Source organism: Clostridium saccharoperbutylacetonicum N1-4(HMT) (assembly GCF_000340885.1).
Classification (GTDB): Bacteria; Bacillota; Clostridia; order Clostridiales; family Clostridiaceae; genus Clostridium; species Clostridium saccharoperbutylacetonicum.
Genome location: NC_020291.1, coordinates 3,400,216 through 3,457,886 on the forward strand (window position 1 = coordinate 3,400,216; position 57,671 = coordinate 3,457,886).

Consider the following 57,671-nt stretch of genomic DNA (forward strand, 5'->3'; position numbering starts at 1 on the left):
ACTCAGCTTATACATTAATTAATAGCGCAAAAGCTTGTGGCGAACCAACTTATTTTATAACCGATAGACTTCCTTCATATAATGAAGCTGTCGCGACGGTATTGCCAAATACCGAACACGTACCTGTAGAACCTATGTCTAGTGATACCAATAACAATCTAATAGAATCATTTAATAAAACATTTAAAGCTTGGTATAAAGCTAAAAAAGGTTTTAATTCATTTGAGAAAGCTAATAATTTAATATATCTATTTATCGTTCACTATAATTTTATCAGATCACATGGTTCATTAAACAACTGTACTCCTGCCGAAGTCGCTAGCGATAGCTTAAATAAAAATTCTTGGTTAACATCTGCATAAATTAAATTTAATACCTTTAATTAACCTGCAAAAAATATTTTTCTTGCAGGCTTATTTGCCACGCAATAAAATATCCAAACCTATATAATTTTCAAAGAGCGAGTAATTCTATGAATAATCAAGCTATTTTTTCATAACAGCTTAACAGATTCAAAGATTAATAATTAATATTAAATTTTAGTTTAACAATTTAAACTGGAATATAATAACTACTAGCCAATTGCTCCAAAGAAAGCCCATCCAATTCAAGCTGACCCACCGCAACAGTATCAATCAAATATTCAGCAAAAAACCTATTAGCTTCATGGCCTAAATTTAATATTATTTTACAATAAATTGAATTAGAATACAAATATATGAACTGGTATTTGCATAAAAAACAAATATTATTGTAAAATGGTAGTAATAATTTCTGGTAAATGAAATTATGGAAACAAAAGTAATTGAATTGTTGTCAAAAGATTTAAAGAATAATTTTAATGAGATGGAATTGTAAGAATTATCGAATCAAATTTCTATAGTAAAAATCAATATGTATCTTTATGTAATAAAAAAATCAGGATGAATTTTAATCATCTTGATTTTTTTTACTCAATAATCGACTTAGGGCTTAGAAATCCCAGTTATAACTTTCTGAATAAATTCAAAGAAGGATTTTCAGAAGCATAAGTTAATGATATTTTTTTAAAGAATCGCTATACGAAATGTGTGGATAATTACATACTTCAATTATAACGTTAGATAAGGATTAAATAAATCGGCAATCATTCAATAAAAGTAAGTAAAATAAGCAATTTAAATACTGGAAAAAGAGAAAAAATGAGTAAAAATAATAATAATAATAAGAAGAAGAAGAATGACACAATCTACAGGAAAGCCAGAAAAAGAGCAGCTGAGTTCAATGTGAAATTTAAAAGCATTGAATGGGCAAATGAAGCTATAAGAGTTAGTAATGATCAACTTTCCAACTATGAATTGGGACTATATAAGCAACTACCAGTAGATTCAGTTGTAAGAATGGCAGATGCATATAATGCACCAGAATTAATGAATTATTATTGCTGCAATGAATGTGTTATAGGAAAACTTACTATGGCACCAGTAGAACTATGTGGAATTGAAAGACTAACGATTCAAATACTGGCGGTTCTAAATAGTACAAGTATTACAAAAATAAAAGAATCATTAATTGATAAAGATAACGAAAGATGAGGTTCCTAGGTTGCAAGAAATAATAGATGCATTAGATGAGATTTCAGTTAAATCTCAATTTTTAAAGATATGGGCTGAAAAAAACTTAATGAGTTGTTGGAGAAATGGCTGATTGTAACTAATTTTAAATATTTGCATAGTATAAAAGCAAATATTAAAGGGTGATAGCATGAAAAGTAGACAACCTATAACAGTTAGAGTTCATTATCCTGAAACAACAGAAGGAATGGAGATGCTTAAAAATTCCCAGGCTGAAGTTATGATTGATATTTTAGAAAAACAGCTAGGAGAAAAAAAGGTAAGAGAGCTTGTTGAATATATGAAAATTAAAACAGAAAAAGCTTAGGATAAACAGGCTGAAGAGCCTTAGCTAGTTAGATGACATAATAAAAATATTGATATTTATAATCTAATTTGGTGAGTGAGAATATGTTTTATTTTTTTTAGATTTAATCAAATCACAAACTACAGAAGATGAGTTTAAGAAAATATTAAAAGACATTGATGATGATATTAAATTAAATAGAGTGTATTTATGGAAAACAACTAATTTAAAAGAGTATATAAGTATTTCACAAGATGAATGTACAAAGTTAATGCAATTAACAGAGAGTAATTATACTGAAGCTAATACATCATAGGAAGAACTATCAATAAAATAAGTGTAGATAACATTAAAGGCTTAAATAAAAAGTCTTATTTTGTTATCTATTTTAAGCAAATAAGTATAAATATGGATAAATAAAATGTAAAAAATTACTAATTTTCTTAGATATAAGGGAATTTGTATTACGATTATTGTTGGATTTAACTGGAAGAATGATTAAAATAAAGATATTGGATGCGCATTCATTTATTATTAAAAACAACGAGGGAGAGATGATAAATGAAAAATTACTTTAAAAAGTTTAGTATAATGTTTTTTATGGCTTTGATATTAATATCAGGAAGCTGTGTTAATGCTTTTGCAGATGATACAAGTCAATCTATGAAAATAAATAATACTAATTTAAATTTTAATAAAATTATTTATGTTGATTCCAATAATGGAAATGACACAAGTGGAGATGGAAGTCAATCAAATCCTTACCGAAGTTTATGGAAATGTTTGAATTATTTAAGTGATAATAATCTAAAAAATGATGTGGCAATAGTAATGAATGATGGAGATTATGATTGGACACCCATATCAAGTGGATATAGCTGTAATGTAAATTCAAAGTTTAATGGTATGAAAGTTAGTTTTATAGCTAAAAACAGAGGAAAAGCATTTATTAAAAATACAAATGGATTAGAACTCTTAATTGTTGAGGGGAATTCTTCTTGGAGAATTAAATTTTCATTTTATGGACTAGTATTTCATAATATCTCAGGGGATGGCAATTATGTTTGCCTAGGCGGAGATGATTGGACAAACGAATATTATAATTGTGTTTTTGATAATCTTAATATAGGTGGATGGAACGGGATAATATCAAATGCAAGTATTATAACTGTAAATTGTTTATTTAAAAATTGCTCAGATGGATTTTATACTAGGCAACCATTATCTGGACAAGGCATTAATAATGCGTCTACAAATTCAATAATTGATCCATATTCTGGAACCAAAACTAAAAGTTTAACTAATGTTATAGCAGACCCAGATTATAATATAACATCAAGCTACTGGAAGAATTCAGGTGATGGAACAAATCCAGACGGAACACAAGCTAATATTGGTGTATATGGTGGTAAATTTTCATGGGGAACATGGAATAATGTAAGTAGTTTAATATCATTAGATAAATCATCAATGAATTTAAATGTTGGAGACTTTGGACAATTAACGGCAACAACAACTCCAGCAGGAGCACAAGTTACATGGAAATCAAGTGATACATCAATAGCAACAGTAGATTCAACTGGTAAAGTTATTGGAGTAAAAGAAGGAACTTGCACCATTACAGCGACAACTGCTGATGGTGTAACTGCGACATGTATTGTAACTATAACACCAAAAGGAACCGATCCAGCATCAGAAGAAAAAATCGTTAATATTGCTCATGCAAAAGGTGATAATACTAATAATCCTGGTGGAGAGGTTACGATTATATTTCATGGAACAGCTGATACTATCTTGAGTGTAGTAAAAACAGCAGATGTAAAAGATGTTTGGATAGGAGATAATGTCACATATACTCTTGTAATAACTAATACTGGAACAAAGACAGCTAAAGCAGTAGTAGTTAATGACCCAGCACCAAATCATATAGATTTTAATGTTAGTGGAGTAACAACCACTCAAGGAACAGTTGATTCAAGCTCAACGTCTAAAAATATTATAGTTAATGTTGGAGATATACTACCTGGAGGAACAGTAACAATTAAAATACCTTCAACTGTAATAGCATAAATTGACTTCCTTAAGAGACAATTAGATATAAAGTTTATAAAAGATACTTGCAGAAATGTAGGTATCTTTTTATGTTACTACATAATTGGAAAATAGGGTGTAAAACTTAATAAGCCAAATAAGCACCATTATAGGTGCTTTTTATTTGGCTTATTTTTACATTAAAATGAATACTGTAAAAAATTACTAAATTTCTTAGATATAAGGGAATTTGTATTACGATTGTTGTTGGATTTTACTGGAAGAATGATTAAAATAAAGATATTGGATGCGCATTCATTTATTATTAATAACATGAGGGAGAGATGATAAATGAAAAATTACTTTAAAAAATTTAGTATAATGTTTGTAATGTTATTAGTTTTTATAGGAGTTGTAGCAGTTCAAAATGAAACTATCGCTAATGCAGCTACGATTGGGCAAGCATTAACTGCACCAGAAGCTGGATGGAAGAGAATTTCATGTAGCTATAATTCCAATATAGAATATGGAAAAGATTTTTTTGATTATAAGAGTAGTGGATTGTATCATAATTATGAAAGTGAATCATATATAAAGCTTTATTTTTATGGTACTAAAATAAGAATTATGGATGATATGTGTGATAACAGAAAACAAGGAGCAGTAATCTATCTGGATAATAAAGGCGAGAACATATCATCATATAAGAGTTCAGGTATAATTCATCAAGGGATGGTTTATGAAAAAACTGGATTAGAACAAAAACTACATTCAGTTTATATAAAGATTCCATATGAAAAATCAAAATATTTTACAATGTTTAATATAGATCTAGATGAAAATGGTTATTTAGCAAATCCTAAAGAAACAATATACCTAAATAAATCAACAACGACATTAACAGAAGAGACTTCAGAACAATTAAAAGCAACAACAATTCCAGTTGGTACAGAAGTAGTTTGGACATCAAGTGATTCTGCAATAGCAACTGTAGATTCAACTGGAAAAGTTGTTGGAGTAAAGGAAGGACAAGCAACAATAACAGCTACTACTTCTGATGGTTTAACTGCGATATGTATAGTAAATGTAACTAAAAAAGCAGAGCAAGAGTCAATATCGCTAAATAAATCAACTACAAATTTAATAATAGATGATTCAGAAACACTAATTGCAACCACAACTCCAGCTGGTATAAATGTTAAATGGAGTTCATCTGATCCCACTGTTGCAACAGTGGATTCAAATGGAAAAGTGACAGCTGTAGGAGCTGGAACAGCAACAATAACAGCTATAACATCAGATGGAAGCAATTTAAGTGCAGCATGTGTTGTAACTGTAACTCCAAAAGGAACTGATCCAGCATCAGAAGAAAAGATAGTTAATATTGCTCATGCCAAAGGTGATAATACTAATAACCCTGGTGGAGAGGTTACGATTATTTTTCATGGATCAGCTGATACTATCTTGAGCATAGTTAAAACAGCAGATGTAAAAGACGTATGGATAGGAGATAATTTCACATATACTCTTGTAATAACTAACACTGGGACAAAGACAGCTAAAGCAGTAGTAGTAAATGATCCAGCACCAAATCACATTGATTTTAATGTTAGTGGAGTAACAACTACTCAAGGAACAGTTGATTCAAGTTCAACGTCTAAAAATATTACAGTTAATGTTGGAGATATACTACCTGGAGGAACAGTAACAATTAAAATACATTCAACTGTAATAGCTTAATTTGTAAAGATAACTAAATATAAAGTTTATAAAAGATACTTGCAGAAATGTAGGTATCTTTTTATGTTGCTACATAATTGGAAGACATTGTGAATCATTAGATTTATATTTAAAAAGTGCAATATATAATATCTTAAAAATAATAAGTAGTCAATATATACTTTGAAAATCCATAAAATTTGTACGATATTAGTTTTAATACATTCTGATAGACATTAAATAAGTTATTGTAGTTTGAATTTACATATGGTTCTAGCTATAATCATTTTTATAATATGTACAGTATTTTATGGGAGGTTTTTGTATGAGTGAATTTTTGAAATTAGAGAATTTTATTGGGCATTCAGATCTAAGTTATGAAGAAGTTATAGTTCGATTTTTACAGGATAACGAAATAACGATTGATGATTTTGAGTATGTAGGGAGATGTGATTCTGAGTGCTTGGAATGTAATGCAGAAAATTTTAGTGTCTGGCGTAGGGATATAGGAGTCATTGAAGAAGAAAACATTTTTACTTTCGATTTAGATTCCGCTGATGAAACATTAGATTTTGCTATATACTTGTGTAATAAATGCAATAAATGGACTATTTATATTGAATAACACATCATTCTTATATATGGAGGTTTAAGTGATGGGCTTAGTTTTTCAGATGCAGTATATTTAGCAGATAAGATTCTATATGATTAAATTTTATATAATGATATAGAATCTAAAAACACTTATTTAAAAAGCTATAGAGATTCTAAAAGCATTCAAGTTTTGATTCTAATGGTGCAATGTATGCTAATTGTATAACTCCAGATGATACAAAGTTGGCAAAACAGATGTTTTGGTACAATAAAAATTAAATGATTTCTTATGGTATAGGAGTAATCCTGTACCATTTATTTTTTTAAGATAAAAAATAATTTGATAAATAATTTAAGTAATATTTTATTTTCTGAAACGAGAATAATTTGAAGTTTGCTAAAGAAACTAACAGTAAAATAGTCTATTTAGGAGGAAAATTTTAGTTATGAAAAAAATGGTTGCTTTGATTGTTATCTTAAACTTCATTTGCAGGATAATTGGGTTTACTGTAAACATTAATGAAGTTGTCAGAGTGGATAATTTAATTGAAAAAGATAGATTGCAAACTATAAAAGAAAAAGGAACTCTTACTGTTGCAGCTGCTTCAAGTGATCCACCATTCTATTTTTTGGATATTAACACTCAAAAGGTAAGAGGCATTGACGCAGATATAATAAATGAAATTTCAAATAGGCTTAAAATTAATAAAGTTGATTTTAAAAGCACAGTGTTTTCAGAATTATTACAAAGATTAAAAACTGACGAAAATATAGATATAGCATCTGGCGGAATGTATATAACTCCGGAGAGGGAGAAAGAAGTATCCTTTACTCATCCATTATATACGGAAACAGAGGTGATTATAGTTCCAAAGGCATCAAAAATTAATTTCAAAGATGATTTAAAAAATGCAGTAGTTGGAGTAGAAAAAGGAACTATATACGTAGAATTAGCTCAAAAATGGAAGACTGCTGGCTTAATAAAAGACATAGAAATTTTTCAAAGCATATCTGAATTGCTAGATTCAATAAACAATGGGAAAATAGATGCTGGTATAGCAGATTCACTTATTGTAAACAAAACTTTAAAAGATCATACGAATCTTTTTTTAAGGACGCTAGATGATTATAGCCCGGAGTTAATAGGAAATATAGGAATAGCTGTTAGAAAAAATGATAATACTCTACTAAACGTAATAAATGAAAAGATTGATGAGATGAAAGCAGATGGAACGCTGTACGCAATTCTTAAAGAAAATGGAATAGATAAGAATAATATTGTGTAAATTAAAGCACTAATATATGTCAGCAGTAGTTAGGAGCAATCCACTACTGCTTATTTTTTTGCGTAAAATTTTAAATATCATGCTTACAGAATATGTTATAATCAATGCATAATGGTAAATTATTGTTATTAATTTTGAATATAGGCTATTTAAGTTTTCTTTGCATTTTTTATACACTAACTGCAAAGTTATAGAAATTTAGTTCTGTTAAACTTATAGGGAAGGAAGGATGAAAGTGGATTGGCTAGAAAGAATGAATGAAGCGATAAGTTACATTGAAGATAACATAAAAGGTAATATTGATTATGAGCAGGTTGCAAAAATTGCTTGTTGCCCAAATTATCATTTTCAACGTATGTTTTCATTCATAACAGAGGTACCGATTTCACAGTATGTGAGAAGGAGGCGTTTAACTCTTGCTGCTTTTGAGCTCCAGCAAAGCAATAAAAGTGTTATTGAAATTGCACTAGAATATGGGTATGAATCGCATGCTGCATTTACTCGTGCCTTTAGTGAATTTCATGGTATATCACCAATAGCTGCACGTAAATCTGGTGCAAAATTAAAAGCTTGTTCACGTATGTCTTTTCATGTTTCATTTAAGGGAGGGACAGAAATGGATTATAGAATTGAAAAAACCGGGCCTTTTTCAGCGGTAGGTTTTAAGTACCGTGTAAACAATGAAAGAGCATTTGACCTAGTGCCCAGTATTTGGCAAGAGGTTAGTAACAATGGTATCTCTGAAAAATTACTTAATTTAATGGATAAGAATTCAGATAAATTACTTAATGGGGTGCTTGGTATTTCGGTAGACGGAAACTGGGGTAATAATGATGATTTTTCTTATTATGTTTCTGTTTTATATGAAAAAGAAACACCTATTGATATGGAAAAATTAAATTTCCCAGAGAACCACTGGATAGTATTTGAAGCGAAAAACCTTACGGATATATCAAAAGCTTGGAGGCGTTTATATAATGAATTAATTCCAATGTCAATGTATAAACTTGCTGATTTGCCGGCCATTGAATGCTGTTATCCACCAGAACATAATCCTCAAAATGAGCTTTGGATACCTATTGTGATGAAAAACTGATTAGTAATTGCGTTTGGAAAGGAATGATTAAATGGCAATATTAAAAAAAATTGAATTTGTTGAGTTTGGTCCATTTAAGATTATCGGAAAGAAAATTAGAACAAAGATAGAAAACTTTAACCCTGTTTTTCAATCCAAGTATCAAACTATACCTTCATTATGGCAGCAATGCTTTTCTGATGGAACATTTGATACTCTTATGAATATGAAGGAATACTGTTCACCTGAAACACCAGATGGCTATGAAGGGTATATGAGGGATTTCTGTGAAAAGGATGGAACATTCACTTACATTGCAGGTTTTTTTATGAAGGAAAATGCTCCTGTTCTTGATGGATTTGCTTCTTATGAGGTGCCAGCTTGCACTATTGCAAAGGCATGGATTGAGGGTGAAGAAAATGATATTTATCCCAATGCACATCAGTTAACCGTTGAAGCAATTAGTAAAAATGGATATGTTGTTGATTGGGCGAATTATTTTTCATGTGAAGTATATACTGATTTACGTTTTAGTATACCTAAAAATAATGGACAAAAGATTTTAATACTTGATTTTTATATACCGTGTAAGAAAAATATATGAGTAGTATTCTAATTAAAACAGGACAATGTATAGCTGGATTTTAAATGATATATTTTGTACGAGAGGAGTATGATAGTTTTGAGTAAAAATCCATACGAACAATTTCCACATATTGTAGCAGATGAAATAACATTAAGAAAAATTGTAGTTTCTGACCTTGACAGCCTTTTTGAAATATATAGCAATGAAAAGCTTTTTCAATACTCTCCTGTAATGCTTAAAAAGAATAAAGATACTGTTGCTAATATGATAGGACATTTTGAAAGAGATTTTAATAAAAGAAAAGAGATATTTCTTGGAATCTGCCTAAATAGTGAGCCTAACAATATTGTTGGTGTAGCTGAAATATTTGACTACTCTCATGATGTAAACATGATAACAATAGGTTACAGACTCAATGACAGATTTTGGGGAAAAGGAATCGCTACAAAGACTGTTAAGGCAATGACAGATTATTTCTTTAATGATATTGGCATTAATCGCATACAAGCCTTTGTTATGCCAGAAAATATTAAATCGCAGAATGTATTACAAAGAAATAGTTTTGTTAAAGAGGGAATAATCAGGCAAGGGTTTGTTTGGAAAGGACAAGGTGTTGTTGACTTGATATTATATTCTTTATTGAAGTCTGACACTTCAGAATAAGTTTTTTCTAGTATATAATTATTAACTAATATTTTTATTTTTGCATAGGAGGGAAAATATGAAAAAGGTTACCGTATTTATTGGGAGCTCACGAAAAAAACAACTTATGAAGTAGTTCAAGAATTCGAAAAAATATTAAAGTCATATGGGAAAATGGAAATTGACTTAGAATATATTTTGTTAAAAGACTATAAACTTGAAAATTGCAAAAGTTGCTTATTATGTTTTAACAAAGGAGAGGAATTCTGTTCCTTAAAAGATGATAGGAATGTGTTGCTTGAGAAGTTAGAGAATTCGGATGGTATTGTAAACTGTGTAGTAGTAGACAAATTGTAACTTGTTTAGAGAAAATCAATAAAACTAGCAATAATAAGGAGAAGAAGTTTGAATAAATATACGCGAAAGGATTTATCAGAATTATTTAATATAGGAAAAGAAACTTTGAGATATTATGAAAACATAAATCTGATACCTAATCCAATTAGGAATGAAAGTGGTTATAGAGTCTATTCTGAGGATGATTTATTAAGAATTAATTTTATTGTTCGAATGAAAAATTATGGATTCAGTTTAAGAGAGATATCTGATTTGATTAAAATGGTTAGTGATGATAAATGTGCTCATCAAGATAAATTAGTAGATTATATTGATAATAAGATAATTGTAGCCCAAAATCAAATTAAAGAATTATATCGATTAATAGAATTATTAAATAAAGTAAAAGAAAATAAGCATTTAGGTGAATGTGATTTCTTTAAATTTTTAGTAAATAATTCTTGACGTTGTTCCATACTACAGCCCTTATTCTATAAATGAATTTAATAATTAAATTTTTAAAAATAGGAAATGGGGTATAAACATGAAAATAATTGCTATTAATGGAAGTCCAAGAAAAAACGGTAATACAGGAATTTTGCTAAATAAAGCTCTTGATGGAGCAGCTTCAAATGGAGCTGAAACAGAAATGATCCATTTATATGATTTAAATTATAAGGGATGTAAAAGCTGTTTTGCATGTAAATTAAAAAATGGTAATAGTTATGGGCAATGTGCTATTAATGATGAAATAAGTCCAATACTAAAAAAAATTAAAGAGGTAAATGCTATAATTTGGGGTACACCTATATATTTAGGATCAATTACAGGTGAAATAAAGTCTTTTATGGAACGATTAATTTTTCCATATTTAACTTATGATGAAAATTATTCTTCACTTTTTGGTAAAAGAATTTCTGTAGGATTAATTTATACATTTGGAGTTAATGAACAAAGATTAGAACAAACAAGATGGAAAGAATTTCTTGAAAATAATGAATTTTTATTGGGAAGATATTTTGGAAAAACAGAATCAATTTTTGTAACTGATACTTATCAATTTGATGATTATTCAAAATATGTTTCAGCAGCTTTTAATGCAAGTGAAAAATTAAAACGTAGAAAAGAAGTGTTTCCGGAAGATTGCAAAAAGGCATTTGAATTAGGAAAACGACTAGTGCGAATACGATAAGAGATATAAAAAAATATAGCAGATAGATAAAATGACTAAGCAACAAATTCCAATTTATCGTTGAGTAATTCGTAACAGTAAATTATTATGAATTAAAATATTGAAAAAATATTGAAGGGAGCATTTAAATGAATAATATATCTAATATCAATAATATTCCCAAAGAGTATATGTATGACCCTGATTTCAACTCTAAATTGAAAACAATATTAATAGGTGATGCTATTGGTTGTGAAAAGATTTATGTGAACATAGATTATGTAAAACCAGGTGCTGAAAGCGTAAAATATCATTCACATTCAAAACAAGAAGAATTCTATTTTATAATGAGTGGAAAAGGTTTATTAAGAATAGATGGTGAAGAAATACTAATAAAAACAGGTGATGTTATTTCAGCACCTGCTGGTAAAGACAATGGACATCAGTTTATAAATAATAGTTCAGAAATATTGCAGATACTTGATATAGGCACTCGTGAAAAAGATGATATTATTACATATCCTGATGAAAATGTGTTTTTAATTAAAGATAAAGGTTTAGTGTTTAATATTGACGATAGTATTGAAGGTTGGTCTTCTGAACCAAATGAATAATATTCTTTAGATATGCAGTCATTAATTTGGCTGCATTTTTTAGTGAAAAAAAAGAGATAGTAATGGGAGTGTTATGGCATGAGTTAATTACTATCTCTAAAAATTTAGTTTAACAATGATATTGAGTTTAATATTAGTACTTCCTATAGGTGCAAATGCATAAGACAGCAAAACTTTTATTATTGATAATACAAAGATTATAGTTTATGTTGTAAGTGTCAGTCACTTAAATAAATGGAATATTTCCAAGAAAGATTGGTTGCTCACTATTAATATTATAATTCCAAAGACTTGCCCTTAGGATTTGGTTATTCCCATAGGTTTTGAAATAATATTCACATGTATTAGTATTCATAAAAGCAATATATTTTGTATAATCATCAGCTCCCTTATCAGTTACTACAATACCCTTTGGAATAAAAACGTTATTAATAATATGAAAACATGTCATAAGTGTTTCGGAACTGGTTTTCGGAGTTTGCACATGAGTTTTTAGAAATGCTGTACGAACGAAACGCTCGGGGGATGTGAAGCCTCCTGGAAGCTGTGTGGTCCCTGCCCCCTGACCAAAAGGAGTTAATGATACATTTCCCCAATGAACTTCTTTTTTTTGATTAGTCGATACATTCATATAATTTCTTAGATTGGTTATATGCCAATTAAAATCGGGACTATTGGCCATGACTCCTATGGGATTATCAATTACTTCAAGACCTGTTTTAGTTTGCTCAATAACAACAGTTTTGCCACTTTTATCAGTAGCAATCCAATGTAGAGGAGCAGTTGTTTTGGTAACGGGATCTTGTATTCCTACTATATAGATGTTTTTTAATAAAGCCCGTAAATCATCCACGGAACTACAACGTCCTAAAATATAATGTAGAAAATCTAGAGAAGCAATCTGCTCTTTATCATTTATAGGTAAATCATAATAAGCATAGCCTGCAAAGTATAAGACTGCGGCAGCAAATCCTCGTTCATTTACACCATCGAAAAAACCTAACATACCATCAGTTTCTTGCCCCATACAAATAAAGCTATAGATATCAATGTATTTTTTTCTTGTTGCAAGGCTATCCCATTCATAATTTATGGGTATCACATAAACTCCAGGTTTAATGGAATGAGAAAAATCCATGGTTCTTCCAAAAAAATTTTCTCCTTGCATAGATTGTAATGTAATAGCAGTACACATACAATACCTCCAATATTATAAATGCCATAATTATAATATATGTTTTTAAAGCAAATAAGGTGAATTTTTCATCTTTGAAATTAAGCTATATTTGTAAATTATGATGCAGATAATAAATTAATCGGTATAGCTACAGGATCAATGAATAACTTGTCAGCTGGCGCATCCATAGCTTAAAAATAGTAGTTTAATGGAATCTTCTGCACATTTCTCATTCCAATTACAAGTCTTGGATAGAATTTCTTGAGTTTTTATTCCAGATTGATTAATGGTTGAAATAGAATATAAACTTCTTGCAGCTGTCACTGTAATATTTTCTGGACTCTTTAGCATAATATATTGCAATATATTATCTCCATTTCTATCAATATTATTTTTACTTGAATTCCATTCATTTATAACAAGATTATCTTATAAAATACCTGATTGAATAGCATCAGTCGATATAACTAGAGCTTTATTATAAGATTTAATAGGACTTATTTCAAATGGTACTGTATTAAATAAGATTATTGGAATATTTTTTTGCTTTGCTTTGTAGATAACTGATTCAATTGTACCTTGATCTAAATTGACTAAGTTTAATAACAATAGAACATAATCACTTTGAAGAACCGAATCTAAAATAGTATTTTGTATGTCCTGATTTCTTTTACCATCATAGAATGTAAAATTGACACTACTAGTGTTTTTATTTTGAATTTCTTCTAGTCCTTTACGAACTAAATAAATATAAGGATCATCAAAACTAAATAATAATACAGCTGTTTTAATTTGTTTTTGCGGAACAACTTGTGAATTAGCATGTATTTTAGTATAAGATAGTGACATGATAGTCACTATAATTATAATAAGAAATAAGAATAGAGTTTTGAATATTTTCATTTCAAAGCCACCTTTCATATTTAGTATGGCATTAAAATTAAATAACATTCCTTAATACCAATGCATGAACCAATAATATCCAGCCACTAGTATTATCATTTGGTATTTTAGAAAAAAAGAACAAAAGACAGTAAATCGTTAATTAATTCGCTGTCTTTTGGCAACCTGCCAAGCTATAAAAGATTAGCAATTATAGTGTGAGTAAATTTCCAATATTTATACTATGGATTATTTTAGTTTTATATAATATAATATTCCATAATAACATTAAGGTGGTGATTTTATTTTATGAAGAATGTGACTATAGATACAATCAAAGATATAATAAGAGATCTTCCAGAAGGTGAACAAGAAGTAATATTATACTTAGCAGAAATATTTAAAGGTGAAGAAGATAAAATTATTGAGTACTGTAAGAAAGAATTTATTAATGATAACTAAATGACAAATAAATGAAGTTATTAATTTGGCTATATTTTTATATTATTGATCTTATAGTCAAAGCTAGCAAATTGGTTAATAAACGAAATCTATCCTCGCGCTAATTTTGTCAAAAATATGGCATAATAATAAAATTACAGAAAAGCATAGATTATTTTGTCATATTGTGTTAAAATAAATTTATACAAAAGATAAATAACCCCTTTTATACCTAACAAATCTCTCATAATTCTCGTGAACATAAAGATGCAGTCATTAATTTGGCTGCATTTTTTAGTGAAAAAAAAGAGATAGTAATGGGCGTGTTATGGCAAGAACTAATTACTATCTCTAAAAATTTAGTTTTAGTTATTTATTTGATATTATTGACAAAAGTTTCTATTACCATGCAATCAGGGATAATAACAGCATCCGTGTCACCAGGGGCAAAGTAAATCAGGTACAGCCGATGTACATGAAAATAGGCTACAAGGCACAATTAATTTCCACAATGTAACCTATTCTTATTTTATTATAGTTGGAGAATAATATATGAAAGATGCTTATGAAGCGAGAATGCACATAGCTTTGTGTAAATTTAAATTGATATGATCAATTTTATCTGGAAATTACTATTGAAATAATACATTATTTATATTTCAGTAGTAATTTTCTGCCTTTAGGGAATGCTAAATAATGAGATAGTATAACTTGTATTTGTTATTATAGTTTGCAAGACTTATATTTTTATTCATATTTATTCAAAAAATATAAGTTTTGTTACTACTCAGGAATTCTACTTTTAGGAATGCCTGAGTAGTAACTTTTATTTTTAAGGAGTTCGTACACCTGAAGTATATTGTGGATCTATCTAAAGGTTCGGTAGGCGCCGCATGACACAAAATAGACTAGAAGGTGGACTTATTATTTTTTTGAAGATGCCTAATATTTTTAACTAAATAAATACTTATTTATTGCCTCTATACCAGCATTTAATATTCTATTAGAATCTATATCATCTTTTTTAAATACAATTCTGTTTATAATTGAATTACTAATCTCCTCTATAATAATAATTGCTGAATCTATATCCGTAACTTTAATATCATTTTCGTGAAAACCTAACCATTCCCTAATAATATTTCTTATTTTTTTATGTTGCTCATCAACCACAGATGCTACTTTAGCATTTGAATTATATAATATATTAAGTTCTCTGTTTAGGTCTTTTGAAGATTCATGAATCATTATAAGTTTATTCGCAATTAGAAGCATCCCTCCTTTTTTGTCACCCTTGTGAATTTCTATAATATTTGGTATATTATTGACTATTTCTAAAAAATTTTTATTATAAAAATCTAAAATTTCATAAAATACTGCATCTTTATCTTTGAAATAAGAATAAAAACATCCTATAGAAATACCAGCAATTTTAGCTATTTCAATAGAATTAGTTTTAACATTCACTTAAAAGTTAGGAGTTTTTATAAAACAATTTTCAGACAAAAAACAATCTTACTAATTTCAATATGCTCCTTTCCGATAAATATAAACTTGTTTATTTATATTTTGGGCGTCAATTCTAATCATGTTATGGAAGCTAGTATGGCGTATTATATAAATCCATTGATTTCCGTACTGCTTGGAGTAATCATATTCAAATAAAAATTGAACTTCTATCAAAAAGTATCTATAGTTTTTGCTGCTACTGGGGTTCTTTTCATTATTATAGAATATGGTAAAATTCCATGGATTTCAATTATGTTAACTATAAGCTTTGCTTCATATGGTTTATTTAAAAAGATGCTAACTATAGAATCAATAATTGATATTTAGGAGAAAAAATATAAGAATAATCAAGAATGCTATATTCTAAATTCTAACAAATGTATATAAATCATAACATTAAAATTCTAAATAAGTAAGGAATTGTAATAGAATTTAAATTGTGGTTTAATTAAGTTGGAGGCGATATTATGAACGAAAAAAGTAGTATGACAGCGCTAGCGTGTGCATTTGTACGGGCATATCATGCAAAGAATAGCAAAGTAAAGATATTTGATGACTATGTGGCAGAAAAACTTCTTACTAAGGATGAATATCAGGAAATGTCTTTTAGGATGGCACAAAGCATAAAATATTTTAATCCAACTTTCAGTGGCAGTGATAAAGAAGCTTTAGAATGGATAGTTGATACTCAGTTTTCATCAGTACTCAGTAGAGCTGTATACACAGAAAAAATGCTTGAAAATGCTATTAAACATGGTGCTAAACAATATTTAATTTTTGGAGCAGGTTTTGATACTTTTGCTTATAGACAATCTGATTATGCACACAAACTGCAAATATTTGAAATAGATCATCCTTTAACCAGTTTGGATAAACAGGAGAGGGTGAAGCCTATTATTAAAAACAAGATTACAAATCTAAATTATATTTCAGCTGATTTAGCAAAAGAAGAATGGCAAAATATTCTACTTTCGTGTCCTATGTTTGATAATTCTAAAGTAAGTTTTTGCAGTTTGTTAGGAATTAGTTACTATTTAACAAAAAGTGATTTCAAAAAATTAGTTAGCACAATTTCACAACTTATTCCAAATGGAAGTAGTATAGTATTTGATTATCCAACTCAAGAAACACATACAACTAGCGAAAAAAATGTAGAGAAAATAAAAGATATAGTAAACTCTGTGGGTGAAACTATGTTGGCTGAATATTGTTATACAGAGATAAAAGAAATTCTTTCAAATAATGGAATTTTGGTTTATGAGCATTTGGAACCCGAACAAATCACCGAACAATATTTTAAGGAATATAATTTGGCTAATTCAAAGCAGTTAATAACAGCGTCTTATAATGTAAATTATTGTTTGGGAATTAAGAACAATTCTAAAACTTTACTGTAAAGTTTAAATATAATGATTGCTTGTTATGTACAGAAATCATAAAAGTAGATTTTTAAATACCGTATTATTCATTTTTTTCTGAGCAATATGGTATTTTTTTATATTTAAGTACTGCGAAATTCCATCAACGGATGCAGATCTATTGTATATAATATAGAAATTAAATAGTAAATTATATAAATGTTCTTTGAAAATTGAATAATACGGTAGTGGATTATTATAAAATAAAGATAATTAGTCAGATTAATTATAAATAAGATATACTTGACGTTAGAACAAATGTTTGTTATTCTGTCTATACAATTAATGGAAATACATTAATTTCTATTAAAGCTAATTATCACATGATATTATTACGTTTGGAGGATAAAAATGTCACTGATTAAAGTAAATGGAATAAACTTAAATGTTAAAATACAAGGGGAGGGAGAGCCTTTAATACTTATACATGGACTTGGTTGTGATAGTACAAAATGGGGCAACGAAATTCATAGGTTTTCTAAAAATTTTAGAACGATTTTATTAGACTGTAGAGGACATGGAAAATCCGATAAGCCAGATAGTTATACATTAAATGATCATATTCAAGATATTTTATCTATAATGGATATTTTTGGATTTGAGACAGTAAATCTTTATGGAGTTTCAATGGGAAGTTATATTGCACAAGGTGTAGCAATTTCACAACCTCATAGAATAAAAAAATTAATTTTAACCGTTCCTAAATCAAATGGTTTAACATCATCAACTCAAAGATTGATTACGGAACATGCAACAGAATTAGAAGGGTTAAATGAGCAAGAAAAATTAATCTTTTTTTATAAATATATGGCTTATAATCCAGAAATATTTTTAAAATATCCGAATCTTCTTAAAAGTTCATTAACACATAAACAAACTATAGCAGCAAATAAAGCATTAGAAGGTTTTGATTATAGAAGTGAATTGTATAAGATAACAGCCAAAACTCTTGTTATAAGTGGTAAATATGATGGGCTAAATCCACCTTATGATGGAAAATTATGTGCTTCACTGATAACAAATGCAACCTTCATTGAAATGCAATATTCAGGGCATATACCTATGCTTGAGGAACCAGAAATATATAGAAACATAATTGACAAATTCTTAAGTGAATAAATAAACAGATTATCGATAGACAAGAACCAAATATAATAGCTAGTTAATTCTAATTAATATAATCATTAGGAAACTAATAATTTAAGAAAACACCGTAGTATTCAATATGAATTTGCGGTATTTTTTTATTTGAAATACTGCGTAATACTAATATGCTATGTGGTTTGTAAAATTGACGTAGCAAAATATAAAAAATGTTCTTTGAAAATTGAATAATGTGATAGTGGAAAGTTATGTTATAATTTATATTATATAGAATTTGGAGGCGTTATATCATGGATTATAAAATTAATTCGGAAATCATAAATACGGAAGGTGATGTATTTCTTATGCTAGATGAGTTTTTAGAAAAACGAGATAACGAATGGTGGAATAAATTCTATTCAAATAAGGAAAAAGAAGTTCCATTTTTTTAAAATATTCCTGACGAAAATATTTTGATAGATGAATATTAAAAGAAGGAAAAGCTCTTGATATTGGCTGCGGAAAAGGAACTTGAAGTTTGTGGTGTAGACTTTTCAGAAACATCAATAGAAATGGCTAAAAAAATAGCTACAGAACAGGGGATAAAAAGAAAATTATGATTTCATTGAGAATTGTACAACTCCAGATGGTTATAAATTTTATGAAACTGGTGCGTGGGTTAAATATAATAATAAATAGTAAGAAAGTATTTAAGGTCACGGGAGAAATCCTGTGTCCTTTATTTTTTTGCCTAATTTTAGGCACAATAATTTAAAAATAGCATATATGTAGTAGGTATAGGCCTAAAAGGAGTGAGATAATTGGGAAATATAATTAAGGTTAATTTGTACGTAAAAATGAAAAGAAAAAATGATAATAAATTAAGTTTGAAAACTATAGAAGAAATCATTTTGAAATATAAGAATTGGCTAAAGGAAAACAATAGAGAGGATAAAATAGAAACTTATGAGGAATTTCTACAAGCTCAATAATATTTTTTAAGTGGCAGTAGCTAGGAGTGATCCACTACTGCTTATTTTTCTGTGTAAAATTTTAAATATCATACTTATAGAACATATCATAATCAATGTATGATGTTAAATAACTGTGCAGTAATGGTAATTTATAAAAAAATTCCTATATATTGTAGATTTGACTTAACAACAGAAAGTGAAAATATAATACTAATATTAGTGTTATTTGGAGGTATAGGAATTCCACGAATTGCTCTTAGATATTTGGAAATAAATATTAAAACAATAAATTATGTTGAAATAATGAAAAATCACAAATATATCTAGCGTGCAAAAAAATGTAAAATTGTATAAAAATATAATTTATTATAAAGAATACCAAAAAATAAACGATAAAATAATTGAGTGTGTGGTTATATTAACCAAAATTTGAAAGGAATGTTTTAAATGAAGAAAATTTATATAACCATATTAAGTACTTTTTTTATTTTTTTATTTGCGAACACGGCTTATGCCGCTACTGAAATAAATGAAATAGAACCTAATGGATCAACTACTCAAGCTCAGGTGATAGTAACAAATAATGAAAAGCCAGCTGAGCTTATCAAAGCCAATGCTACTGGAACAAATTATGTTCATGGAAATATTTCAGATAGGACTGATGAAGACTTTTATAAAGTTTTTTTATCTGCTGATAACAAAAATATATTAAGTATTGCTGATTCAGCAATTAGTGGTACTGGAATTTTTGAGGTTTATGATGAAGATTTAACTCTCATTACAAGCATTAATTATAAAAAAAATTCATTATATAGTGTTACTCCATACTATGTGAATATACCAAAATCAGGTTATTACTATGTGAAAGTACATTCTACATTACTTACTGGAGATTACTATTTTTATATAGGTGGGCCTCATTATCAATTTAATAATTATGAATACACTGCATCAAGTGCACTAACATTAACACCATCAGAAAAATCAGTACAAGCAATATATGATTTTAGCAATATATCTTCTATTCCTGATAATGCAATCATTTGGTCTGTTGATTTAAATGGAACAAAAACTAATTATGCAAGCAATCAATATAGAAGTATAAAGATTTATGGTGATTCTTATTGGATTACTACAGGTCCATATGTATTTTCAACAAGTGTATCACCTACAAGCAATGAGCGTGCAAAGAGTAAGTGGGTATATAAACTTGATGGTAGCGTATCAAAATCAGCAAAATACTTTAGCCTTATACCAAAAATTAAACTTTGGTATATGTATCCTGTAATACCAGAATTGCTTGGTCAATCTTATAGATAAACAAATAATAAATTTTAATTATTTTATATAAAATGTTTAAGTAATGTCAATTTTTATGTTAATAAATAAGTAAAATTTAAAAATTATATATAACTACACACTTAGAATTTTTCTATTAAGGAATTAATGGAAACTGTTTTGGAATATTGAATTTGATGTATTTGATTGTGCAATTTTCATAAGATATGCAGTCATTAATTTGGCTGCATTTTTTAGTGCAAAAAAGAGATATTGTTAATTGTAAAAGATCTTTGGATAGGAGATAATTTCACATATACTCTTGTTATAACCAATACTGGAACAAAGACAGCTAAATCAGTAGTTGTTAATGATGCAGCACCGAATCATATAGATTTTAATGTGAGTGGAGTAACAACTACTCAAGGGACAGTTGATTCAAGTTCAACATCTAAAAATATTATAGTTAATGCTGGAGATATACTACCTGGAGGAACAGTAACAATTAAAATACCTTCAACTATAATAGCATAAATTGATTGTTTGAAAAGATAATTAAATATAAAGTTTATAAAAGATACTTGCAGAAATGTAGGTATCTTTTTATTATAGAAATTTATTAGAAAAAGAGGTGCAACATGAATGACGAATTGGCAAAAGATAAATTAGTGAGGTGTGAAACTAGACTTAATAAACATGGTGATAGGCTAGATAAACTTGGAAGGGAGCTTAAAACAGAACTTAAGAACTTATGTGAAGATCTTAAAAATTTAACTAGTATGATGAAGTGATTTATAACTGCTATTGGGGGAACTTTAGTAAGCTTCTTTTTTTATGCAGTTCAAGCCGGAATATTTAATAAATAAAAAAGGGAGTGATGTAAAAATGATAAAAGCATTAATAACAATTTTAGTGAAATTAGTAGAGTCTAAGCTAGAAAAAGCAGGAGTAGAAACATTAATTTTAAAGAATGAAAATTATATTACTGCGGCTAAACAAATATGGTAGATGGTAGCTGAAAACTTTAGAATTTCACAATCTATTGAAGAAAAATTAACATCTAAGATAGATACATTTAATAAAGCATTATTAAAAGAATTTCCTAAGTTGAAACAGGATGATGTTGATAAATTAAGACACTCTGTTGCTGGAAGTGTTAATGCTGGCAAACAAGCTGTATTAGATAATTTAACAATTTTAAAACAACTACAAGAAAAAAATGATAAATTAATTGCAGAAAATACAGATCTAAAAAATAAATTAGCTAATATAAACGCTCAATCTACTGTAGTAAATACAGTTCAAGAAACTGTAGCATAAGCTTAGTATTCGGAGCGGTCTTTATGGCTGCTCTAATTTTTCATCTAAAATAAGAAAGGATGAGTAAACAATGAAAGGTTTAGATGTAAGTAACCTTAATGGAAATATAAATTTTAACCAGGTAAAAGTAGATTGTGTCGAAGTTGTCTATATAAAAGCTACAGAAGGGACAACATATACAGATAGTTATCTAGAGACAAATTATTCAAATGCTCATTACGCAGGACTAAAGACTGGCTTTTATCACTTTTTAGCGGTGACTAATTCTCCTGAGACTCAGGCAACTAGTTTTTATAACGCTACTAAGAATAAAACAAATGATCTTATTCCAATGTTAGACATAGAAATAAAATTTGACGGATTAATGGACTATGTTATTAGATTTATAAATAAGTTTAAAGAGCTATCAAATTTTCCTATAGGAGTTTATACTTATACTGGATTTATGGATAATATATATAATAGAATTGCAAATTATCCATTATGGGAAGCTAATTATAATGATGATCCATGGAACTTACCAAGTAATTCTATATGGAGTGCTAGAGCTGGACACCAGTATACAGAAAGTGGTCAAGTAAGTGGCATTAATACCAAATGTGATATTAATGATGGTATATTAATCAAAACAACTGGTTATGTAAGAACAGATTACCTTCCTAATGGTTATCGTGGAGATGGTAGTTTTGAAGGGGTAGATTTAGAATATGTATTGAGTTATTTCAAGGGTTTTAGATGCTATGTTAGATCAGATTCTAAAGGAATATGGCTTGAAACTCAAATCTTACCTATAGAAAAATGTTAAGAGCTTCAGAGAACTTTAGGAAATTAGTTTTATGATATAAAGTAGTTTTTTAAGGGTGTGGGAGTATATTATTCTGAAATTACCTGATAAAGAAAAGGCAGTTTTGTACTTACAAATACCTTCTCCAACTTGTTCAGTACAAGGATATAGAGTTGAAAATATAAATTTAGGTGATAATATTTTAACAGTCAACTTAAAACAATCATCAAGTGCACAAGTAGATGGCATAGAAGGATTTGATGGTACATGGGAATGGGTTATGTTAATTGAAGTAGATAAAACTAATTTAAAAGACAATATGAAGATTGTTGTAAATAAATAAGTTCACCATATTCTTAGGATGTGTAGAAATAAAGATTTTGTATTTACTACATTATTGTAATTTTTGGCGAATAAAAAAATTGAGGATATCTTATGCATCATTATTAGGATGCTCGATAAGACTATTACATAATATCATTGATATTATCATATGAAATCACATCAATATAGTGAGTTAAAAAATATACTTTTAAAATAAAAAACGTAGGTGAATTAACCTGCGTTTTTCTTAATTCGTAGTATTCATAATTGTATGTTAATGGCTATCATTTTTAACTGTATCTTCAGAACCCTGAGTTTATCCTATATCAATAAGTTGTTTTGCATCTGCACCAGCTTTGATTTACTGTCAGTAATCTCATTTCTATTTTCGGTTAATCATCTCCGCAAGCGTTATTTCTGGATGATGATAACGGCCACGATTTTGTGTTTTATTCTTAAGGTTTATGGATTGTTTAGGACACCACTGAATACAAGCCATACACTGCTCGCAGTTATGCAGAAATATCGGCTTGCCATCTTGCATTTTTATATTTCCGACAGGACAAACCTTACTGCAGGTTGAGCAGCCGTTACAAGCTTCACTAACATTGAACCCTTTGTCTCTTTTTGCCATCCACTTTATAAAAGGCCCATGAAGTAGTGCTATTGGATTGTTCTTGCAAGGTGGCTTTACAACGAGACTTTGAATGTCTTTAATAACCTGCTTTGTGGCCTGGCTTTGTGCCTTTGCTTTATTATCGGCATCGCTCCCCATGGCGTACAAACCAACATAATTAGAAAAGCACTTAATGCTTTCACCGTAGCTCAGTTTGCCACCCTTGCCACCAATAATTTTGCTGATATTCGTCAAACCGCCAGCACTCCCGCTTCCGCTTGTACAAACAGCAAAAATGAAGCTGTTTTTATTTGCTAAAAGGTCAAGTGCTTTTACAAACCTCTCAACTGCGCCCGGCATACCGCCAGCGTAAATAGGATACACAAAGCCAATTCGCTCGTATGTACCGCTTAACTTGTGCGATTTCCCCATTGAAATTAGCTCACAGTCTTGAATAGCACTTGCGATATCTTTTGCCACTTTTAGACTGTTACCTGTACCGGAAAAATAGAATATAATATTCTTTGCCATTTTACATCCTCCTTAAATAAACAACTTAAATTCATTATATCACCATAGCGTACAAAATTCAATATATGTAACATGTAGCATGTAACAAATATAGTTCGTTTATTAGAAATATGATATAATCATTATATTAAAACAATTTTTTTATATGGATGGTGAGCTATCATGGCAAAGTTGCCTTTAACTAAAGAAATGATTTTAAATTCAGCAGAAGAAGTTCTTCTGCGATTTGGCCCTGCAAAAGCTAATGTACAGGATATAGCGCGTGCACTCAATGTCAGTCACCCTGTCATCTATCGACATTATGATAGCAAAGCTAAGCTATGGGACGCTGTTGTAGAGCGTTGGTTAGATCGAGCATCAGCGCCACTAAACGATATTCTTAATGAGCCCATTTCTTCAGATATTAAGCTTTATCGTTGGCTTGAGGCTTTATTTAAAGGCAAACGCCAAAGTGCAATTAATGAGCCTGAGTTATATGCGATTTATACTACTCTTGCGGCACAATCCAGCGAAGTATTACATCAACATATTACCCATCTTATTGAAGATACTACTAAGATTATTAAACAAGGTGTTGACGAAGGAGTCTTTGTAAAAGATACCCCTGAACAGACAGCTTTGGCTATATTAGACGCATTCACTCGATTTTATCACCCTGCACATGTTAATGAATGGCAGAATCCTAATATTGATAAAGAGTTCAATGCGCTTTGGGATATATTATTAAAAGGTATAACTTATCACTCGTATTTGACTTAATATAGTATTAACCAAACTAATTTATTTTTATTAAGTAGAGAACAATGATACTGTAACGTTCCATACAACCTGCATTCCCGAAATAGTGTAATGATGAATGGCGAAAATTAAATATAAAAATGAGACTAAGCTCCCATACTCAGTCTCATTCGATGCTATGTATAACATCATCCCATAACCTTTATACCCATCTTAATTTTACTATCTTTTACAACATTTCACACACATCTTTTATTTACTTTTTTTTACTTATTAAATTAAATAGTGATTTATTCCGATTATTTCTACTAGTATTTAATGTCAGATATTAGTTTATTAATTTATTTATTAGAATATAATGTAGAATTAATTTTTTGATATCATATACTATATATTTTATAATTAAATTAACCCTAAGTTGATTATAAAATAATCAATTCCCTTAAAGGCTCATCCCCTAATGAGTCTTTTTTATGTTTAGAAAATTAGAAAAACACTATATTATTATGTCAAAATTTTAACATAATAATAAAATTATAGAAAAGTATAGACTGTTTTGTCGTATTATGTTAAAATAGATTTATACAAAAGATAAATAAACCCTTTTATACCCAACAAATCTCTCTCATAATTCTTGAAAACATAAAGGTGCAGTCATTAATTTGGCTGCATTTTTTAGTGCAAAAAAGAGATAGTGTTAATAGTAAAACTAAAGCTATCTCTTTTTTGATGGGTTGAGTCATGCCTTCATATAGAATTATTGACATATTTATAGTAAATATTCATACGGTATTACTTAATTAGTATAAGGTTTCATTTTGTTACAATCTATAGTTTCACCTGAGCTGGTCAAATAATAAAAGCCAAATTTCCACCACTCACTTTAACATACTTAACATGTTTCATATCACAATTAATAGGATCATAAGAATAGCATTTATAAGGTTTATTTTAAAAAATTTTTAATACGCACTTGAAAAATAAGATTTTCAAGTAAATAAGTGTAGATAACATTAAAGGCTTAAATAAAAGGTCTTTTTTTGTTATCCATTTTAAGTAAGATAGTATAAATATTGATAATAAAACATCTAAAAATTTACTGAAATTCTTAGATATAAAGGAATTTGTATTACGATTATTGTTGGCTTTTACTGGAATAACAATTAGAATAAATATATAAAAAGAACGCGCGTTCATTTATTATTGAAAATAAGGGAGAAATGATAAATGAAAAATTACTTTAAAAAGTTTAGTATAATGTTTGTAATGGCATTAATGTTCATAGGAATTGGAATGATTCAAAATGGTAGTGCAGTTAATGCTGCTACTGTTGGACAACAGTTAACAAGTCCTGATACTGGATGGAAGAGGATTGATGCTAAAAAAGATGGTATAATATCATTTAATGGAACATGGTTTGAAGGCCAAAATGACTCAGACTGGAATGGTACTGTAATGGAGAGCAATACAGGTAATTCGTCTGTGAAATTTAACTTTTATGGTACAAAGATTAGGTTTGTTACTGTTAAAAATATCGATGGTGCAAATAATGCAAGAATAACAATAGATGGTAATAAAGTTTATTCTATCAATTTAAAAGATTCGTTGTCATTTCAAATTTTAGTATCAGAAGTAAATAATTTGAGTTTAGGAGTTCATACTGTAGTAGTAGATTTTCCAAATGCTGTTTCAACAGGCTATATTTATTTTGATGCTATAGATATAGATGAAAATGGAAAAATACTACCATATGGCGAAGCAATATCATTAAACCAATCAATAATGGATTTAAGAGTGGGTGATTCGCAACAATTAACCACAACAACAACTCCAGCAGGAGCGCAAGTAACTTGGTCATCAGATAATACAAGAGTAGCAACAGTAAATCCTACTACAGGTGAAGTTACAGGAGTAAGTGAAGGAACATGCACTATAACAGCTACAACTGTTAATGGTTTAGCTGCGACATGCACTGTTACAGTAACTAAAAAAGATGATCCTCAACCAACTAATCCAACTGGAGATGCAAATTTATTTATTGAATTAGTAGATGGACAGATAAAACAATACACTGTATCACAAGACGAAATTAATAAATTTACATCATGGTTTGAAAATAGAGATAAGGATCATTCATTTACAGCTACATATAAGTTTACAAAAGGAACTTACAAGGATTATGTAGTACATGATCAAATTGATTGGTTTGAAGTAAGATAATAGAATTGTATCTAAGGCACTTTCAGTAATGTAAGTGTCTTTTATTATTACTGCGTAATAGGAAGACATTGTGAATTATTAGATTTATATTTAAAAAGTGCAACATATAATATCTTAAAAATCATAAGTAGTCAATATATACTTTGAAAATCCATAAAATTTGTACGATATTAGTTTTAATATATTCTGATAGACATTAAATAAGTTATTGTAGTTTGAATTTGCATATGGTTCTAGCTATAATCATTTTTATAATATGTACAGTATTTTATGGGAGGTTTTTTTTGCATGAGTGAATTTTTGAAATTAGAGAATTTTATTGGTCATTCAGATGTAAGTTATGAAGAAGTTATAGTTCAATTTTTACAGGATAACGAAATAATGATTGATGATTTTGAGTATGTAGGGAGATGTGATTCTGAGTGCCTGGAATGTAATGCAGAAAATTTTAGTGTCTGGCGTAGGGATATAGGAGTCATTGAAGAAGAAAACAGTTTTACTTTCGATTTAGATGCTGCTGATGAAACATTAGATTTTGCTATATACTTGTGTAATAAATGCAATAAATGGACTATCTATATTGAATAACACATCATTCTTATATATGGAGGTTTAAGTGATGGGCTTAGTTTTTCAGATGCAGTATATTTAGCAATAAGATTCTATATGATTAAATTTTATATAATGATATAGAATCTAAAAATAATGATTTAAAAAGCTATAGAAATTCTAAAATCATTCAGAAGAGTGCGTTTTTTATTATAGAGGTAATTAAATGTTAGGATAAGAATGGTATATATTCGAATGGATATCTGTATCTAACCAATGGTCTAAATTGAATGGTAAATTGTGCTATGCATGGGAATTGTACAACTCCAGATGGTTATAGAATTTATGAAACTGGTACGTGGGTTAAATAGAATAATAAATAGTAATAAAGTATTTAAGGGCACGGGAGAAATCCTGCGTCCTTTATTTTTTTGCCTAATTTTAGTCACAATAATTTAAAAACAGCATATATGTAGTAGGTATAGGCATAAAAGGAGTGAGATAATTGGGAAATATAATTAAGGTTAATTTGTATGTAAAAATGAAAAGAAAAAATGATAATAAATTAAGTTTGAAAACTATAGAAGAAATCATTTTGAAATATAAGAATTGGCTAAAGGAAAACAATAGAGAGGATAAAATAGAAACTTATGAGGAATTTCTACAAGCTCAATAGTATTTTTTAAGTGGCAGTAGCTAGGAGCAATCCACTACTGCTTATTTTTTTGTGTAAAATTTTTAAAAATAAGTTGAAATACATTTTAACTCATTAGTTAATTACTATCTCTAAAAAAATTGTAAATTGAGTTTCAGTGTGCTTGAATTATTGATACCATAAAAAAATAATATACATTAAAGTTGAATCTTTTATTTAATTTATTACTTTTGCATACGGAATTTAACTTTTCATCTTAGTTTTTAATTAACTATAATATTTTTAAAATTTAAACTTTCTTAAAACACGAATAAGTTATGTTTCAATTCCAAACAATAATTATAAAAAAGGACTGACGTTTTAAGGAGATTTTTACTTATGAAAAAAATATTTACTTTAATTGTTATTATGGGCCTTATTGTAACAATCGGATACGATACAAAATGTAGTAAAATCACAACAACAAATATTGTACAAGGAAAGGATCGGTTACAAACAATAAAAGAAAAAGGAGTATTAACTTTTGCTACATCAAATGATCCGCCTTTTGCATACATAAATCCTGAAACAAGTCAACTAGATGGTGTTGATGCTGATATCATAACTGAAATTGCAAAGCGACTTGGAATTAATAAAGTTGAAAGCAAGGAAATACAATTTTCAGATCTATTAGATAAACTAAATACTGATGATAGTATAGATTTAGCAGCTAATGCGATATTTATAACTCCTGAGCGCGAAGCTATAGTATCATTCACGCAACCATTATATAGAGAATCAGATATTGTAATTGTTCCAAAAGCTTCAAAAATTAATTTTAAGAGTGATTTAAAAAATGCCGTAGTTGGAACTGAAAAAGGTACTAAATTTGTAGATTTAGTACAAGATTGGAAGAAAAATAACTTAATAAAAGATGTATTAATTTTTAATGATACCATTGAATTATTAAATGCTATAAATAATGGGGAAGTTGATGCAGGTGTAGCTGATTCTGCAATTGTAGACTATACTTTAAAACACACAAAACTTTTTTTGAAGACATTAACAGATTACACTCCTGAACTAAGTTTACCTACAGGAATAGCAGTTAAAAAAAAGGATACCACATTATTAACTGCATTAAATGAAAAAATTAATGAGATGAAAGCAGATGGTACTTTGTATGCAATTCTTGTAGAGAATGGATTCGATAAAAATAAGATGATTAAAAACTAATGGTACAAGTACAAAGGTGATAGTATTTTTTTAATAAAAACCATTAGATAAACCAGGCGCTTAAAAAAGAAGTAAACCATGTTTTAAACTAGGAGATAATAAAATTTCCTAGTTTCTTTTATGTTCATATTTACAAAATAATCTAATAGTAGTAAAATATAATACGAACACTAGTTCGCATTATTAAAATAAACATTGTACATAAATATTTATTTAAAGGAGAAGATTAAATGTTGACGGAAAAAGAGAGAACAATATTAAATATTATTGAGATGTATATTAGAGAAAAGAGTATGTCCCCAACGGTTAGGGAAATTGCTGAAATAGCAGAATTGAATTCAACAGCAACAGTACAAAAATATATTAATATATTAGAAAGTAAAGGATATATTTTAAAAGAGAAAGGTTGCTGCAGAAGCATTAGAATAAAGAAAATAAGCTAAAATAATTAACTAAAATTGATATGAAATAACAAAAATAATTAAGGTTCAGAAATTATGATAGAATAGATATAAAAATTTAGAGTTTTCTTAGAAATCACCCAATAACATAATGCGATATTTTATATCAGTATTTGTTATTGGGACAACTATATATTAAGGAAAGAAAAACAAATCCCCGAAATAGGAGATGGCATTATGATAAGAATAAATTTATCAAAGGTATTAGGGGAAGAAAGATTGACTCAAGCCAGATTAGCTAGAGAAACTGAAATAAGACCTAATACTATTTCTGAACTTTATCACGAATTGGTTGATAGAGTTAATCTTAATCATCTTGATAAAATATGTGAAGTCTTAGGATGTGATCTGAGTGATATATTAGAATATGAACCGAATGAGAAAAGCACTGATTAATTTTTTAAAAACTCTAGTTTGTATTAGAAAGATAGAATAATAACATTTTAAATTCTCTTGTATTTTTAAAATATAAGGGGATTTTGTGTTCAATGCTCAAGTTTGCATAATGTGTAGAATGTGTATAGTAAATATTTAACTAAAATAAATAAAAATTAAGAAATAGATTGACAGATAAATTAAAAAGGAAGGAATGAGTTAATTGGGAAAAAGAAACAATTTATATCAGCAATATATAGGAAGTTGGAAAGTTTGATAATTTGAACCTACAAATTAATATTATAGGCTCAAAATCATTAGTTTTAATATTCACATACTGTATATCTTTGGTGGCAAATAGTGCACATGTAGGTATGACAACCATTATGAACATATAGTTCTACCCAATTATGTTCATGTGTAGCATTTACAATTTTTGTTGATTGATTAGTTTCAGCTGCATTAACTAAAGTTGGTGCACCGCTAAAAAATAATAGCAGTGCTGATAAAGTTACACCTAATAATTTATTTTTCATTTATATCACCCCCTATTAATTACCAATTATATTCCATTTTTATACAATAATCAAGTTATCTTAAAAATATACTGAATGAACGGCGTCAGTAATATACATCGTGTAAATTTGACGTAGTAACACTATAAAATTCTTTCTTCAGTTAACATTGAGCAGTTAGGAATGATATTAAATTGAAGTCTCTAAAAATATACGTAACCAATTTATCAAAAATTAGTACTAAGCATTATTAAAATCTATATATCTTTTTATTAATGAACATACTAAAAAGTATAAATTGCTACTATGAATTATGTTTTATGATAATTGTGAGGAGGACCTAAAGTGAAATCATTAAAAAGAGTAATGGCGTTTATTCTAGTTTTTGTTATTATATATACTTCACTAACATGCTGTAGTTTGAAAATAACAAATGCTAGCTCAAATATTACTACAAGGAGACCAATTAATATAGGTGTATTACTTTATAGTTTTGATGATCTATATACGTCAATAATTAAAAAAACTTTAGAAGATATTCAAATGAAAAATGAGGATAATGTAAAATTTACTTTTTATGATGGAAAAAACAACCAATCTATTCAAGAGGCTACTATTAATAACTTATTTAAAACTGGCAATGTTGACATTTTATTAGTGGATTTAGTAAATAGAAGCGTAGAATCAGTAAAAAATGTTCTTGATAAAGCAACAGCACTTGGAATCCCAGTAGTTTTTAATTACCTAGAACCTAGAGCAGAAGATGTTATTAAATCTTATAATAAAGCTTTTGTTGTAGACGCAGATAATAAGCAAGGAGGAGATTTACAAGGAAAGATTATTATTGATATATGGAATGCTAATAAATCAAGTATAGATAAAAATAATGATAACATATTACAATATATTATGCTACGTGGTTCTGATCAAAATATCAGGCCACAATATGCTCTTGCGGCAATTAATACAAAAATAAAAACAGAACCACTTCAAATAGTAAATGCTAATTTTAATAAGGAATTTGCTAAAGATGCAATTAATTCTTTATTCCTAAAATATAATGGCAAAATAGAAGCAATAATTGCAGATAATGATGCTATGGCAATAGGGGCTGTTGAGGCATTACAGACATATGGATATAACACCGGTGATCTTTCTAAAACTATTGTAGTTGTAGGGATCGACGGAATGCCAGAAGCCATTGAATTAATTAATAAAGGAGAGATGGAAGGTACAGTTAGTCAAGATCCCCGAGATACAGCCGAAGCTCTTTACACTGTTGGAATGAACTTGTTTTCTAATAAAACACCTACAGAAGGTACAAATTATAAGTTAGATAAAATGGGTGTCACAATTTTGCTTCCATACCAAGAGTATACGGCAGGAAAGTAGTACACAATTCTATCAACGGGTGCAGATCTATTATATACAATATAGAAATGAAGTAGTAAATTATAAAAATATTCTTTGAAGTTAGAATAAAGTTGTTTTTACAAAATATGCTATAATTAATACATAATATAGTTTAGTGAGGATATATAATATGATTGATATAGAAATTTTAAATAATATTGATAAGGAAGATATGGATAATATATTAGTTGTATGGGAATCTTCAGTAAGAGCAACACATACTTTTTTAAATGAAGAGGATATAATATCAATAAAACCTAAAGTTAAAGAAGGAGCTTATTATGTTAGCAAATTTGTATGTGTAAGAGATGATGAAGGTATCATACAAGCATTTATGGGTGTGCATGATGGTAAGATTGAAATGCTATTTGTAAGTGCTGAATGTAGATGTAAGGGCGTAGGAAAAAGGCTTGTAGAATACGCAATAAGTAGTTTGAATATAAATTATGTAGATGTAAATGAGCAGAATGAACAGGGAGTAGGATTCTATAAACATATGGGATTTGATATATTTAAAAGGTCGGAACTTGATGAACAAGGGAATCCATTTCCTATATTTCATATGAAGTTAAAGTAAACATATTTAACTTGTAATTTTCCTAAATCATAAATTAATACAATTAAATAATAAATTCTAAAATCGCATTCAAGAGATTGATATGCTCCCTTTAAGGTAGACAGATTAAAAAATAAAAATCTGTTATTTTAAAGGGGGTATTTTTTTGTCTAAAAGATCCAAATATACAGTAGAAGAAAAGTATAATATTTTAATGGATTATGATAACGGAGTTGGTTCAATACAAGAGATCTGCATTAGCTATAAAATTAGTACATCTACTTTTCATGAATGGAGATATAAATATGAAAAGCATGGACTGGACGGATTAAAAGAATCAAGAAAATCTCAGAAATATTCAAAGGAAATAAAGGAACGAGCCCTGAAAGACTATTTTTCAGGGAAATACTCACAGATGGAAATTTCAAAGAAATACGGAATATCGAATAGATCAGTATTTAAACTTTGGATAAACAAGTATAATAGTCATAGAAAGATAATTGCAACACCGGAAGGAATGAGGCACTCTATGACAAAGGGAAGAACTACATCTTTAAATGAAAGAATTGAAATTGTACAATACTGTATTGCTCACAACAATGATTATAATAAGGCCGCTGAGACTTATAAAGTCTCATATAATCAAGTATACCAATGGGTTAGAAAATACGAATATGGCGGAGAAAATGCACTCCAAGATGCGCGTGGCAGAAAAAAGCCTGATTCAGACCTAACACCTGAAGATAGAATTAAGCTTGAAATGAAAAGACTTGAAGCTGAAAATGAAAGACTAAGAGCGGAGAATGCATTCCTAAAAAAATTGGAGGAACTAGAAAGGAGGCGGTATTAAGCCGAATAAGACAAGAAAACAAATATATTGCTATAGAGGAACTTCATAACACTGAAAAATTCTCTATTTTATTATTGTGTGAAATAGCAATGATTTCACGTTCATCATTTTACAAATGGGCAAATCATGAAAAATCTACTTTGGAAAATGAGAATAAAATGTTAGTTGATGAAATTATTAAAATCTATGAGGACGTAGATGGCATTTATGGATATCGAAGAATGACAATGAATTTAAATCGAAAACTAGGTGAAAATTTCAACCACAAGCGTATTTACCGACTTATGAAAGTTGCAGGGCTACAATCTGTTATTAGAAGAAAGAAGAAACGTTACATAAAATCAATTCCTCAGCAAGTAGCAGAGAATATTCTGAACCGTAAATTTACAGCCGATAAACCTAATCAAAAATGGCTTACAGATGTTACTGAATTTAAGTATGGGAACTCTAAGAAGGCATACTTAAGTGCTATATTAGATTTAAATGATAACTCTATTGTTTCATATGTACTTGGACATTCTAACAACAATGAACTTGTATTTAAGACTTTAGATTTGGCGCTTACAGCTTCGCCCGGCGCAAAGCCTATTCTTCATAGTGATCGAGGATTTCAGTATACTTCATATGGATTTAAACGTAAATTAACATTAGCAGAGATGACACAAAGTATGTCTAGAGTAGGTAAATGCATAGATAACGGTCCTATGGAAGCATTTTGGGGAATCCTTAAGTGCGAAAAGTATTATCTATATAAATATGATACATATGACGAACTTTCCAATGCAATTGACGACTATATAAGTTTCTATAATAACAAAAGATTACAAAAAAGATTAAACGGCCTAAGTCCTTTGGAATTCAGGGCTTTAGCCGCTTAAACTATTTTTGTTATTTTCACTGTCTACTTGACAGGGTGCAGTTCAGATTGAATTTGCGATTTTTTTAATGCGCAATTCTAGTATTTGATAAATTAAATTGATCTTTGAAAATTGAACAATGTGGTATTTACAAAATATGTTATAATGAAAATATATTTGGACGAAATTTAATTGTCTTACAAATTGTAAAATTATTAACGAGTGAAATATTTGGGGGAAAGAGATATGAATATATTGGCTATAATTGGGAGTCCCAGAATCAACGGTAATACTTATAAGACTGTTAAACTAATTGAACAAAAATTAGTAGAAAAGAATAATACAATTGAATTTGAATATGTGCAATTGAGTAAGGCCGATATTAATACCTGCAAAGGTTGCTTTATATGCATTGAAAAAGGCGAAGAAAACTGCCCGCTAAAGGACGATAGGAATGACCTTGAATTTAAAATGAAACAATCAGATGCTGTAATATTTGGATCGCCAGTATATACGTACAATGTATCCTGGATTATGAAGAACTTTCTAGATCGTTTTGCTTATAGATGTCACCGACCTGATTTTCATGGGAAGAAGGCGATGGTAGTCATATCAACAGCTGCGGTAGGATTAGGAGTTGTGGGAAGTATATTATCCTTTATAATTGGCACAATGGGATTTATAACCTGTGCAAAAGTTGGATTAACTTATGCTCCAATGCATGAAAGGGATAATATAAAATCAATGAAGGAAATGAAAAAATTGAATAAACAAGTGGATTTGTTCTACAGCAAAATAATTAATACAGAAGTTATAAAGCCATCGTTTATTAAACTTTTAACTTTCAAAATGCAGCAAAGGGCATTTTCAAAGGCACCACAAAGTTCTGCTGATTTTGAATTTTGGAGTGATAAGGGATGGTTGGATAGTAAAGAAAATTATTATTATAAAGTGCATATGGGAAAAATCAAAAATTCCATTGTCTCTCTTATTAGTAGAATATTGAAGTGATGTTAAACTTAATGAAATAATAAATCAGGATACCGCATTATTCAATAAAATGAATTTGTGGTATTTTTTGTTGTACAAGTATTGCGCAATATATAGAAATTACGAAATAACACTGACCACAAAATCGTGGTGAGTATGATCTTTGAAAATTGAATAATGCGGTATTTATAAAATGATTTATAATTGGTTCGTAATAGTAATTTATTCCATGAAGTTTATACTAAGGATATTTTATATTAATATATTTAATGATTTTAGGGAAGTATAGTTCTGTGACATATTTATAAATATATTAGGAGGTACCTATGAAAAAGATTTTAAATTACTTTTTAATTGCATGCACTTTTGTGACAGTTCAGTTTTTGGGAGATAATATTGTAAGTTCTAAGCTTGTTATGGAGAATGCTGATACTTCTATATGTACTGTTGATAAAAGTGCCAAGTTTCCTATTCCAATGCTAGTAAAACTGGATCAGATTTCGCCTAATCAAATTCAAATCAGCTACGATAGGGATGTTGATATGAAACTAGGAATGAGACCAGCTAATTATTGGATTCAAGACTCAACGAATGTTAAACCAAAAGGTATAGCGACTCTTGGTAAAAATGATAAGGTGAATGCTGAAAATTCACTTACAGACAGCATGGTTAAAATACAGTCAAAAGATGGTTCGGCAAAAACATTTATATTAACTTTAAATAAAAATATTCCTAAAGGAGCAGATTATAAGTTGATAATTTGTTATGTAGCAGTTGAAGGAGCACCTGCCTACAATGGAGATAATGGAATGTCTACTTTTGTTGGTAAATAATTAATATAAAAATTATGATGATATAATACCGTATTATTCAGAAATGAATTTGCGGTATTTTTTATATTCAAGTACTGCGTAATACTACTACATGATGCAAAACTTCAATAAAGTAATACAGTAAAAACGTATTTAAATTTGAATAATGTAATATTTACAATTTATGTTATAATTAATTCATAATAATAAAGTATAAACTTAAGATTATATATATTTTGAACAGGAGGGGATTTATTTATATGGGGATACTTTCTAACAGCGTACATACGGGTTTATTTGTTGAAGATATCGAAAAAATGGTGACGTTTTATAGGGATACCTTGGGCTTTGAAACAGATTGGGATGGAGGATCGTTTGCAAATTTCAAAGTGAGAGACGGAGGATTGTTTATGTTTGACAGGAAACAATTTGCTGAGGCAATGAACCAACCTTATTATCCACCAATGGGATTTAATCTAACAATGCAAATAGGCATAGGTGTTAAGACTAAAGATGATGTTGATAGAGAATATGAACGACTAACAGCACTTGGGGTTAAATCACTCACAGGAGAGCCATTTACACAACCTTGGGGACAAAGAAATTTTTGGATTGCTGATCCTGAAGGTAATTACATTGAAATTGGTTGCTGAACTTATGAAGTACTCAATATACAATATTTGAAGTTGTTTAACTTAGCAATCTTCTTAAATTATGAATCAATGCAAATAAATAACAGATTGTAAAATCGCATTATTCAAGAAAATGAATTTGCGATTTTTTTAATGCATAATACTATTAATGGAACAAGCTCCTACAAAGAGGAGCCCGTAAACCTGAATGATATTGTGGTTTAAAGATGTTTTTTAGAAATTTATTGATTCTCACAAAATGATCTTACACTTAAAATAATTGGTTAATTTATTTTTCAGCCATATTAATATCCTGTTGTAAGTTTTCTTGAGAAAACGGATATTGAGTCACCGTTAGCAATTACAATACGTGGTAATTTATACTTGTTGTTGTCAGATGAACTTAAACCTCCGCTTACTGTAAACCCACCTTTACAACCTAGATTCTGAAGAATTGAGGTTGTAGTTGAATTATAACTTCCATAAGGGTATGCAACGGAACTAGGAGCATTGTTTGTTATTGATTTAATCTTTATATTTGCATTATTTATAGCTGAGTATTGAGTATTCCAGTCTGAAGTAAGTGATTGATGGTTGGTGGTATGATTTTCTATATCAATCCCATTAGCTGATAATGTTTGCAATTGAGCGCTTGTAAGATGACCGCTAGTGTTTATCCAGTCAGAAACAGCAAATTGAGTTGCTTTAAAGCCATATTGTTTCAAAACAGGGTATACATTTGTATAGAAATCGCTTGTACTATCATCGAAGGTAAGCAATACAGGTTTTGTTGGGGTACTAGAGGTTCCATTCAGTATACTATAATATTGGTTAATGGACAAAGCTGTATAACCGTTGTTCTTCAGATAAGCCATGTCGTTCTTAAATTCTGTAAGACTAAATTGATATGTGCCACTTGGATTTGGTGTAACAACATGATAAAGGAGCACAGGAATTTTGGTTGTTGAATTAGCAAAAGCAACCACGTTTGTAGAAGCTAAAATAAATAGAGACAGAATAATAGTAACTAATTTTTTCATTAAAATCTTCCTTTCTTAAATTAAAGTATGATTAAAGTGCAAAAAATATTTTGTGCAAAATAAGTAAAATTCTATATACAGCATAACATACTTTTATGTAAAATAATATATTATAAGGTAAAAAAATACTTTAATGTGAGTTATGAATATAAAGCAAAGGAAATTAAATAATAGCGTTAAATGTTTAAAAGATACATTTGCATTTACAGGTTGGTCATTTAGAAAGATTAGACGTAATTTTTTATTTTATTTCGTAACTTTACTTTTTTTATTGCATCTATATATATGAAGAGGTTATAACGATATAATTTTTAATAGAGAGAGAGTACAGCTTGTATTAATTTTCTTTATGCTTTAGAAGGAGGAATAGAAGGGAAAAGATGGAATTATTTGCCTGATGACAAGAAACAGGATTTAAAAATATTTTATAAAACACTGTAAGATTTAAGGAGAAGATAATTATGAGTATTAGTAATTCATTTATGACATTTGCAAAGGAAGCACCAGAACAACAAAAGGCATGGGGCGAACTTATTAGTAAATTAGATAATGCATGCAAACTGGATAAAAAAACGGAGGCGCTTGCTTATTTAGCGGTATTAGCTTCTGCTAGACTTGAAAGTGGAATACCATTTCATGTAAAACAGGCTAAGCATTTAGGTGCTTCAAGGGAAGAAATTATAAGCAGCATTTTAGTTGGACTTCCTGCTGTAGGAAATATTGTTATTCAGGCTTTGCCTATTGCATTATCTGCATTTGATGAATAGTATGAAGATATGACGTAGTAAATTATAAAAATGTTCTTTGAAAATTGAATAGTACGATTTTTACAAAATATGCTATAATTAATACACAATAGTAAATAAATGCATACTAACTACTGAATTTTAATTTACGAACAACGTTCGTTGATAATTAAACAATACATCATTTGTATATTTTTATAAATTACAAATTTTGGTAAAGTTTTAATGAGATTATCTAAAAACTATTACAGCACTATTTGCAATTCTTATACCTGGAGGGATGTTTGGTTGGGTACTTTATATAAAACAGTAGATTCACTCTTAAATAAATCTATATTATGGAAATATAAATTTGGCTTTACGGGGGAGGCATATATTGATTCAAATGAATTTGAAATAGAGTATAACATGTATTTGCCTATATTAAAAAAATATTTCAGCGTCAAAAAACCGTTTTATTGTAACAGAAATAGTGCTTATTATTCAGAAGATTTAGATGAAACAATAGATTTATTAAGAGCAATACTTATAGATGCACCTAGTATTCTAAATTCTGAAATGCTATATAATAAGAAACAATTTGTTATTTTTTCGATTACACAACATATGCTTTCATGTATAGCAAAATTAATTGGTATAGTATTTTCTTATAATACTTTGAAAAATCGTTATTATGAATTACTAAAAGGCTACCTTTCAAGACTTACTGACTATTTAGTGCAGATTATATTTGATGAGGACTTTTATGATTTTCCTAAATTATATTTTGGCTTTATTGATAATTTATTAATAGATATGAAGAAACTTAATATTGCTAGTGTCCGGGAATATTCAGAAATGGATAACATTCTTATTATGACTACTGCCTTTTTTGCGTTATGTGACTATATAGGAGTAAATGATATAATAATCTCTCCATTGCAAGGAGCTGCTTTGATACCACCTTTTTATATTTCTATGCTAAACTATATGAATGATACAAAAAAAGATTTTAGTAAAATATCCTATGAATATGTTAGATATTCTAGATATGATACTTCTCATTTTTGTCAAGAATCTTTATCTGAACAAGTTTATCATTTAAGTACTAAGTACCCTGTTGTTTCAAAAATTATATTGATAGATGATAATACAGGCACAGCAATTACTATTAAAACAATAAAGAATGAATTGCTAAGATACTTTACAAATATAACGACATGTGTCTTAGAATATTATTGGGAAGCAAAATTATATAAAGCTGACACCTATCCTGCATTTCAACTAGATGATATTGATTTAATAACCCCTTTATGTTATAGACATTTTAAAATACTTAATGAACAAATAGACTATATAAAAAATCTAAAAGAAATTCATACTAGATATAGTCAAGGTTCATTTAATAAATTGAGTATGATTTATAATGCGATAGATTATAGTCAATATATATCAAAAAGCAGTATAGATGAATTGTGCAAATTAAGAATTTTAAACATATATGAAAGATTTAAGTATTTAGATGATATAATGGCTGATTATAATTGTAGGAATATTTAAAATATCTTTTGTAAATAGAGCTTACCATTTCTTTATTTACCAAATATACATTACAAACCGAATTATTGCCCAGAATGCTGCATTATTCAAAGTCAACTTTTCAGTATTTTTTAGTTTGGAATGTTCTTAAATCATGAATTAATAAAATTAAATAAAAATTGTAAAATCGTATTATTCAAGAAATTGAATTTACGATTTTTTTGCTGCGCAATACTTAGAACGGATGCAGATCTGTTGTATGCAATGTTGAAATGAAGTTGTAAATTATAATTTATCATTGACTTCTAAGAATTTGTTAGATATAATTTGTATGAAATTAAATAAGAGCTTATGCTTTCATCACCGGGTGATTGTATTATAAGGCATCCAAAAGCCAACCGTAGGTACGGTGTGTTTTCACACTATAAGGTTAGCTTTTGGGTGCCTTTTATTTTGGAGGAGGCAAAAATGACAATTAAAGAGTATAACTATTTACCAGAAGACGCTAAAAAAATAAGAAGCGAGGTGTTTGTAAAAGAGCAAGGATTTGTTGAAGAGTTTGATGAAATTGATGGTATTGCTAAGCATATGGTTATATATGAAAGTGAACAGCCAATATCAACATGCAGAATTTACTTCAATAGTGAAAAACAATCATTTGTCATAGGAAGAATCGCTGTCGTAAAGGAATGGAGGGGGGAAAATATTGGTGCGAAAATAATAAATGTTGCAGAAGAGAATATAAAAAGAGATGGTGGAAAAAGTGTAATGTTGTCAGCACAAGTACGAGTTGCAGAGTTCTATGAAAAGCAAGGGTACAAAAAGCAAGGAAAAGCCTATTTGGATGAGGATTGTCCGCATATTTGGATGAGAAAGAATTTGGGGGATATGGGTAAATGAATATAAATTATCTCACGCCACTTCTTGTTGTAATCATATGTAATGTTTGCTATCACTTGATTAGTAAAAGTATTTCAGGTACTACTAATACATTTATTGCTCTGTTTATAACATATGGAGTTGCTTGTTTAATAAGTGCTTTCGGATTTCTAGTTACTTCAAAAAACTATTTTATTACGGAAGTTACAAAAGTCAATGTATCAAATGTTCTATTAGGATTAGTTGTGGTTGGAATTGAAGGTGGATATATTCTTATGTATCGCAGTGGTTGGGAAATAAGTAAAGGCTCACTGATAGTAAATATGTGTGTAGCAATCATTCTTCTAATTGTTGGTATACTGGTGTTTAGGGATGGAATCACAATAAAGAAAATAATTGGTGTTGCTCTATGTATTATTGGCATTTTTTTTATTAATAAATAGACAGGCAAATTTCAATTTATCGTTGAGGTAATTCAGAATATGTAGATTTGACGTAGTAATTAATATAAATTAGGTTCTTTGAAAACTGAATAGTGCGATATTTATAAGATATGAAAGTATTCCCTTTTAGTCTAAGATGTTATATTGGGAAAATGTGTTATAATTATCATAATGGAGATAGATTATAAGGGAGGACTAGATTTGAACATAAGGAATAAATTTGTATTGAGTATATGTGTAGTATTTTTAATTAGCACTATTAATGGCTGTAGAGTAAATGATAATAAAAAAGATATATATAGCAATACATATAACGATAATAAAATAATTGCACAAGAATCTGAGAATCACACGCATACAACATATAATATTAGTAATGATTCTGATAATAATATAGAATTTCAATATGGTGGTTTTTCTGGTGTTGATACAATTTGGATTTTAAAATCAAAAGATGATGATGAAATTATAATAGATTATAATTCAAAGGTTAACAGTGGCGATTTTAAGGCAGTTTTGGTTAATCCAGAAAAAGAAGTAGAAACTATATTAGAAGGAACAGATCAAGGAAAGAAAACAATAAAGTTAACAAAAGGAGAGTATAGATTTAAGTTCGTAGGTAACAATGCTAATGGAAAAGTAAAACTTTCAATTACTCAAAATAAAAAAATAGAGATTAAAAGAGTATTAAAATAAGTAACTGATTAAAATATTCTATAATTGGTTCATAATAGTAAAATATAACTTTGCACAATCCTCTTATATAATATGTATAATATATGAAAATACTAATGTAAAAAATTAACATTAACAATTTTTTAGTATTTGAATATTATGTATTAAGGAATAGACAAGTCTATTTCTTAATATATTTTTTAAATTACAAAGGAGGAAATATCCATGGATTTAGGAGATAACAGTTATTATAAGGATTCAGATTTAGAAAATCAAAATACTTGTACTCCTGCTCCTACTGAGACACAGACACATGTGCATGAATTTGAAGAAAGCACTAAATTAGCTGAAGAAGGAGACGATAGGCATAATCATCGTGTCGCAGGTGTTACAAGTGAAGTTATACTGATTGACGGAGGCCTAAATCATGTTCATGCATTTTTAACTAATACAGATTTTCTTGACCACCATCATGAAATAGGAGGAATAACTGGACCTGTTATTCCTATTCCAGGTAGCACTAAGCATGTGCATCTTATGAGTGGAACTACAACTACCGACGATGGTCATCAACATGAGTATCTTTTTACAACACAAATTCTTGCACCTCTTGTATAGGTAAAATTAAAATAACTTAAAAAGATGGCTTTTGTGTAAGCCATCTCTCATTATAATAGCAAAGAGCCTGCATCTTTTATATATGCAGGCTTTAGTTGCTTCAAAATATTCTTTTGTTATGAATTAATAGAAATAAATAACAGATTTAAATATCACATTCTTCAAAATGAATTTGCAATATTTTTCTGTGTAATACTAATGTCGGAGGGATTAAGAATGAATGAGAATGTTGAAAAAGTAGTAGATGAAATTGTTGATTTACTACATGAGAGAATAGATAAATTAAAGGGCAAGATTTCGGAAGTAAGAGCAATGAGTAAAAGAGATAATGTAAATTTAGTTCTTATGACACATTATAAGGTTAATCTTCAATGTGATGATGAAAAAATACAATGTAGGTACTTAATGGTACGAGGTGAATCATATGCAACATGGTGGCTTAATGGAGAAGATACCAAACTTCAAGTAACTGCGTTGATAAAAATGCTTAGAGAAAAGTATAAGAGCATTAAAGTCCTTTGGAAAAGACAATATTAATGCACAATACTAAAAACGGATGCAGATCTATTGTATATAGTAAAAAAATGTTCTTTTAATAAATCAGAATTTGTCGTTGCTTTTTTGTTTGTATATGATATAATAATTTTGTTTCATCAGAGGACTTGTAATCAAAAGATTATTTAAGTGGGATAGGATCCGAAAAGATCTTGTCCCACTTTTTTCATTACAATATACTATCTTAACAACAACGCTGATTGTATTTTGCTGTGTTTATTACCAAAATAGAATTAGTACAACAGGATATAACTCAATGAAAATTAGAAGAAAAGGAGATAATTATTAAATGCATTTGAAAACAGATAGATTGATAATTCGTGATTTTGAGAAAAAAGATACTGAGGGATTATATGAATACCTTAAGACCCCACCTGTACATTGTTTTATGAGTGAAAAATTAAATTCACTTGATGAAGCAGAGAAAGAAGTTGAGCGAAGAGGCAAAGAAGGTGAACATTTTGCTGTTTGCTTGGCAGATACAGATTCAATTATTGGGGATCTTTTTGCCATAAAAGAGGAGCCTGATACATATAGCGTCGGATGGAATTTTAACTTAAAATACGGCAAGAGCGGTTATGCAACTGAAGCCGCAAAAGCATTAATCGGCTACCTCTTTGATAACGATGCGAGGAGAATATATGCTTACGCTGAAGATGATAATATTCCATCCCAAAAGCTTTGTGAGCGACTTGGAATGAGACAAGAAGGATTCTTTATGGAATTTATATCTTTCGTGAACAACCCAGATGGAACTCCACATTATGAAAATACTTACCAATATGCCATTCTGAAAAGAGAGTGGATGGAGCTATAAATTTCAATTTAGCGTTGAAATATTATTGATGGTACAGTATTTTTTTGCAAAATATGCTATAATTAATACAAAGTGATAAAATTTAACGAATTAATAAAAGAGGGATGAAAATGAATTTGCTGGAGGAACATATACTACAACTTGAAACTGATTTATTAAAGCCTGAAATAAGGGCATCAATGGAAAAAACAAGAGAATTACTATCAGATGGATTTATTGAATTTTGTAGTTCAGGATATATATGGTATTATGACAAAAGTGAACCGGTTAATGAAAAGATACAACAAGCAAACTGGGAAATAAAAGACTTCTCAATAAATCAACTAGGTGATGATTGTATATTGGCAACATATAAGTTAATAAAGCATAGCGAAATAAATGAAAATAAAAAATACTCACTCCGGAGTTCTATATGGAAATATTTTGATGGAAGATGGAAAATGTTTTTTCATCAAGGCACATTAACATCTAAATTCTAAGAGAAAATTATTATTAAGATACACAATATTCTAAATCGTGAATCAATATAATTAAAGACTAAATGTAAAATCATGTTATTCAAACTATTGAATAACATGATTTATTACTATCTAATAAAATATGGTGAAGTTGGAAGCAGATTATCTCTGATTTTTATTCACATTTAGCAATTATTAATTAGAATATTTATTGAAAGGCTCAATGTATTAATGATAAAATTATAAAAATTAGTTATGTTCGTTTTTTCCTTTTTTCAATATTTACGGATATAGTTTTTACCTTTACGCCACTGTTGCATCAGTGCCTATATCTGTTAACAAACCTTTTGATTTACCTGTTGGCATTGTATAACGTTGGTCTAAATATCTAAGTGCTGCACTTAATTCACCATCAGGTCCGCCATATTGTGTTATTAAATATTTAGCCATATTAAGATCCTTACATTTAAGATTTACTGGATATTCTAGAGTTTTTACATAATACCACATAAACTTGTATTCCTCCTATTCACATGTTTCCCATGGCCATGGTTTATCTACCCAAGCTTTTGGATTTTCAACAAATGCTGAACCAAAATTAGTTAATGGGCCAAATTCTTTTTCATAATCGCTTATTAAAGCAGTTAACTTACAAGATACTTTATTATAATCTTCCATAGCATTTTTATCATTTGGGAAATTATCAAGGTACAAGTTAAGTTCTACAGCACAAAATTGATACACTCGTATGCTATTTAATGCTTCCTTTTGATTCATATATATCACCTCTCAACCTTAATCTTTTTATATTCATAATTTTGAACATAATTATGATGCTCGTGATCATGGTGATGATATGGTTTATATAGATCTTTAAAAATAGTTCCTTTCAAAAATCCTTCTTTGCAAGAATATAAATGTTCATATTCTTGAGGTAATATATATGCTTTAGCATATTCTTTATCAGATTTCTTTGAATATTCTTTTGAATACTCTTTGGATTCGCACATACAATCGTCATGTCTGTACATTAAGGTTATCTCCTTCGTTTGCTTCTTACTAATAAATATCCTATGCTTATAATAAATAAATGTGATAAATTTTGGATTTAAAAGTAATAACTTGTCAATAAATTTTGCGCTATCTCTTTTGGCATTTTTTTCAATGCTCTTGAAATACATCAAAGAATTAAAAGCTATTTCAAGAATATCATAGGCATTTATTTTAATTTTATAATTGAAGGTATAAAATGTTGGGGAGTTACAATTATTTTTAATAATCAAACTTATAAATGGAATATACATGCATCATTGAGAAATTATAATTGTAACACTACACTAGAAATTAGATACATTTTTCTGGAAGCAAGCATGTGAAATTGAGCTGATGAAGGTTCTTAATTGGGGCTTGTCTCATTTACAGCTTGTCCAAAAAGTAAGTGTCCAAATTTTACATTTGGTTACACGAACTTTCTCCTTGGAGCTTTTACATTCGGAACACGCTGTAATGACGACAAGCCGCCATTTAGAACCTTCCAGCGAAAATTTCACTAGTCCTGTGGAAGATAAATGTATCTGATTTCGGTAAGTTTTGCATAAGTATGATTCTAGATTTGAATATCTATAATTAGTACACAATTTAAATTACAACTTATACTAAAATTTAGGCATAAATATTGAAATGAATTATTTTTCTATAAGTTCATCAATATGAAGAGTTGTGTAATTATTCGATTTTAAAGTTTTAACTATTTGTTGCAATGGTGAATTTTCATTGTACATAATATTTAATTTGTTATTGTTAGTATTAAAATCTATATATTTTAATTCAAGAAATGGATGGTAATATAAACTATGTAGTATATTAGGGTTTTCATCATTAAGTCCATTTATTATTGGAGCAGGATCTGAATTATGAACATATCCTAGAGGTGTTGGAACAAATAAATGGTGGTCATCTGAGTCATATACATTGTTTTTTGTACTATCAAAAGGCTCATATATAAATTGAAAATAATTTTCGATAACTTTTTTTTGAAGATCAGTTTCTCCATAATGGGGACTTTCAAAATATGAAATTGGAATATTTAAAGCACTAGCAGTATCAATTCCATTTTCAATTAAAGCTTGTACTTCGGGAACAGTATTATTCACATCTTTAGTCAATTCATTACCAGGTCCGCTCTTTTCATCATCATGTTGATGAGTATATCCATGAAGACCAATTTCAGCACCTTTGTTTATCAAATAATCTAAGAGATTAACAAATCCAACATTCTCAATATTATTATTTGTTAGTAAATCATTATCAATATTATTGTCGGGATCTTTAAATCTAGGAATCCAGCTAACATGAAATTTCATGCCTTGTGAGTAAAGAAGATTAGCCATACATTTAATTTTAGTTTGATTTTGATCAACAGAATAATTACCACCACATCCGAAATCCTCTAATCTAATTAAAGCAACTTTATTACTATATGATATTGAAGCAGGCTCTGGAGCAGCTGCTGTATTATTAAGTAGACTAATATTATTATTTTTAAAATCAAAAACAGCAACTAAATTAAAAATTTCTTCTATGTCTGATATTGAAATATAATTAGTTCCATCCTTATTTATTAAATTTCCACGTAAACTTGCGGTTACAGAATTTTTTGTATAAGATTTTTCAGTTAAAGAAATATTATTGTTTGTATTAGATATTATAAAGCCACTATCTTGAGTTTTAAGAGTAAAGTTAAGCTTACTGCAAATAAAATCAAGTGGTATATAATATCTTTGGGATTTAAGTAACATAGGAATATTTTTGATATTGGCTTCATTTAAAATATTCAATTTTATATCATCAACTTTTGTTATAGGCCTGTCTTCAAATTTTATATTGGGAATATAATTGCTTTTAAATGTAGTATTAGGTAGTGAACTTGCATAAACAGCATTGTTTATAACAGTAATATTCCTATCTATATATTTATAATAAAAAAGTGGCTGAGCAAATATAAATATTGATAATAATATTGTTGATATAAAGATAATTAGTAATTTCTTTTTCTTTTTCATGATGTTTCTCCTTTGTTGTATAAAATCTTTTCGTGTAACATTTTAGTACAAGTTTGTGTCAAATAATTGTCAACTTTGGAAATATAAATTGAATTGATGGTATATTTATAGCAAAAAAGTAAAATTTAGGCTAACTTATTAATATTTAAAAGATAAATAAAAATCAAATAGCTTTTCGAGAAAATATTTTTAATTAATACTATTAAAAAAATGAAATAACACTATTTACAAATAGGAAATTTTGGAGTAATATTAATACATAAATTCAAATTGATATTATCTAGTTGAACTTATTGGATTTATTTATTGAAGATAATGAGGTGTTTTAATTGAAAAAGAAACTTTCAAATAAAGAAGAAGAATTTTTAAATAAATATGATGTAAATATATATGAGCGTCCAAGTGTAACAAATGATGTAATAATATTTACAACTGATGATAAGTTGGAGAAAAATTCAAGAAAAGTTCCTAAAAAGGGAATGCAAGTACTTTTAGTAAGAAGAGAAGATTATCCTTTTAAAGATAAATTTGCAATTCCAGGAGGCTTTGTGAATATCAATGAGAGCCTAGAAGAAGGAGCCCTTAGAAAGTTGAAAGAAGAAACTGGAATAGATAATGTTTATACAGAACAGTTATATACATTTGGAGATCTAAATAGAGATCCAAGAACAAGAGTAATCAGTGTTGGCAATATAGCCTTAATATCAAAGGATAAAATTAATCTTCAAAAGGAAGAAAAAAATCTTAAATCAGAATGGTTCTGGATAGAAAAAAACCTCATTGAAAGTCAAGAAGAAGAAAGATACCTATTAAATAGATATTTATTAAAGCTTGAAAGTGAGGATGAAAAACACATAATTATTTATGAAGTAAGAGAGAAAATAGAAAAAAGCATAAGTAAGAAAAAAGAATTAAGTTATTCACTCATTGAAGATAGTAATGAAGAATTAGCCTTTGACCATTATAAAATATTAGATTACTCATTAGATAGAATCAGAAATAAAATTGAGTATACTCCAATTGCTTTAAATCTTTTGCCAAGATTATTTACAGTTAAAGAACTTCAAAATGTATATGAAGCAATAATGGGAAGAGAAATTTTAAACTTTAGAAGAAAAATGGGAGATATGATTATTGAAACAGATGAAATCCTTGAAGGAAGGCCTTTTAGACCTGCTAAAATGTTTAAATTTAATGAGAATTTCGTACATGAATTTTAACTTATAATAGAGATTGTAATTTTAAGGGGGAAGAAAAATGATTTATTTAAATAATGCAAAGGTTAATATTACACGATTTCCTAATGGAGAAAGTCTTATAAACAGTGAAGATTTACAGATAAATAAAGAAATAAATACATTAAAGCTTAAGTTTGAAAATGATTCTGATATAACACATTTAATCTTTATCAAAGGACATTTGGATGAGTTAAATGTTAAATGCAGACTTATTATTGGCTATATGCCTTACAGCAGAATGGATAGAACCGAAGGCATGACAGTTTTTACTTTAAAACATTTATGCAGATTAATAAATAATTTAAAGTTTGAAGAAGTACTAATTTTTGAGCCACATTCTGATGTATGTGTTGCATTACTTGATAGAGTAAAAGTAGTTAATATGTCCAAAGATTTAGCAACTACTGCATTAGAGAAAATTAGCGATAATAATGAACCAACATATATAGTTTATCCTGATTCAGGTGCAGCTAAGAGATATGGAAAACAAATTATCTATGATAAGATTCTGACAGCTAATAAGGAAAGAGATTTTAAAACTGGTCGTATTAAAAAACTTGAAATGTGTGGAACTATAGAAGTGAAAAGTTTTAAAGCTTTAATTGTAGATGATTTATGTTCAAAAGGTGGAACTTTTATGCTAACAGCAGAAAAACTCAAAGAGTTAGGAGCAAGTGATATATATTTAGCCGTAACTCATTGTGAAGATACAATTTTTGATGGAGAAATTTTAAATGGCACTTTAATTAGTAAGGTATTTACAACAAATAGTATATTATCAAAAGCACATGAGAAAATTGAAGTTACTAATATTATTTAGAGAATACTAGAATTTTAGAATTTAGGAATTTTAGAACTTATGAACTTTAGAATTTAAGAATTTGCTTATAGAATGCAGTCTAATTAAATATTATTTCGAATTATACATGGTTCAAAAATAATTGTTGAAAATTATAAATATCCATAGGAAATAAAAATTCATTGATTATTGAGGATTGAACATTGATAATCGCAATATAAATGGGCATAGAAAGAGTGTAGAATGGAGGATATTTTTATGAAAAAATTATTAGTTGTAATAGATTATCAAAAAGATTTTGTTGATGGGGCATTAGGCTTTAAGAAAGCTGAAACTTTAGAAGATGGTATTTACAAAAAGGTCAAAGAATATTTAGCAGCTGGTCATAAAGTATTATTTACTTATGATACTCATTTTGAAAATTATTTAGAAACAAGAGAAGGAAAAAATCTACCTGTGCCTCATTGTTATATAAATACTGAAGGACATGAACTTTATGGAAAGTTGAAAGAATTTGTTGAAGGTCCAAACACATTACACTGTAATAAAAATGCTTTTGGAATAGCACCAAAAGATATGCTTAAAATAGCATCTGAACTTGGAGATGACATTGATGAAATAGAGTTCGTTGGAGTTGTAACAAATATGTGTGTTATAAGCAATGTTATAACTTTTCAATCTCAATATATAAATGCAAATTTATCTGTTGATGGAACTCTTTGTGCAAGCTTTGATGATAGCTTGCATGATAAGGCTTTAGATGTGATTGAAGCACTTAGTGTTAAGGTTATTAGATAATAGAATTGAGAATGAAGGGAAGAGAAAAAATGATAGAGCCATTATTACTAACAGATTTTTATAAAACAATACATCATATGTGTTATGCGCCTGGTTTAACAAAGCTTGTAAGTTATTGGACACCTAGAATGTCTAGAAAAGAAAATATGGATAAGGTTGTTATGTTTGGCCTTCAATCATTTATAAAAAAGTATATGATTGAATATTTTAACGATAATTTCTTCAAAATTCCTAAAGAAGAAATATTAAATGAATATAAAAGAGTTATTTCAAATACTATGGGAGCAATTGCTGCAGATACAACACACATAGAAAAATTGCATGATTTAGGTTATTTACCTATACAAATAAAAGCAGTTCAAGAAGGAACAAGAGTAAATATAAAAACACCAATGATTGAAATTACTAATACTCATGAGGAATTTGCTTGGTTAGTCAATTATTTAGAAACCTTTATGAGTTGTAATATATGGCAGCCTATGACAAGCGCAACTATTGCCTATAGATATAGAGAGATAATTGAAAAATATTTTGATTTAACTGTTGAAAATGGTGCTGTTACAAAAGCTTGTGGTGATTTTAGCATGAGAGGCTTTAGTTCCATTGAAAGTGCCCAAACTAGCAGTGCAGGGCATTTGCTTTCTTTCACAGGAACAGCAACAATTTCATCAATACTTTATTTAGAAAAATATTATAATTGTAATATAGAAAATGAAATTGTTGGCCTAGGAACTCCATCAACTGAACACAGTGTAATGTGTACCTATGGCACAGATGAACTTAAGGCATATAAAAGATTAATTACTGAAGTATTCCCAAGTGGTGTTCTTAGCATAGTTTCTGATACCTATGATTATTGGAATCTAATTACGAATATTCTACCGATATTAAAAGAAGATATATTAAATAGAGATGGGAAAATTGTAATTAGAGGGGATAGTGGAGATCCAGTAAAAATAATTTGTGGTGATAATGAAGCGCCTATAGACAGTCCTGCTTTTAAAGGAACTGTTGAATTATTATGGGATATTTTTGGAGGAGAAATCAATTCTAAAGGCTATAAAGTTCTAAATTCTCATATAGGTACAATTTATGGTGACAGTATTACTGTTGAAAGATGTGAAGAAATCTGCAAGATGCTTACTGAAAAAGGTTTTGCAGTAAATAACTGTATTTTTGGTATTGGTTCTTACACTTATCAATACAATACAAGAGATACCTTTGGCTTTGCTTTAAAAGCAACTCATGCAATAATAAATGGAGAAGAAAAATTTATATTTAAAGACCCTAAAACTGATACTGGTAATTTTAAGAAGTCACAAAAGGGAATGTGCTACGTTTATAAAGATGGAGCGGATATCCTTTATAAAGACGAGCTTAACATAAAAGAACAAGAAGAATTAAGTGATAATCTATTAGAGATTGTCTTTAAAGATGGAAAATTAATTAAGGATTATTCTCTTAAAGAAATTAGAAATAAACTTCATAGAGTTTTTTAAATTAATATAAAACAATATATACTGGCAGCCAATTCGATTTAAATTTGATTGGCTGCTATTTTTTATGGTTATTTTAGGCCTTGATTTAGTTTATGATTTATTACCATTTAAATATTTATTGATGATTATTTTTTATTATTAAAATTACTATTGTCTTCTTTATCTTCCTTATGCTTATTAGTATTACTCTTACTATTTTTATTCTTATTATATTGAGAACTCATCTTATCACCACCTTGCCATAAATCTATTATTAACTTAAAAATTTTAAGTTATTCATCAATATAAATGATATATTTTCAATTCATTAGACATAATTGCTCTTTTGTATATTGTTATTTTAATAATTAAAACCTATAATTTTCTTAAAGAATATATTACCAATATATTACATCATCTTATATATAGCTTTTAGTTTAATAAGTACCTGATATTAAATATAAAAATTTGATATTAGGTAAATGGAGGTATAAATTTATGGATAAATATAAAGTTCTTAAAATTAAGCAAAGTGTTTTTGAAGACAATGATAGACAAGCTAACTTGCTTAGAGAGGATTTAAAAAAAGAAAAAACATTTTTATTAAACTTAATGTCATCTCCTGGTTCTGGAAAAACAACCACTCTTTTAAGAACAATTGAAGCCTTAAAAAGTGAAATGAATATAGGTGTATTAGAGGCGGATATAGATTCAGAAGTAGATGCTAATACAATTTCTACAACAGGTGCTAAGGTAATACAATTACATACAGGTGGTATGTGTCATCTAGATGCAGATATGACTAAACAAGGTTTATTAGGCTTAGGAACAGAAGAAATAGATTTAGCAATCTTAGAAAATGTGGGGAATTTAGTCTGTCCTGCTGAATTTGATACAGGTGCATCAAGAAATGCAATGATTTTAAGTGTACCAGAGGGGGATGACAAACCACTAAAATATCCTCTAATGTTCTCTATTGTCGATATTGTACTTATTAATAAAATAGATACAATAGACTATTTTAATTTTGATTTAGAGGTAGTTAAAGAGAGAATTATAAAAATCAATCCTAAAGCAAAAGTAATTCCGATTTGTGCAAAAACAGGAGAAGGTATTAATCAATGGGCAAATTGGCTAAGAAAAGAAGTTGATAATTGGAATGAAAAGGCCTAATTATGGTAAATCAAATAATTAATTAAATTATTAAGTAAATAAATTCTAATTAATAGTGTGCATTTCAATTCAAGAAATCCTTAATTGATTTTACTTTTAACTGATAATTGAGCATTGATAATTTAAATATATATATATTGGTTAATAGGGGGAAAATATATGGTAAAAGAAAAGGTATTAGATCTTGCTAATCACATCAATAGGACAAAGCGTGGGTCAAAGGCAGAAATAAAGGCAGAAGATCCTGAATATATGATTTTAGAACCTGTTGTTACTGATGAAATGGCAGAAGTTGGACTTTGTCTAGAATTACGTAATCCTAAAAGTGCTGAGGAAGTTTCTCTCTTGTGTAATAAATCTGTTGATGAAACCTCTAAAATATTATGGCAATTAGCCGTTGACGGTATTTGTTTTGTTAATAAAAAGGAAGGCGTAGACAAATATTGGCTAGATACTTGGATTCCAGGGGTTATGGAAATGATGGTTAATCATAAAGAAAATGTTAAAAAGTATCCTCAAATTGCTGAGGCTTTTGAAGCATATGGGAGAGTAAGAGGTCCAAAAACAGTGGGTAATATCCCAGTTGGTAAAGGCTTAATGCGCGTTATTCCAATTGAACAAGCAATAGAAGGAGAAACAAGAAAGGCTTCTTATGAAGAAGTTTCTAAATATTTAAATGAAAACGATATTTTTTCTGTTGCTGATTGCGCATGTCGTACGGCAAGAGAGGTTATGGGCGAAGGCTGTGGTCACTTAAAAGAAGATATGTGTATTCAAATGGGCCATGCAGCAGAGTATTATATTCGTACTGGTAGAGGAAGAGAAATTACACGTGAGGAAGCTTTTGATATTATAAAAAGAGCAGAGGAGAATGGGTTAGTACATCAAATACCAAATACTGATGGTTCTGGGAAAACTCATGCTATTTGTAATTGTTGCGGCTGCTCATGTTTATCCTTAAGAACTGCTGAAATGTATTTTAATACTGACATGGTGAGATCAAACTATGTTTCAGTAGTAGATAAAGATAAATGTGTTGCATGTGGAGAGTGTGTCGAAAACTGCCAAGTTAATGCTTTAAGATTAGGTCAAAAAATTTGTACTAAAACTCCAATTCCTGAAAAAAAGAGAGCGCTTCCATATGATACTGAGTGGGGCCCAGAGAAATGGAATGCAAACTATCGTACCAATAGACAAGTTGTAGTCGATACTGGTACAAGCCCTTGTAAGGCTGAATGTCCAGCCCATATTGGAATTCAAGGCTATATTAAATTAGCATCACAAGGAAGATATACTGAAGCTCTTGAACTTATTAAACATGAAAATCCATTTCCAGCAGTATGTGGTCGTATATGTCCTAGAAAATGTGAATCGGCATGTACAAGAGGAGATGTAGATGATCCAATTGCTATAGATGATATAAAAAAATTTATTGCAGAACAGGATTTAAGTAAGGAAAACAGATATATACCTAAAGTTAAACATGAATATGGAAACAAAATAGCTATTATAGGTGCTGGCCCATCTGGACTTTCTTGTGCTTTCTACTTAACAATTGATGGCTATAAAGTAACAGTATTTGAAAAAGAAAAAGTACTTGGAGGAATGCTTACTCTTGGAATTCCATCCTTTAGGCTTGAAAAAGATGTAGTTAATGCTGAAATAGATATTTTAAAAGAATTAAATGTTGAGTTTAAGACTGGAATAGAAGTAGGTAAAAATGTAACAATTGATGAGTTAAGGGCTCAAGGTTATGAAGCATTTTATTTTGCAATAGGTGCTCAAGCTGGAAGAAAGCTTGGAATCGATGGAGAAGATGCAGAAGAAGTTATATCGGGTGTAGACTTTTTACGAAAAGTAAATCTTGGTGAACCATTAAGATTAAATGGAGAAACCATCGTAATTGGTGGAGGAAATGTTGCCATTGATGTTGCTAGAACTGCTGCACGTATAGGTGCTTCCAAAGTTAATATGTATTGTCTAGAAAACAGAGCTGAAATGCCTGCACTTGATGAAGAAATAGAAGAAGCATTAGCTGAAGACATCAATATAAATAACTCGTGGGGGCCAAAGAAAATAATAGTAGAAAATGGTCATGTGGTTGGAGTTGAGTTTCAAAAATGTATTTATGTATTTGATGAGAATAAAAGATTCAATCCTAAATTTGATGAAAATGAAACTATAGTTGTTAAAGGAAATAATGTTTTGATTTCTGCAGGTCAAGGAATTGATTGGGGTAACTTAATTGAAGATACCAAAATTCAATTAAATCCAAATAAAACAATAAAAGCTGATTCTATTACTTTACAAACAGATGAACTTGATGTTTTTGCAGGAGGAGATTCACTAACTGGTCCTAAGTTTGCTATTGATGCCATCGCATTAGGTAAAGAAGCTGCAATTTCAATACATCGATTTGTTCATCCAGGCCAAAGTCTAACTATTGGCCGAATTAAAAGGGAATATCGTTCATTTAATAAAGAAAATCTTGAACTTGAAGGTTATGATTATCTTCCAAGGCAAAAAGCAACACATATAGATGCAAATAAAGCTGAAAATACTTTTAAAGATATCCGTGGTACTTTTTCAGAAGAACAAATTAAGAAAGAAACGGAACGTTGCCTTGGATGCGGTGCTACAGTAGTTGACCAATATCTTTGTGTTGGATGCGGTGTTTGTACTACAAAATGTAAATATGATGCTATCAAATTAGTGAGAAGATATGATGGCACTGGAGTAGAACTTCGAGAACTAAAACCTGAAATAATAAAACATGCTTTAAAACGTAAGGTTAGAATAGCAGTTAAAAAACCTGTAAGATTCCTTGAATCAATTATTTCTGGAAAAAAATGAATAAATATAATTTATTCTTTTTATAGATATCCAAAGCAAGAATTAGACATATGCGGAACTTACCGAAATTAAACACATATTTATTACAGCGGACTAATGAAATTTTCGCTGGATGGGTTCTAAGTGGAAGGTTGCACCCATTTCTGCATGTTCCTAAAATAAATTTATGACAAGCAGAAAGTGGAACAACCTTCCACTAATAACCATCACAGCTTAATTTCATATGCCGCTTGCACAAATATGTATCTAATTTCTAGTGTAGTGTTACGATTATAATTTCTCAATAGTACATATATAAGTTTGATTATTAAAAAGGTGGTGATTGATTTGCATGAGCTTGGAGTTGTTATAGAAGTCGTAAAAAATGTTGAAAATTTTGCTAAAGCAAATGAAATTACAAAAATAGATGCAGTAGTTCTTCAAATAGGTGAGCTTTCATCCATGATTCCTAGATATATTGAAGCATGTTATCCTGCAGCCGTAGATGGTACATTATTGCAAGATACAAAATTAAAAATTGAAATTATGCCAGCAAATGGTATTTGTACAAGTTGTAATAAAGTATATAATTTAATTAAAAGCAATTGGTGTTGCCCTTATTGTGGAAGCAAAGAATTAGAAATATTGGGTGGCAGAGAGTTTATAATTAAGGAAATTGTTGCTTGTTAATTTACAGATTATTAGGTCATTCTTTTGGTTTTTTACAAAGGAATGACCTTTTATAATTTTATAAGTTAATTAAAAATTAACTATATTATTTTAATTTTTAATGTTAAAATAATAATTATTATTATTGCATAGTTAATATTAAAGATAACTTTTATTTACAAAAGATGATGACTATAATTAATTATTTATTTTTAATAATAAATTAATTACTGAAACTTTTCAGTATTTCTTGAATTGAGATGAAAAATCTTAATTAGAATTTATATATATTAAGAATAATAATTACTAAATATGCAATAAAATTATTAGAATTAGGTGATATACATGATAAATTTAGATTACACGGAATTAACTGGAGAAATAATAACTAGAGAAAGTTTTAATTATGAAGAGGAAAGAGCGTGCTGGAATAGAGCAATTAAAAAATATCCAAAGGTAATTATTAATTGCAGTAATAATCCTGATATAAGTAATGCAATAGCTTGGGCTAAAAAGAATTCTTTAGAAATCAGAATACGTTCAGGAAGACATCATTATGAAGGATATTCTACTGGGGATGATGTCGTAGTGATTGATGTAAACAAAATGAATAATATTGAAATAGATGAAAAAGCAAGCTTAGTTAAAATACAAGGTGGGGTTAGTAACCGAGAAATATACGAGACACTTGGGAAAGCTAACTATCCTTTTCCTGGAGGAGGCTGTCCAACTGTCGGCGTTACAG

At 28.8% G+C, this 57,671-nt stretch carries 69 protein-coding genes and 3 pseudogenes (2 of these 72 only partly in view); 61 read left to right on the top strand and 11 right to left on the bottom strand.

Annotated elements, in window-relative coordinates:
• The 14 genes from CSPA_RS15150 to CSPA_RS15210 all read left to right on the top strand — a co-directional run.
• Positions 1–362 carry the end of an IS6 family transposase gene (locus tag CSPA_RS15150; RefSeq protein ID WP_015393193.1) on the top strand. It extends 637 nt beyond the left edge of the window, so the window shows 362 of its 999 coding nt (coding positions 638–999); its start codon lies beyond the left edge, outside the window; it ends in the stop codon at positions 360–362.
• Between the two features lie 819 nt (positions 363–1,181).
• A complete protein-coding gene (locus tag CSPA_RS15155; RefSeq protein ID WP_015393194.1) occupies positions 1,182–1,574 on the top strand; it encodes a hypothetical protein in 393 nt (130 codons plus the stop codon).
• Positions 1,575–1,743: 169 nt separating this feature from the next.
• Positions 1,744–1,920: a hypothetical protein gene (locus CSPA_RS30190; RefSeq protein ID WP_015393195.1), complete on the top strand. Its 177-nt coding sequence runs from the start codon at positions 1,744–1,746 to the stop codon at positions 1,918–1,920.
• Positions 1,921–2,460: 540 nt separating this feature from the next.
• On the top strand, positions 2,461–3,969 hold the full coding sequence (locus tag CSPA_RS15160; protein WP_015393196.1) for an Ig-like domain-containing protein: 1,509 nt from the start codon (positions 2,461–2,463) through the stop codon (positions 3,967–3,969).
• A 312-nt stretch (positions 3,970–4,281) separates the two neighbouring features.
• The gene (locus CSPA_RS15165; RefSeq protein WP_015393197.1) at positions 4,282–5,670 is read left to right on the top strand and encodes an Ig-like domain-containing protein; all 1,389 of its coding nucleotides are present in this window, start codon (positions 4,282–4,284) and stop codon (positions 5,668–5,670) included.
• A 304-nt stretch (positions 5,671–5,974) separates the two neighbouring features.
• Positions 5,975–6,274: a hypothetical protein gene (locus CSPA_RS15170; RefSeq protein ID WP_015393198.1), complete on the top strand. Its 300-nt coding sequence runs from the start codon at positions 5,975–5,977 to the stop codon at positions 6,272–6,274.
• Positions 6,275–6,689: 415 nt separating this feature from the next.
• Entirely contained in the window at positions 6,690–7,529 is an 840-nt protein-coding gene (locus CSPA_RS15175; protein WP_015393199.1) for an ABC transporter substrate-binding protein, read from the top strand.
• Between the two features lie 229 nt (positions 7,530–7,758).
• Complete coding sequence (locus tag CSPA_RS15180; protein ID WP_015393200.1) at positions 7,759–8,625, top strand: AraC family transcriptional regulator; 867 nt, start codon at positions 7,759–7,761, stop codon at positions 8,623–8,625.
• Positions 8,626–8,656: 31 nt separating this feature from the next.
• Complete coding sequence (locus CSPA_RS15185) at positions 8,657–9,208, top strand: GyrI-like domain-containing protein (RefSeq protein ID WP_015393201.1); 552 nt, start codon at positions 8,657–8,659, stop codon at positions 9,206–9,208.
• A 69-nt stretch (positions 9,209–9,277) separates the two neighbouring features.
• Positions 9,278–9,853, top strand: a complete 576-nt coding sequence (locus CSPA_RS15190) for a GNAT family N-acetyltransferase (protein WP_242838566.1) — start codon at positions 9,278–9,280, stop codon at positions 9,851–9,853.
• 153 nt (positions 9,854–10,006) lie between these two features.
• Positions 10,007–10,189, top strand: a complete 183-nt coding sequence (locus CSPA_RS29770) for a flavodoxin family protein (protein WP_017810568.1) — start codon at positions 10,007–10,009, stop codon at positions 10,187–10,189.
• A 48-nt stretch (positions 10,190–10,237) separates the two neighbouring features.
• Entirely contained in the window at positions 10,238–10,633 is a 396-nt protein-coding gene (locus CSPA_RS15200) for a helix-turn-helix domain-containing protein (RefSeq protein WP_015393203.1), read from the top strand.
• Between the two features lie 79 nt (positions 10,634–10,712).
• Positions 10,713–11,360: a flavodoxin family protein gene (locus tag CSPA_RS15205; protein WP_015393204.1), complete on the top strand. Its 648-nt coding sequence runs from the start codon at positions 10,713–10,715 to the stop codon at positions 11,358–11,360.
• Between the two features lie 128 nt (positions 11,361–11,488).
• Positions 11,489–11,953, top strand: a complete 465-nt coding sequence (locus CSPA_RS15210; protein WP_015393205.1) for a cupin domain-containing protein — start codon at positions 11,489–11,491, stop codon at positions 11,951–11,953.
• Positions 11,954–12,179: 226 nt separating this feature from the next.
• Here CSPA_RS15210 and CSPA_RS15215 read toward each other — a convergent pair whose 3' ends face one another.
• From CSPA_RS15215 to CSPA_RS30585, 3 genes are all read right to left on the bottom strand, one after another.
• Complete coding sequence (locus tag CSPA_RS15215; RefSeq protein ID WP_015393206.1) at positions 12,180–13,148, bottom strand: choloylglycine hydrolase family protein; 969 nt, start codon at positions 13,146–13,148, stop codon at positions 12,180–12,182.
• A gap of 153 nt (positions 13,149–13,301) precedes the next feature.
• On the bottom strand, positions 13,302–13,481 hold the full coding sequence (locus tag CSPA_RS30580) for a sugar ABC transporter substrate-binding protein (protein WP_241393394.1): 180 nt from the start codon (positions 13,479–13,481) through the stop codon (positions 13,302–13,304).
• A gap of 78 nt (positions 13,482–13,559) precedes the next feature.
• Complete coding sequence (locus CSPA_RS30585; protein ID WP_015393208.1) at positions 13,560–14,033, bottom strand: substrate-binding domain-containing protein; 474 nt, start codon at positions 14,031–14,033, stop codon at positions 13,560–13,562.
• A 288-nt stretch (positions 14,034–14,321) separates the two neighbouring features.
• On the opposite strand from CSPA_RS30585, the gene CSPA_RS30200 reads away from it, so the two are divergent.
• On the top strand, positions 14,322–14,474 hold the full coding sequence (locus CSPA_RS30200) for a hypothetical protein (protein ID WP_015393209.1): 153 nt from the start codon (positions 14,322–14,324) through the stop codon (positions 14,472–14,474).
• Between the two features lie 260 nt (positions 14,475–14,734).
• Positions 14,735–14,908 (top strand): hypothetical protein, encoded by a 174-nt coding sequence (locus CSPA_RS29775; protein WP_157228404.1) that lies wholly within the window; start codon positions 14,735–14,737, stop codon positions 14,906–14,908.
• Between the two features lie 496 nt (positions 14,909–15,404).
• Here the strand turns inward: CSPA_RS29775 and CSPA_RS15230 are convergent, their stop codons facing one another.
• Positions 15,405–15,920, bottom strand: coding sequence for a TetR/AcrR family transcriptional regulator (locus CSPA_RS15230; RefSeq protein ID WP_015393210.1), 516 nt, complete (start codon positions 15,918–15,920; stop codon positions 15,405–15,407).
• A gap of 201 nt (positions 15,921–16,121) precedes the next feature.
• Here CSPA_RS15230 and CSPA_RS29780 point away from each other — a divergent pair, with 201 nt between their 5' ends.
• From CSPA_RS29780 to CSPA_RS15285, 14 genes and pseudogenes are all read left to right on the top strand, one after another.
• Positions 16,122–16,289 carry a hypothetical protein gene (locus tag CSPA_RS29780; RefSeq protein ID WP_017810566.1) on the top strand — a complete coding sequence of 56 codons (168 nt, stop codon included), beginning with the start codon at positions 16,122–16,124 and terminating at the stop codon, positions 16,287–16,289.
• Positions 16,290–16,429: 140 nt separating this feature from the next.
• Complete coding sequence (locus CSPA_RS15240) at positions 16,430–17,359, top strand: class I SAM-dependent methyltransferase (protein WP_015393211.1); 930 nt, start codon at positions 16,430–16,432, stop codon at positions 17,357–17,359.
• A gap of 372 nt (positions 17,360–17,731) precedes the next feature.
• Positions 17,732–18,499: an alpha/beta fold hydrolase gene (locus CSPA_RS15245; protein ID WP_015393212.1), complete on the top strand. Its 768-nt coding sequence runs from the start codon at positions 17,732–17,734 to the stop codon at positions 18,497–18,499.
• Positions 18,500–18,774: 275 nt separating this feature from the next.
• Positions 18,775–18,915, top strand: a complete 141-nt coding sequence (locus CSPA_RS30205; RefSeq protein ID WP_015393213.1) for a hypothetical protein — start codon at positions 18,775–18,777, stop codon at positions 18,913–18,915.
• Between the two features lie 54 nt (positions 18,916–18,969).
• The gene (locus CSPA_RS29410) at positions 18,970–19,083 is read left to right on the top strand and encodes a class I SAM-dependent methyltransferase (RefSeq protein ID WP_015393214.1); all 114 of its coding nucleotides are present in this window, start codon (positions 18,970–18,972) and stop codon (positions 19,081–19,083) included.
• A gap of 201 nt (positions 19,084–19,284) precedes the next feature.
• On the top strand, positions 19,285–19,455 hold the full coding sequence (locus CSPA_RS30210; protein WP_015393215.1) for a hypothetical protein: 171 nt from the start codon (positions 19,285–19,287) through the stop codon (positions 19,453–19,455).
• 123 nt (positions 19,456–19,578) lie between these two features.
• Positions 19,579–19,764, top strand: a complete 186-nt coding sequence (locus tag CSPA_RS29785) for a hypothetical protein (protein WP_017810565.1) — start codon at positions 19,579–19,581, stop codon at positions 19,762–19,764.
• A 120-nt stretch (positions 19,765–19,884) separates the two neighbouring features.
• Positions 19,885–20,757, top strand: coding sequence for a hypothetical protein (locus CSPA_RS15260; protein WP_015393217.1), 873 nt, complete (start codon positions 19,885–19,887; stop codon positions 20,755–20,757).
• 240 nt (positions 20,758–20,997) lie between these two features.
• Positions 20,998–21,249: pseudogene (locus CSPA_RS15265) on the top strand (hypothetical protein); the annotation flags it as partial.
• 104 nt (positions 21,250–21,353) lie between these two features.
• The gene (locus CSPA_RS15270) at positions 21,354–21,506 is read left to right on the top strand and encodes a hemolysin XhlA family protein (protein WP_015393219.1); all 153 of its coding nucleotides are present in this window, start codon (positions 21,354–21,356) and stop codon (positions 21,504–21,506) included.
• Between the two features lie 94 nt (positions 21,507–21,600).
• Positions 21,601–21,723 carry a hypothetical protein gene (locus CSPA_RS31000; RefSeq protein WP_015393220.1) on the top strand — a complete coding sequence of 41 codons (123 nt, stop codon included), beginning with the start codon at positions 21,601–21,603 and terminating at the stop codon, positions 21,721–21,723.
• On the top strand, positions 21,724–22,035 hold the full coding sequence (locus tag CSPA_RS15275) for a hypothetical protein (RefSeq protein ID WP_015393221.1): 312 nt from the start codon (positions 21,724–21,726) through the stop codon (positions 22,033–22,035).
• 70 nt (positions 22,036–22,105) lie between these two features.
• Positions 22,106–22,840, top strand: a complete 735-nt coding sequence (locus CSPA_RS15280) for a GH25 family lysozyme (RefSeq protein WP_015393222.1) — start codon at positions 22,106–22,108, stop codon at positions 22,838–22,840.
• A gap of 55 nt (positions 22,841–22,895) precedes the next feature.
• Positions 22,896–23,162 carry a hypothetical protein gene (locus tag CSPA_RS15285; RefSeq protein WP_015393223.1) on the top strand — a complete coding sequence of 89 codons (267 nt, stop codon included), beginning with the start codon at positions 22,896–22,898 and terminating at the stop codon, positions 23,160–23,162.
• Positions 23,163–23,525: 363 nt separating this feature from the next.
• Here the strand turns inward: CSPA_RS15285 and CSPA_RS15290 are convergent, their stop codons facing one another.
• Entirely contained in the window at positions 23,526–24,290 is a 765-nt protein-coding gene (locus tag CSPA_RS15290; RefSeq protein WP_015393224.1) for an EFR1 family ferrodoxin, read from the bottom strand.
• Positions 24,291–24,452: 162 nt separating this feature from the next.
• Here CSPA_RS15290 and CSPA_RS15295 point away from each other — a divergent pair, with 162 nt between their 5' ends.
• The 7 genes from CSPA_RS15295 to CSPA_RS15320 all read left to right on the top strand — a co-directional run bounded on the left by CSPA_RS15295 (position 24,453) and on the right by CSPA_RS15320 (position 30,524).
• Positions 24,453–25,049, top strand: coding sequence for a TetR/AcrR family transcriptional regulator (locus CSPA_RS15295; RefSeq protein ID WP_015393225.1), 597 nt, complete (start codon positions 24,453–24,455; stop codon positions 25,047–25,049).
• A 1,206-nt stretch (positions 25,050–26,255) separates the two neighbouring features.
• Positions 26,256–27,248 (top strand): Ig-like domain-containing protein, encoded by a 993-nt coding sequence (locus tag CSPA_RS15300; RefSeq protein WP_015393226.1) that lies wholly within the window; start codon positions 26,256–26,258, stop codon positions 27,246–27,248.
• A gap of 288 nt (positions 27,249–27,536) precedes the next feature.
• Positions 27,537–27,836, top strand: coding sequence for a hypothetical protein (locus CSPA_RS15305; RefSeq protein ID WP_015393227.1), 300 nt, complete (start codon positions 27,537–27,539; stop codon positions 27,834–27,836).
• 466 nt (positions 27,837–28,302) lie between these two features.
• Entirely contained in the window at positions 28,303–28,473 is a 171-nt protein-coding gene (locus CSPA_RS30215; protein WP_015393215.1) for a hypothetical protein, read from the top strand.
• Positions 28,474–28,830: 357 nt separating this feature from the next.
• The gene (locus CSPA_RS15310) at positions 28,831–29,667 is read left to right on the top strand and encodes an ABC transporter substrate-binding protein (protein ID WP_015393228.1); all 837 of its coding nucleotides are present in this window, start codon (positions 28,831–28,833) and stop codon (positions 29,665–29,667) included.
• Positions 29,668–29,897: 230 nt separating this feature from the next.
• The gene (locus tag CSPA_RS15315; protein WP_015393229.1) at positions 29,898–30,110 is read left to right on the top strand and encodes a LexA family protein; all 213 of its coding nucleotides are present in this window, start codon (positions 29,898–29,900) and stop codon (positions 30,108–30,110) included.
• Between the two features lie 195 nt (positions 30,111–30,305).
• Positions 30,306–30,524, top strand: a complete 219-nt coding sequence (locus CSPA_RS15320; protein WP_015393230.1) for a helix-turn-helix domain-containing protein — start codon at positions 30,306–30,308, stop codon at positions 30,522–30,524.
• Between the two features lie 302 nt (positions 30,525–30,826).
• On the opposite strand, the gene CSPA_RS15325 is transcribed toward CSPA_RS15320, so the two are convergent.
• On the bottom strand, positions 30,827–31,039 hold the full coding sequence (locus CSPA_RS15325; protein WP_015393231.1) for a hypothetical protein: 213 nt from the start codon (positions 31,037–31,039) through the stop codon (positions 30,827–30,829).
• A gap of 324 nt (positions 31,040–31,363) precedes the next feature.
• Here CSPA_RS15325 and CSPA_RS15330 point away from each other — a divergent pair, with 324 nt between their 5' ends.
• The 6 genes from CSPA_RS15330 (at position 31,364) to CSPA_RS15360 (ending at position 37,149) form a co-directional block, all read left to right on the top strand.
• Entirely contained in the window at positions 31,364–32,410 is a 1,047-nt protein-coding gene (locus tag CSPA_RS15330) for a galactose ABC transporter substrate-binding protein (protein WP_015393232.1), read from the top strand.
• A gap of 151 nt (positions 32,411–32,561) precedes the next feature.
• Positions 32,562–33,008, top strand: coding sequence for a GNAT family N-acetyltransferase (locus CSPA_RS15335; RefSeq protein WP_015393233.1), 447 nt, complete (start codon positions 32,562–32,564; stop codon positions 33,006–33,008).
• 193 nt (positions 33,009–33,201) lie between these two features.
• Positions 33,202–34,715, top strand: a protein-coding gene (locus CSPA_RS29180; protein ID WP_390624470.1) for an IS3 family transposase whose coding sequence is annotated in 2 segments (ribosomal slippage) — positions 33,202–33,811 and positions 33,811–34,715 — 1,515 coding nt in all. Because the reading frame shifts where the segments join, the coding sequence is not laid out codon by codon here.
• Positions 34,716–34,940: 225 nt separating this feature from the next.
• A complete protein-coding gene (locus tag CSPA_RS15350; RefSeq protein ID WP_015393236.1) occupies positions 34,941–35,705 on the top strand; it encodes a flavodoxin family protein in 765 nt (254 codons plus the stop codon).
• A gap of 305 nt (positions 35,706–36,010) precedes the next feature.
• Positions 36,011–36,517, top strand: coding sequence for a hypothetical protein (locus CSPA_RS15355; RefSeq protein WP_015393237.1), 507 nt, complete (start codon positions 36,011–36,013; stop codon positions 36,515–36,517).
• 239 nt (positions 36,518–36,756) lie between these two features.
• Positions 36,757–37,149: a VOC family protein gene (locus CSPA_RS15360; RefSeq protein WP_015393238.1), complete on the top strand. Its 393-nt coding sequence runs from the start codon at positions 36,757–36,759 to the stop codon at positions 37,147–37,149.
• Between the two features lie 284 nt (positions 37,150–37,433).
• Here the strand turns inward: CSPA_RS15360 and CSPA_RS15365 are convergent, their stop codons facing one another.
• On the bottom strand, positions 37,434–38,003 hold the full coding sequence (locus CSPA_RS15365; protein WP_241427084.1) for a polysaccharide deacetylase family protein: 570 nt from the start codon (positions 38,001–38,003) through the stop codon (positions 37,434–37,436).
• A 498-nt stretch (positions 38,004–38,501) separates the two neighbouring features.
• Between CSPA_RS15365 and CSPA_RS31005 the strand changes: the two are divergent.
• The 10 genes and pseudogenes from CSPA_RS31005 to CSPA_RS15410 form a co-directional block, all read left to right on the top strand.
• A pseudogene (locus CSPA_RS31005) lies at positions 38,502–38,609 on the top strand (TfoX/Sxy family DNA transformation protein); the annotation flags it as partial.
• A gap of 20 nt (positions 38,610–38,629) precedes the next feature.
• Positions 38,630–38,935, top strand: coding sequence for a carboxymuconolactone decarboxylase family protein (locus CSPA_RS15370; protein ID WP_015393240.1), 306 nt, complete (start codon positions 38,630–38,632; stop codon positions 38,933–38,935).
• Between the two features lie 267 nt (positions 38,936–39,202).
• Complete coding sequence (locus CSPA_RS15375) at positions 39,203–40,453, top strand: hypothetical protein (protein ID WP_015393241.1); 1,251 nt, start codon at positions 39,203–39,205, stop codon at positions 40,451–40,453.
• Positions 40,454–40,900: 447 nt separating this feature from the next.
• Positions 40,901–41,332 carry a GNAT family N-acetyltransferase gene (locus tag CSPA_RS15380; protein WP_015393242.1) on the top strand — a complete coding sequence of 144 codons (432 nt, stop codon included), beginning with the start codon at positions 40,901–40,903 and terminating at the stop codon, positions 41,330–41,332.
• Positions 41,329–41,754 carry a transporter gene (locus CSPA_RS15385; protein WP_015393243.1) on the top strand — a complete coding sequence of 142 codons (426 nt, stop codon included), beginning with the start codon at positions 41,329–41,331 and terminating at the stop codon, positions 41,752–41,754. Before CSPA_RS15380 ends, CSPA_RS15385 begins: the two co-directional genes overlap by 4 nt.
• A gap of 201 nt (positions 41,755–41,955) precedes the next feature.
• Positions 41,956–42,450, top strand: coding sequence for a hypothetical protein (locus CSPA_RS15390; RefSeq protein WP_015393244.1), 495 nt, complete (start codon positions 41,956–41,958; stop codon positions 42,448–42,450).
• A gap of 204 nt (positions 42,451–42,654) precedes the next feature.
• On the top strand, positions 42,655–43,047 hold the full coding sequence (locus CSPA_RS15395; protein WP_015393245.1) for a YmaF family protein: 393 nt from the start codon (positions 42,655–42,657) through the stop codon (positions 43,045–43,047).
• A 216-nt stretch (positions 43,048–43,263) separates the two neighbouring features.
• Entirely contained in the window at positions 43,264–43,584 is a 321-nt protein-coding gene (locus CSPA_RS15400; protein WP_015393246.1) for a hypothetical protein, read from the top strand.
• A gap of 307 nt (positions 43,585–43,891) precedes the next feature.
• Positions 43,892–44,419, top strand: coding sequence for a GNAT family N-acetyltransferase (locus CSPA_RS15405; protein ID WP_015393247.1), 528 nt, complete (start codon positions 43,892–43,894; stop codon positions 44,417–44,419).
• A 110-nt stretch (positions 44,420–44,529) separates the two neighbouring features.
• Complete coding sequence (locus CSPA_RS15410; RefSeq protein ID WP_015393248.1) at positions 44,530–44,898, top strand: nuclear transport factor 2 family protein; 369 nt, start codon at positions 44,530–44,532, stop codon at positions 44,896–44,898.
• A 297-nt stretch (positions 44,899–45,195) separates the two neighbouring features.
• Here the strand turns inward: CSPA_RS15410 and CSPA_RS15415 are convergent.
• The 4 genes and pseudogenes from CSPA_RS15415 to CSPA_RS15430 all read right to left on the bottom strand — a co-directional run.
• Positions 45,196–45,387 (bottom strand): annotated as a pseudogene (locus CSPA_RS15415) (manganese catalase family protein); the annotation flags it as partial.
• 15 nt (positions 45,388–45,402) lie between these two features.
• Entirely contained in the window at positions 45,403–45,654 is a 252-nt protein-coding gene (locus CSPA_RS15420) for a spore coat protein CotJB (RefSeq protein WP_015393250.1), read from the bottom strand.
• A gap of 5 nt (positions 45,655–45,659) precedes the next feature.
• Positions 45,660–45,908, bottom strand: a complete 249-nt coding sequence (locus CSPA_RS15425) for a spore coat associated protein CotJA (protein ID WP_015393251.1) — start codon at positions 45,906–45,908, stop codon at positions 45,660–45,662.
• A 654-nt stretch (positions 45,909–46,562) separates the two neighbouring features.
• Entirely contained in the window at positions 46,563–47,939 is a 1,377-nt protein-coding gene (locus CSPA_RS15430) for a DUF2334 domain-containing protein (RefSeq protein ID WP_015393252.1), read from the bottom strand.
• Between the two features lie 329 nt (positions 47,940–48,268).
• Here CSPA_RS15430 and CSPA_RS15435 point away from each other — a divergent pair, with 329 nt between their 5' ends.
• The 8 genes from CSPA_RS15435 to CSPA_RS15470 all read left to right on the top strand — a co-directional run.
• Complete coding sequence (locus CSPA_RS15435; protein WP_015393253.1) at positions 48,269–49,159, top strand: NUDIX hydrolase; 891 nt, start codon at positions 48,269–48,271, stop codon at positions 49,157–49,159.
• 37 nt (positions 49,160–49,196) lie between these two features.
• On the top strand, positions 49,197–49,997 hold the full coding sequence (locus CSPA_RS15440) for a phosphoribosylpyrophosphate synthetase (protein ID WP_015393254.1): 801 nt from the start codon (positions 49,197–49,199) through the stop codon (positions 49,995–49,997).
• A gap of 237 nt (positions 49,998–50,234) precedes the next feature.
• Entirely contained in the window at positions 50,235–50,774 is a 540-nt protein-coding gene (locus tag CSPA_RS15445) for a cysteine hydrolase family protein (RefSeq protein WP_015393255.1), read from the top strand.
• A gap of 29 nt (positions 50,775–50,803) precedes the next feature.
• Positions 50,804–52,273: a nicotinate phosphoribosyltransferase gene (locus tag CSPA_RS15450; protein WP_015393256.1), complete on the top strand. Its 1,470-nt coding sequence runs from the start codon at positions 50,804–50,806 to the stop codon at positions 52,271–52,273.
• Positions 52,274–52,750: 477 nt separating this feature from the next.
• A complete protein-coding gene (hypB, locus tag CSPA_RS15455; protein WP_015393258.1) occupies positions 52,751–53,425 on the top strand; it encodes a hydrogenase nickel incorporation protein HypB in 675 nt (224 codons plus the stop codon).
• Positions 53,426–53,584: 159 nt separating this feature from the next.
• Positions 53,585–56,278: an FAD-dependent oxidoreductase gene (locus CSPA_RS15460; RefSeq protein ID WP_015393259.1), complete on the top strand. Its 2,694-nt coding sequence runs from the start codon at positions 53,585–53,587 to the stop codon at positions 56,276–56,278.
• A gap of 327 nt (positions 56,279–56,605) precedes the next feature.
• Positions 56,606–56,947, top strand: coding sequence for a hydrogenase maturation nickel metallochaperone HypA/HybF (locus CSPA_RS15465; RefSeq protein ID WP_015393260.1), 342 nt, complete (start codon positions 56,606–56,608; stop codon positions 56,945–56,947).
• A 324-nt stretch (positions 56,948–57,271) separates the two neighbouring features.
• Positions 57,272–57,671 carry the start of an FAD-binding oxidoreductase gene (locus CSPA_RS15470; RefSeq protein ID WP_015393261.1) on the top strand. 959 nt of this gene lie beyond the right edge of the window, so only the first 400 of its 1,359 coding nucleotides appear in the window; the start codon lies at positions 57,272–57,274; its stop codon lies off the right edge, out of view.

Bases quoted from the DNA above. Each gene is read 5' to 3' on its own strand.
- CSPA_RS15155 (WP_015393194.1), top strand. From the start codon at position 1,182: ATGAGTAAAAATAATAATAATAATAAGAAGAAGAAGAATGACACAATC.
- CSPA_RS30190 (WP_015393195.1), top strand. From the start codon at position 1,744: ATGAAAAGTAGACAACCTATAACAGTTAGAGTTCATTATCCTGAAACA.
- CSPA_RS15160 (WP_015393196.1), top strand. From the start codon at position 2,461: ATGAAAAATTACTTTAAAAAGTTTAGTATAATGTTTTTTATGGCTTTG.
- CSPA_RS15165 (WP_015393197.1), top strand. From the start codon at position 4,282: ATGAAAAATTACTTTAAAAAATTTAGTATAATGTTTGTAATGTTATTA.
- CSPA_RS15170 (WP_015393198.1), top strand. From the start codon at position 5,975: ATGAGTGAATTTTTGAAATTAGAGAATTTTATTGGGCATTCAGATCTA.
- CSPA_RS15175 (WP_015393199.1), top strand. From the start codon at position 6,690: ATGAAAAAAATGGTTGCTTTGATTGTTATCTTAAACTTCATTTGCAGG.
- CSPA_RS15180 (WP_015393200.1), top strand. From the start codon at position 7,759: ATGAAAGTGGATTGGCTAGAAAGAATGAATGAAGCGATAAGTTACATT.
- CSPA_RS15185 (WP_015393201.1), top strand. From the start codon at position 8,657: ATGGCAATATTAAAAAAAATTGAATTTGTTGAGTTTGGTCCATTTAAG.
- CSPA_RS15190 (WP_242838566.1), top strand. From the start codon at position 9,278: ATGATAGTTTTGAGTAAAAATCCATACGAACAATTTCCACATATTGTA.
- CSPA_RS29770 (WP_017810568.1), top strand. From the start codon at position 10,007: ATGGAAATTGACTTAGAATATATTTTGTTAAAAGACTATAAACTTGAA.
- CSPA_RS15205 (WP_015393204.1), top strand. From the start codon at position 10,713: ATGAAAATAATTGCTATTAATGGAAGTCCAAGAAAAAACGGTAATACA.
- CSPA_RS15210 (WP_015393205.1), top strand. From the start codon at position 11,489: ATGAATAATATATCTAATATCAATAATATTCCCAAAGAGTATATGTAT.
- CSPA_RS15215 (WP_015393206.1), bottom strand. From the start codon at position 13,148: ATGTGTACTGCTATTACATTACAATCTATGCAAGGAGAAAATTTTTTT.
- CSPA_RS30580 (WP_241393394.1), bottom strand. From the start codon at position 13,481: ATGCTAAAGAGTCCAGAAAATATTACAGTGACAGCTGCAAGAAGTTTA.
- CSPA_RS30585 (WP_015393208.1), bottom strand. From the start codon at position 14,033: ATGAAAATATTCAAAACTCTATTCTTATTTCTTATTATAATTATAGTG.
- CSPA_RS30200 (WP_015393209.1), top strand. From the start codon at position 14,322: ATGAAGAATGTGACTATAGATACAATCAAAGATATAATAAGAGATCTT.
- CSPA_RS15240 (WP_015393211.1), top strand. From the start codon at position 16,430: ATGAACGAAAAAAGTAGTATGACAGCGCTAGCGTGTGCATTTGTACGG.
- CSPA_RS15245 (WP_015393212.1), top strand. From the start codon at position 17,732: ATGTCACTGATTAAAGTAAATGGAATAAACTTAAATGTTAAAATACAA.
- CSPA_RS30205 (WP_015393213.1), top strand. From the start codon at position 18,775: ATGGATTATAAAATTAATTCGGAAATCATAAATACGGAAGGTGATGTA.
- CSPA_RS29785 (WP_017810565.1), top strand. From the start codon at position 19,579: ATGGTAATTTATAAAAAAATTCCTATATATTGTAGATTTGACTTAACA.
- CSPA_RS15260 (WP_015393217.1), top strand. From the start codon at position 19,885: ATGAAGAAAATTTATATAACCATATTAAGTACTTTTTTTATTTTTTTA.
- CSPA_RS15270 (WP_015393219.1), top strand. From the start codon at position 21,354: ATGAATGACGAATTGGCAAAAGATAAATTAGTGAGGTGTGAAACTAGA.
- CSPA_RS31000 (WP_015393220.1), top strand. From the start codon at position 21,601: ATGATAAAAGCATTAATAACAATTTTAGTGAAATTAGTAGAGTCTAAG.
- CSPA_RS15275 (WP_015393221.1), top strand. From the start codon at position 21,724: ATGGTAGCTGAAAACTTTAGAATTTCACAATCTATTGAAGAAAAATTA.
- CSPA_RS15280 (WP_015393222.1), top strand. From the start codon at position 22,106: ATGAAAGGTTTAGATGTAAGTAACCTTAATGGAAATATAAATTTTAAC.
- CSPA_RS15290 (WP_015393224.1), bottom strand. From the start codon at position 24,290: ATGGCAAAGAATATTATATTCTATTTTTCCGGTACAGGTAACAGTCTA.
- CSPA_RS15295 (WP_015393225.1), top strand. From the start codon at position 24,453: ATGGCAAAGTTGCCTTTAACTAAAGAAATGATTTTAAATTCAGCAGAA.
- CSPA_RS15300 (WP_015393226.1), top strand. From the start codon at position 26,256: ATGAAAAATTACTTTAAAAAGTTTAGTATAATGTTTGTAATGGCATTA.
- CSPA_RS15305 (WP_015393227.1), top strand. From the start codon at position 27,537: ATGAGTGAATTTTTGAAATTAGAGAATTTTATTGGTCATTCAGATGTA.
- CSPA_RS15310 (WP_015393228.1), top strand. From the start codon at position 28,831: ATGAAAAAAATATTTACTTTAATTGTTATTATGGGCCTTATTGTAACA.
- CSPA_RS15315 (WP_015393229.1), top strand. From the start codon at position 29,898: ATGTTGACGGAAAAAGAGAGAACAATATTAAATATTATTGAGATGTAT.
- CSPA_RS15320 (WP_015393230.1), top strand. From the start codon at position 30,306: ATGATAAGAATAAATTTATCAAAGGTATTAGGGGAAGAAAGATTGACT.
- CSPA_RS15325 (WP_015393231.1), bottom strand. From the start codon at position 31,039: ATGAAAAATAAATTATTAGGTGTAACTTTATCAGCACTGCTATTATTT.
- CSPA_RS15335 (WP_015393233.1), top strand. From the start codon at position 32,562: ATGATTGATATAGAAATTTTAAATAATATTGATAAGGAAGATATGGAT.
- CSPA_RS15350 (WP_015393236.1), top strand. From the start codon at position 34,941: ATGAATATATTGGCTATAATTGGGAGTCCCAGAATCAACGGTAATACT.
- CSPA_RS15355 (WP_015393237.1), top strand. From the start codon at position 36,011: ATGAAAAAGATTTTAAATTACTTTTTAATTGCATGCACTTTTGTGACA.
- CSPA_RS15360 (WP_015393238.1), top strand. From the start codon at position 36,757: ATGGGGATACTTTCTAACAGCGTACATACGGGTTTATTTGTTGAAGAT.
- CSPA_RS15365 (WP_241427084.1), bottom strand. From the start codon at position 38,003: ATGGCTTATCTGAAGAACAACGGTTATACAGCTTTGTCCATTAACCAA.
- CSPA_RS15370 (WP_015393240.1), top strand. From the start codon at position 38,630: ATGAGTATTAGTAATTCATTTATGACATTTGCAAAGGAAGCACCAGAA.
- CSPA_RS15380 (WP_015393242.1), top strand. From the start codon at position 40,901: ATGACAATTAAAGAGTATAACTATTTACCAGAAGACGCTAAAAAAATA.
- CSPA_RS15385 (WP_015393243.1), top strand. From the start codon at position 41,329: ATGAATATAAATTATCTCACGCCACTTCTTGTTGTAATCATATGTAAT.
- CSPA_RS15395 (WP_015393245.1), top strand. From the start codon at position 42,655: ATGGATTTAGGAGATAACAGTTATTATAAGGATTCAGATTTAGAAAAT.
- CSPA_RS15400 (WP_015393246.1), top strand. From the start codon at position 43,264: ATGAATGAGAATGTTGAAAAAGTAGTAGATGAAATTGTTGATTTACTA.
- CSPA_RS15405 (WP_015393247.1), top strand. From the start codon at position 43,892: ATGCATTTGAAAACAGATAGATTGATAATTCGTGATTTTGAGAAAAAA.
- CSPA_RS15410 (WP_015393248.1), top strand. From the start codon at position 44,530: ATGAATTTGCTGGAGGAACATATACTACAACTTGAAACTGATTTATTA.
- CSPA_RS15420 (WP_015393250.1), bottom strand. From the start codon at position 45,654: ATGAATCAAAAGGAAGCATTAAATAGCATACGAGTGTATCAATTTTGT.
- CSPA_RS15425 (WP_015393251.1), bottom strand. From the start codon at position 45,908: ATGTACAGACATGACGATTGTATGTGCGAATCCAAAGAGTATTCAAAA.
- CSPA_RS15430 (WP_015393252.1), bottom strand. From the start codon at position 47,939: ATGAAAAAGAAAAAGAAATTACTAATTATCTTTATATCAACAATATTA.
- CSPA_RS15440 (WP_015393254.1), top strand. From the start codon at position 49,197: ATGATTTATTTAAATAATGCAAAGGTTAATATTACACGATTTCCTAAT.
- CSPA_RS15445 (WP_015393255.1), top strand. From the start codon at position 50,235: ATGAAAAAATTATTAGTTGTAATAGATTATCAAAAAGATTTTGTTGAT.
- CSPA_RS15450 (WP_015393256.1), top strand. From the start codon at position 50,804: ATGATAGAGCCATTATTACTAACAGATTTTTATAAAACAATACATCAT.
- hypB (WP_015393258.1), top strand. From the start codon at position 52,751: ATGGATAAATATAAAGTTCTTAAAATTAAGCAAAGTGTTTTTGAAGAC.
- CSPA_RS15460 (WP_015393259.1), top strand. From the start codon at position 53,585: ATGGTAAAAGAAAAGGTATTAGATCTTGCTAATCACATCAATAGGACA.